Source organism: Luteibacter sp. 3190 (genome assembly GCF_031456385.1).
Taxonomy (GTDB): Bacteria; Pseudomonadota; Gammaproteobacteria; order Xanthomonadales; family Rhodanobacteraceae; genus Luteibacter.
In genome coordinates this window covers 510,146-564,733 of the sequence record NZ_JAVDUO010000001.1, presented here as the reverse complement: position 1 = coordinate 564,733, position 54,588 = coordinate 510,146, and the positions used below count along the sequence as shown (strand labels likewise).

59 protein-coding genes, 3 tRNA genes, 1 other RNA gene and 1 pseudogene (2 of these 64 only partly in view) are annotated in these 54,588 nt (G+C 67.4%); 13 read left to right on the top strand and 51 right to left on the bottom strand.

Annotated elements, in window-relative coordinates; genetic code table 11:
* Together J2X58_RS02760 and J2X58_RS02755 are read right to left on the bottom strand one after the other, a co-directional pair.
* On the bottom strand, positions 1-656 hold the 5' portion of the coding sequence (locus J2X58_RS02760; RefSeq protein ID WP_310046275.1) for a hypothetical protein. It extends 148 nt beyond the left edge of the window; only the first 656 of its 804 coding nucleotides appear in the window; the start codon lies at positions 654-656; its stop codon lies off the left edge, out of view.
* A gap of 2 nt (positions 657-658) precedes the next feature.
* On the bottom strand, positions 659-1,114 hold the full coding sequence (locus J2X58_RS02755; protein ID WP_310046274.1) for a YccF domain-containing protein: 456 nt from the start codon (positions 1,112-1,114) through the stop codon (positions 659-661).
* A 220-nt stretch (positions 1,115-1,334) separates the two neighbouring features.
* Between J2X58_RS02755 and J2X58_RS02750 the strand changes: the two genes are divergently transcribed.
* The gene (locus tag J2X58_RS02750; protein ID WP_310046273.1) at positions 1,335-1,511 is read left to right on the top strand and encodes a hypothetical protein; all 177 of its coding nucleotides are present in this window, start codon (positions 1,335-1,337) and stop codon (positions 1,509-1,511) included.
* Between the two features lie 61 nt (positions 1,512-1,572).
* Positions 1,573-2,664, top strand: a complete 1,092-nt coding sequence (locus tag J2X58_RS02745) for a glycosyltransferase family 4 protein (RefSeq protein ID WP_345784556.1) — start codon at positions 1,573-1,575, stop codon at positions 2,662-2,664.
* Positions 2,665-2,714: 50 nt separating this feature from the next.
* On the opposite strand, the pseudogene J2X58_RS02740 reads toward J2X58_RS02745, so the two are convergent.
* The 31 genes and pseudogenes from J2X58_RS02740 to J2X58_RS02590 form a co-directional block, all read right to left on the bottom strand.
* Positions 2,715-3,547 (bottom strand): annotated as a pseudogene (locus J2X58_RS02740) (SulP family inorganic anion transporter).
* A 43-nt stretch (positions 3,548-3,590) separates the two neighbouring features.
* A complete protein-coding gene (locus J2X58_RS02735) occupies positions 3,591-3,836 on the bottom strand; it encodes a hypothetical protein (protein ID WP_310046272.1) in 246 nt (81 codons plus the stop codon).
* A 62-nt stretch (positions 3,837-3,898) separates the two neighbouring features.
* Positions 3,899-3,975: transfer RNA gene (locus J2X58_RS02730), tRNA-Met, on the bottom strand.
* Between the two features lie 797 nt (positions 3,976-4,772).
* Positions 4,773-6,233, bottom strand: coding sequence for an NADH-quinone oxidoreductase subunit NuoN (gene nuoN, locus J2X58_RS02725; RefSeq protein ID WP_310046270.1), 1,461 nt, complete (start codon positions 6,231-6,233; stop codon positions 4,773-4,775).
* Between the two features lie 12 nt (positions 6,234-6,245).
* Positions 6,246-7,757 (bottom strand): NADH-quinone oxidoreductase subunit M, encoded by a 1,512-nt coding sequence (locus J2X58_RS02720; RefSeq protein ID WP_090054165.1) that lies wholly within the window; start codon positions 7,755-7,757, stop codon positions 6,246-6,248.
* Between the two features lie 14 nt (positions 7,758-7,771).
* Positions 7,772-9,859: an NADH-quinone oxidoreductase subunit L gene (gene nuoL, locus J2X58_RS02715; protein ID WP_310046268.1), complete on the bottom strand. Its 2,088-nt coding sequence runs from the start codon at positions 9,857-9,859 to the stop codon at positions 7,772-7,774.
* Between the two features lie 4 nt (positions 9,860-9,863).
* Positions 9,864-10,169 carry an NADH-quinone oxidoreductase subunit NuoK gene (gene nuoK / locus J2X58_RS02710; RefSeq protein ID WP_036112219.1) on the bottom strand — a complete coding sequence of 102 codons (306 nt, stop codon included), beginning with the start codon at positions 10,167-10,169 and terminating at the stop codon, positions 9,864-9,866.
* Positions 10,166-10,819 (bottom strand): NADH-quinone oxidoreductase subunit J, encoded by a 654-nt coding sequence (locus tag J2X58_RS02705; RefSeq protein ID WP_090054169.1) that lies wholly within the window; start codon positions 10,817-10,819, stop codon positions 10,166-10,168. The genes nuoK and J2X58_RS02705 overlap by 4 nt, the downstream gene beginning before the upstream one ends.
* Before the next feature lie 19 nt (positions 10,820-10,838).
* Entirely contained in the window at positions 10,839-11,330 is a 492-nt protein-coding gene (gene nuoI / locus J2X58_RS02700; protein WP_090054171.1) for an NADH-quinone oxidoreductase subunit NuoI, read from the bottom strand.
* A 6-nt stretch (positions 11,331-11,336) separates the two neighbouring features.
* Complete coding sequence (nuoH, locus tag J2X58_RS02695) at positions 11,337-12,359, bottom strand: NADH-quinone oxidoreductase subunit NuoH (protein WP_090054173.1); 1,023 nt, start codon at positions 12,357-12,359, stop codon at positions 11,337-11,339.
* A gap of 3 nt (positions 12,360-12,362) precedes the next feature.
* Entirely contained in the window at positions 12,363-14,678 is a 2,316-nt protein-coding gene (gene nuoG, locus J2X58_RS02690) for an NADH-quinone oxidoreductase subunit NuoG (protein ID WP_090054175.1), read from the bottom strand.
* Positions 14,675-16,018 (bottom strand): NADH-quinone oxidoreductase subunit NuoF, encoded by a 1,344-nt coding sequence (gene nuoF / locus J2X58_RS02685; RefSeq protein ID WP_090177632.1) that lies wholly within the window; start codon positions 16,016-16,018, stop codon positions 14,675-14,677. Before nuoF ends, nuoG begins: the two co-directional genes overlap by 4 nt.
* A gap of 10 nt (positions 16,019-16,028) precedes the next feature.
* Positions 16,029-16,556 (bottom strand): NADH-quinone oxidoreductase subunit NuoE, encoded by a 528-nt coding sequence (gene nuoE / locus J2X58_RS02680; protein ID WP_090054179.1) that lies wholly within the window; start codon positions 16,554-16,556, stop codon positions 16,029-16,031.
* A gap of 21 nt (positions 16,557-16,577) precedes the next feature.
* The gene (locus J2X58_RS02675; RefSeq protein ID WP_254779249.1) at positions 16,578-17,807 is read right to left on the bottom strand and encodes an NADH-quinone oxidoreductase subunit D; all 1,230 of its coding nucleotides are present in this window, start codon (positions 17,805-17,807) and stop codon (positions 16,578-16,580) included.
* Positions 17,808-17,834: 27 nt separating this feature from the next.
* Entirely contained in the window at positions 17,835-18,563 is a 729-nt protein-coding gene (locus J2X58_RS02670; protein ID WP_090054183.1) for an NADH-quinone oxidoreductase subunit C, read from the bottom strand.
* A 13-nt stretch (positions 18,564-18,576) separates the two neighbouring features.
* Positions 18,577-19,131: an NADH-quinone oxidoreductase subunit B gene (locus J2X58_RS02665; RefSeq protein ID WP_090054185.1), complete on the bottom strand. Its 555-nt coding sequence runs from the start codon at positions 19,129-19,131 to the stop codon at positions 18,577-18,579.
* A complete protein-coding gene (locus J2X58_RS02660) occupies positions 19,122-19,478 on the bottom strand; it encodes an NADH-quinone oxidoreductase subunit A (RefSeq protein ID WP_090054187.1) in 357 nt (118 codons plus the stop codon). Before J2X58_RS02660 ends, J2X58_RS02665 begins: the two co-directional genes overlap by 10 nt.
* Positions 19,479-19,760: 282 nt before the next feature.
* Positions 19,761-20,120, bottom strand: coding sequence for a PilZ domain-containing protein (locus tag J2X58_RS02655; protein ID WP_310046267.1), 360 nt, complete (start codon positions 20,118-20,120; stop codon positions 19,761-19,763).
* A 34-nt stretch (positions 20,121-20,154) separates the two neighbouring features.
* Positions 20,155-21,117 (bottom strand): PIG-L family deacetylase, encoded by a 963-nt coding sequence (locus J2X58_RS02650; protein ID WP_310046264.1) that lies wholly within the window; start codon positions 21,115-21,117, stop codon positions 20,155-20,157.
* A gap of 59 nt (positions 21,118-21,176) precedes the next feature.
* Complete coding sequence (holB, locus tag J2X58_RS02645; RefSeq protein WP_090054192.1) at positions 21,177-22,112, bottom strand: DNA polymerase III subunit delta'; 936 nt, start codon at positions 22,110-22,112, stop codon at positions 21,177-21,179.
* The gene (gene tmk / locus J2X58_RS02640) at positions 22,109-22,759 is read right to left on the bottom strand and encodes a dTMP kinase (protein WP_090054194.1); all 651 of its coding nucleotides are present in this window, start codon (positions 22,757-22,759) and stop codon (positions 22,109-22,111) included. Before tmk ends, holB begins: the two co-directional genes overlap by 4 nt.
* Positions 22,750-23,778, bottom strand: a complete 1,029-nt coding sequence (gene mltG, locus J2X58_RS02635; RefSeq protein WP_310046260.1) for an endolytic transglycosylase MltG — start codon at positions 23,776-23,778, stop codon at positions 22,750-22,752. The genes tmk and mltG overlap by 10 nt, the downstream gene beginning before the upstream one ends.
* On the bottom strand, positions 23,775-24,611 hold the full coding sequence (gene pabC, locus J2X58_RS02630) for an aminodeoxychorismate lyase (RefSeq protein ID WP_310046259.1): 837 nt from the start codon (positions 24,609-24,611) through the stop codon (positions 23,775-23,777). The genes mltG and pabC overlap by 4 nt, the downstream gene beginning before the upstream one ends.
* Entirely contained in the window at positions 24,608-25,936 is a 1,329-nt protein-coding gene (locus tag J2X58_RS02625; RefSeq protein ID WP_310047885.1) for an aminodeoxychorismate synthase component I, read from the bottom strand. Before J2X58_RS02625 ends, pabC begins: the two co-directional genes overlap by 4 nt.
* 25 nt (positions 25,937-25,961) lie before the next feature.
* The gene (gene fabF, locus J2X58_RS02620; RefSeq protein ID WP_090177643.1) at positions 25,962-27,251 is read right to left on the bottom strand and encodes a beta-ketoacyl-ACP synthase II; all 1,290 of its coding nucleotides are present in this window, start codon (positions 27,249-27,251) and stop codon (positions 25,962-25,964) included.
* Between the two features lie 149 nt (positions 27,252-27,400).
* Positions 27,401-27,640 carry an acyl carrier protein gene (gene acpP, locus J2X58_RS02615; protein ID WP_090054201.1) on the bottom strand — a complete coding sequence of 80 codons (240 nt, stop codon included), beginning with the start codon at positions 27,638-27,640 and terminating at the stop codon, positions 27,401-27,403.
* Positions 27,641-27,809: 169 nt separating this feature from the next.
* A complete protein-coding gene (gene fabG, locus J2X58_RS02610; RefSeq protein ID WP_310046257.1) occupies positions 27,810-28,553 on the bottom strand; it encodes a 3-oxoacyl-ACP reductase FabG in 744 nt (247 codons plus the stop codon).
* 23 nt (positions 28,554-28,576) lie between these two features.
* Positions 28,577-29,524: an ACP S-malonyltransferase gene (fabD, locus tag J2X58_RS02605; protein WP_310046256.1), complete on the bottom strand. Its 948-nt coding sequence runs from the start codon at positions 29,522-29,524 to the stop codon at positions 28,577-28,579.
* 204 nt (positions 29,525-29,728) lie between these two features.
* Positions 29,729-30,697 carry a beta-ketoacyl-ACP synthase III gene (locus tag J2X58_RS02600; RefSeq protein WP_090054207.1) on the bottom strand — a complete coding sequence of 323 codons (969 nt, stop codon included), beginning with the start codon at positions 30,695-30,697 and terminating at the stop codon, positions 29,729-29,731.
* Between the two features lie 136 nt (positions 30,698-30,833).
* Positions 30,834-31,028, bottom strand: coding sequence for a 50S ribosomal protein L32 (rpmF, locus tag J2X58_RS02595; protein WP_090054210.1), 195 nt, complete (start codon positions 31,026-31,028; stop codon positions 30,834-30,836).
* Positions 31,029-31,046: 18 nt separating this feature from the next.
* Entirely contained in the window at positions 31,047-31,565 is a 519-nt protein-coding gene (locus J2X58_RS02590; RefSeq protein WP_090054212.1) for a YceD family protein, read from the bottom strand.
* Positions 31,566-31,722: 157 nt separating this feature from the next.
* Here J2X58_RS02590 and J2X58_RS02585 point away from each other — a divergent pair, with 157 nt between their 5' ends.
* Both J2X58_RS02585 and J2X58_RS02580 read left to right on the top strand, forming a co-directional pair.
* On the top strand, positions 31,723-32,169 hold the full coding sequence (locus tag J2X58_RS02585; protein WP_254779140.1) for a hypothetical protein: 447 nt from the start codon (positions 31,723-31,725) through the stop codon (positions 32,167-32,169).
* Position 32,170: 1 nt separating this feature from the next.
* Positions 32,171-32,755 carry a Maf family protein gene (locus tag J2X58_RS02580; protein WP_310046255.1) on the top strand — a complete coding sequence of 195 codons (585 nt, stop codon included), beginning with the start codon at positions 32,171-32,173 and terminating at the stop codon, positions 32,753-32,755.
* 5 nt (positions 32,756-32,760) lie between these two features.
* Here J2X58_RS02580 and J2X58_RS02575 read toward each other — a convergent pair whose 3' ends face one another.
* Positions 32,761-34,374, bottom strand: coding sequence for a glycosyltransferase family 39 protein (locus J2X58_RS02575; protein WP_310046254.1), 1,614 nt, complete (start codon positions 34,372-34,374; stop codon positions 32,761-32,763).
* 35 nt (positions 34,375-34,409) lie between these two features.
* On the opposite strand from J2X58_RS02575, the gene J2X58_RS02570 reads away from it, so the two are divergent.
* Genes J2X58_RS02570 through J2X58_RS02555 form a run of 4 tightly spaced genes read left to right on the top strand, consistent with a single transcriptional unit; the run spans position 34,410 to position 38,908 of the window.
* Positions 34,410-35,321 (top strand): AAA family ATPase, encoded by a 912-nt coding sequence (locus tag J2X58_RS02570; protein ID WP_310046253.1) that lies wholly within the window; start codon positions 34,410-34,412, stop codon positions 35,319-35,321.
* Positions 35,321-36,277, top strand: a complete 957-nt coding sequence (locus J2X58_RS02565) for a DUF58 domain-containing protein (protein ID WP_090177652.1) — start codon at positions 35,321-35,323, stop codon at positions 36,275-36,277. Before J2X58_RS02570 ends, J2X58_RS02565 begins: the two co-directional genes overlap by 1 nt.
* A complete protein-coding gene (locus tag J2X58_RS02560; RefSeq protein ID WP_310046252.1) occupies positions 36,274-38,262 on the top strand; it encodes a DUF3488 and transglutaminase-like domain-containing protein in 1,989 nt (662 codons plus the stop codon). The genes J2X58_RS02565 and J2X58_RS02560 overlap by 4 nt, the downstream gene beginning before the upstream one ends.
* Before the next feature lie 43 nt (positions 38,263-38,305).
* Entirely contained in the window at positions 38,306-38,908 is a 603-nt protein-coding gene (locus J2X58_RS02555) for a Slp family lipoprotein (protein ID WP_090177658.1), read from the top strand.
* A gap of 76 nt (positions 38,909-38,984) precedes the next feature.
* On the opposite strand, the gene J2X58_RS02550 is transcribed toward J2X58_RS02555, so the two are convergent.
* From J2X58_RS02550 to J2X58_RS02515, 8 genes are all read right to left on the bottom strand, one after another.
* Entirely contained in the window at positions 38,985-39,329 is a 345-nt protein-coding gene (locus J2X58_RS02550; RefSeq protein ID WP_310046251.1) for a histidine triad nucleotide-binding protein, read from the bottom strand.
* Between the two features lie 19 nt (positions 39,330-39,348).
* Positions 39,349-39,951, bottom strand: coding sequence for a recombination mediator RecR (gene recR, locus J2X58_RS02545; protein WP_090054224.1), 603 nt, complete (start codon positions 39,949-39,951; stop codon positions 39,349-39,351).
* A gap of 19 nt (positions 39,952-39,970) precedes the next feature.
* A complete protein-coding gene (locus J2X58_RS02540; RefSeq protein ID WP_090054226.1) occupies positions 39,971-40,294 on the bottom strand; it encodes a YbaB/EbfC family nucleoid-associated protein in 324 nt (107 codons plus the stop codon).
* Positions 40,291-41,961, bottom strand: coding sequence for a DNA polymerase III subunit gamma/tau (dnaX, locus tag J2X58_RS02535; RefSeq protein WP_310046250.1), 1,671 nt, complete (start codon positions 41,959-41,961; stop codon positions 40,291-40,293). The genes J2X58_RS02540 and dnaX overlap by 4 nt, the downstream gene beginning before the upstream one ends.
* A gap of 76 nt (positions 41,962-42,037) precedes the next feature.
* Positions 42,038-42,134, bottom strand: an RNA gene (gene ffs, locus J2X58_RS02530) — signal recognition particle sRNA small type.
* A 274-nt stretch (positions 42,135-42,408) separates the two neighbouring features.
* Positions 42,409-42,499 (bottom strand) — tRNA-Ser (locus J2X58_RS02525).
* Positions 42,500-42,650: 151 nt separating this feature from the next.
* Complete coding sequence (locus J2X58_RS02520) at positions 42,651-43,409, bottom strand: MBL fold metallo-hydrolase (RefSeq protein ID WP_310046248.1); 759 nt, start codon at positions 43,407-43,409, stop codon at positions 42,651-42,653.
* Positions 43,406-44,134 (bottom strand): 3-deoxy-D-manno-octulosonic acid kinase, encoded by a 729-nt coding sequence (locus J2X58_RS02515; RefSeq protein WP_310047884.1) that lies wholly within the window; start codon positions 44,132-44,134, stop codon positions 43,406-43,408. Before J2X58_RS02515 ends, J2X58_RS02520 begins: the two co-directional genes overlap by 4 nt.
* A gap of 97 nt (positions 44,135-44,231) precedes the next feature.
* On the opposite strand from J2X58_RS02515, the gene J2X58_RS02510 reads away from it, so the two are divergent.
* Positions 44,232-45,257, top strand: a complete 1,026-nt coding sequence (locus J2X58_RS02510) for a glycosyltransferase family 9 protein (protein WP_310046247.1) — start codon at positions 44,232-44,234, stop codon at positions 45,255-45,257.
* A gap of 88 nt (positions 45,258-45,345) precedes the next feature.
* Here J2X58_RS02510 and J2X58_RS02505 read toward each other — a convergent pair whose 3' ends face one another.
* The 4 genes from J2X58_RS02505 to J2X58_RS02490 all read right to left on the bottom strand — a co-directional run bounded on the left by J2X58_RS02505 (position 45,346) and on the right by J2X58_RS02490 (position 48,329).
* On the bottom strand, positions 45,346-45,750 hold the full coding sequence (locus J2X58_RS02505) for a DUF6165 family protein (protein ID WP_310046245.1): 405 nt from the start codon (positions 45,748-45,750) through the stop codon (positions 45,346-45,348).
* Between the two features lie 64 nt (positions 45,751-45,814).
* A complete protein-coding gene (locus J2X58_RS02500; RefSeq protein ID WP_310046244.1) occupies positions 45,815-47,104 on the bottom strand; it encodes an Nramp family divalent metal transporter in 1,290 nt (429 codons plus the stop codon).
* 45 nt (positions 47,105-47,149) lie between these two features.
* On the bottom strand, positions 47,150-48,061 hold the full coding sequence (locus J2X58_RS02495; protein ID WP_310046242.1) for a YihY/virulence factor BrkB family protein: 912 nt from the start codon (positions 48,059-48,061) through the stop codon (positions 47,150-47,152).
* Between the two features lie 106 nt (positions 48,062-48,167).
* Positions 48,168-48,329: a hypothetical protein gene (locus J2X58_RS02490; RefSeq protein WP_175472801.1), complete on the bottom strand. Its 162-nt coding sequence runs from the start codon at positions 48,327-48,329 to the stop codon at positions 48,168-48,170.
* Positions 48,330-48,482: 153 nt separating this feature from the next.
* Between J2X58_RS02490 and J2X58_RS02485 the strand changes: the two genes are divergently transcribed.
* Positions 48,483-48,725 (top strand): hypothetical protein, encoded by a 243-nt coding sequence (locus tag J2X58_RS02485; protein WP_310046240.1) that lies wholly within the window; start codon positions 48,483-48,485, stop codon positions 48,723-48,725.
* An 86-nt stretch (positions 48,726-48,811) separates the two neighbouring features.
* Here the strand turns inward: J2X58_RS02485 and J2X58_RS02480 are convergent.
* Positions 48,812-48,901, bottom strand: a tRNA-Ser gene (locus J2X58_RS02480).
* A gap of 146 nt (positions 48,902-49,047) precedes the next feature.
* Here J2X58_RS02480 and J2X58_RS02475 point away from each other — a divergent pair.
* Entirely contained in the window at positions 49,048-49,752 is a 705-nt protein-coding gene (locus tag J2X58_RS02475; protein ID WP_310046239.1) for a protein phosphatase 2C domain-containing protein, read from the top strand.
* A 73-nt stretch (positions 49,753-49,825) separates the two neighbouring features.
* On the opposite strand, the gene dnaQ is transcribed toward J2X58_RS02475, so the two are convergent.
* From dnaQ to J2X58_RS02460, 3 genes are read right to left on the bottom strand one after another with little or no spacing between them, the layout of a single operon-like run.
* A complete protein-coding gene (dnaQ, locus tag J2X58_RS02470) occupies positions 49,826-50,548 on the bottom strand; it encodes a DNA polymerase III subunit epsilon (RefSeq protein WP_090054243.1) in 723 nt (240 codons plus the stop codon).
* Positions 50,545-51,006 (bottom strand): ribonuclease HI, encoded by a 462-nt coding sequence (gene rnhA, locus J2X58_RS02465; RefSeq protein ID WP_090054245.1) that lies wholly within the window; start codon positions 51,004-51,006, stop codon positions 50,545-50,547. Before rnhA ends, dnaQ begins: the two co-directional genes overlap by 4 nt.
* A gap of 3 nt (positions 51,007-51,009) precedes the next feature.
* The gene (locus J2X58_RS02460; protein ID WP_090054247.1) at positions 51,010-51,702 is read right to left on the bottom strand and encodes a methyltransferase domain-containing protein; all 693 of its coding nucleotides are present in this window, start codon (positions 51,700-51,702) and stop codon (positions 51,010-51,012) included.
* A gap of 167 nt (positions 51,703-51,869) precedes the next feature.
* Between J2X58_RS02460 and gloB the strand changes: the two genes are divergently transcribed.
* Entirely contained in the window at positions 51,870-52,637 is a 768-nt protein-coding gene (gloB, locus tag J2X58_RS02455; protein WP_310046238.1) for a hydroxyacylglutathione hydrolase, read from the top strand.
* The gene (locus J2X58_RS02450; protein WP_310046237.1) at positions 52,634-53,896 is read left to right on the top strand and encodes a transglycosylase SLT domain-containing protein; all 1,263 of its coding nucleotides are present in this window, start codon (positions 52,634-52,636) and stop codon (positions 53,894-53,896) included. The genes gloB and J2X58_RS02450 overlap by 4 nt, the downstream gene beginning before the upstream one ends.
* Before the next feature lie 19 nt (positions 53,897-53,915).
* Here J2X58_RS02450 and fabV read toward each other — a convergent pair whose 3' ends face one another.
* Positions 53,916-54,588, bottom strand: the 3' portion of a protein-coding gene (fabV, locus tag J2X58_RS02445) for an enoyl-ACP reductase FabV (RefSeq protein WP_310046236.1). Its footprint extends 545 nt past the window's final position; the window shows 673 of its 1,218 coding nt (coding positions 546-1,218); its start codon lies beyond the right edge, outside the window; its stop codon occupies positions 53,916-53,918.

Genomic DNA, 54,588 nt, shown 5'->3' with positions numbered 1-54,588 from the left:
AGCGGGGTGAAGTCCGCCTGCCCCGTCGTCCAGTTGAAATGCACCGTGCACACACCGACGAGCGTGAACAGCGCCCACCACACCTTCCGGCGACGGAAGGGCGTCCTGATGCAGATCACGAAAACCGCCAGACAGAACACCGGGGCGGCGATGGCAAGGCACAGCATCAGCCAATGCAGTCCGCCCTTGTGCGCGAGCGTGAACGCGTTGACCTGCTCCATCGACTGCGAACGCATCTGCCCGTGCAGTCCGGCGATCCGGGCGATGTCGCCAACCTTCAGGATCACGGCGCTCGCCACGAACCAGCGACCGTCGAAGTCATACTCATACGTGACGTCGTAGCGACGGGTATCGGACTGGAAATGTGTCGTCGCTCCGATCACTCTAACGGAGCGCGGCTCGCCACGCGGGAACCCGACCGCCATGACGGCGAGCTGCTCGTCCGTGACCTGAGCTGCGAGTTCCTGCGATAGTTGCGGGCGGAGGTCCGCCAGGCGCCCCATGCGCCAGTCGTCGATCGCCTTCTTCGCCTGCTCGGCTTCCGGGTGCGGCGTGAACTTCTCGATCATCGCATCGCGGGTGCAACCGCTGATCGACACGGTGATGGCGATAACCGCCAGCCCGCTCCGGAGCAGGCGCATGAACCGTGCAGTCATGCTCAGGCGCGTGCCCGAAGAACGGCGGCTTCCGCGTTCATCCGGCGCGAGGCTTCCGCAACGTCGGTGCTCACCACCGTCTTGCCGATCGGCGCGAGCGCGATGCCTGCAAGCTTGAGGTGCTGCCAGCCGAACGGGATGCCGATGATCGTGACGCAGCAGGCGATGGCCGAGCACACGTGGCCTATGGCCAGCCAGATGCCGGCAAAGACGAACCAGACGATATTACCCACGGTGCCGAAAACGCTCGTGCCGATGTCGCCACGGCCCGACAGATCGCGACGGTCGATGGCTTCCTTGCCGAACGGCCAGAAAGCGAACGTGCCGATCACGAAGCACGAGCGACCCCAGGGAATGCCGACGACGGTGATGAAGCAGATCAGGCCGGCAAGCCACCAGCCCAGGCCCATGACGAGCCCGCCGAACACGAACCAGATGATGTTTCCGATGGTCTTCACGCCGCACTCCTTGTGGATGGAGGCGCGAACGTAGCGTTCGCGACGCGTCGGATCAAGTGCCGAAAGCGCGCCTCCTCGCCTTACGACCTTCGACAGATTGCGCGACCGGTGCCCGAACGCGACCTTGGACACGCACTCCCGGGGCAAGCGATGCCGCGTAAGGCCGAACCAGCGACCGGAGAAAAGGACCTTCCATGATTCGACGGCATGCCATCGAAAGATGCCGTTCACCCCCCATGTCGACAAGGTCATGGGCGCGGAGACGCGCCTGCCCTACCTCAGTGGCGTCGTCATCACCGAAGCTCCCTTCCACCTGAAGGCAGCGTCGGAACGCACCCTCTGCGAGGTCGATCAGTACGTAGGTCGAATCCGGACGACGATGTACGTCCTCGGTTAGATCGTTCCTCACGGCGCGGGTCCACCGCGCCAGTCGATCCATCGGATTGGAGAAAAGAGCCGTGAAGATCGCTTTCATAGACTCATGGCCGCAGAGCAGTATCGAGGGGAGCGGAACCGCCATCGGCATTCGAGGCCTCCGGAACGCGTTGACCGATCAAGGCGAACGAGTCTCCGTCATGTCTCCTCAAGGCACCTGGCCTTGGAACCCGACAGCGCGACGCCTTTTATTCAATGCAGCACTTCCGCTTCGTCTCGACGTCTCGAAGCACGACATTGTCGTGGGGTTCGACTATGACGGATTCCTTTGCTCTGGCCGAACGCGAAAGGTTCCCTACGTCGTGAGTATCAAAGGCGTGCTCGCAGAAGAAGCCCGCCACGAGCGAGGCCGAACCCGCGCTGTACTACGGGCGCTATCGCTATTGGAACGGCATAACGCCCGCCGCGCGGATATCGTCGTTACGACATCGCACTACTGCCGCAAGGCTATCGTCGAGCACTACGGTGTACTGGAGAAACGCATCCGCCTCGTGCCGGAAGGTATCGACCTCGACCACTGGCGACGGGTTCTCTTGTCTGAACATCGTCGCGACGCTGGCGCAACCATTCTTTGCGTAGCGCGACAGTACCCACGAAAACATGTGGCCGATCTTCTGCACGCCATGCCGTTGATCCGGCGAGTGATACCTGGGGCCCGCGCAGTGATCGTCGGCAACGGCCCGGAGCACGGCAACCTGATGCGCATGCGTGACGAACTCAGGCTCGGCGACGTCACAACGCTGCTAGGCAACGTAGCCGACGATGACACGCTGATCCGCCTTTACCGGCATGCCGACGTGTTCTGTTTACCAAGCATCCAGGAGGGCTTTGGAATCGTGTTTCTCGAAGCCATGGCGAGCGAATTGCCCATCGTCGCGACGAGTGCATGCGCCGTCCCGGAAGTCGTGCCTCATGGACTCGCCGGATGGCTGGTGCCGCCCGGTGACGTAGCCTCTCTCGCACACGCGCTGATTCGACTCCTGACGGATCCTTCGCGACGGGAAGCGTATGGCAGGCAGGGCCTGGCGCACGTGCAAAGGTACGACTGGAAAATGGTCGCAAAGCGATTCGCCGATGCCATTGGCTCTGACGGGCGCCCGTTCGACGCAAGGTGACCGGTCGATAGTTCGTACCGAGCGCGCCGATGCGCCCGACGGCCGCAGGTTCAATGCGCGCCCGCAGGCGCGCCGTCGGAACGTGCGGCTCCCAACTGCTTCACGAGCGCTGCGCTCGCTTCGTTCATGCCGACGATCTCGATGCGATTGCCCGCAAGGCGGAACTTCGACATCACTTTCTCGAAGAAGCCAACCGCGGTCAGATCCCAGAAGTGGGCCTCCGACACGTCGACGTGCACGTCGGTGACGATGTTCGCCAGCCTCTGTCCCATGCATTCGCGATTCTTGTCGGCGCGCGTATCGGTCATGTCGTTGACGATCTGCAGCGTCATCATCGATCCGAGCAGGCCTACCACGGCGAGCGTCGCCGCCGTCGGCAGCACGATCTTCGCCGTCTCCCAGTTCAGCGGCACGTCGGCCAAGAGGAAATGCGGCAGGGAATCGGGCAACGCGCCGATGTCGCCGACGCGATGGATGTCCATGCCAAATACCACGGCCACGATCATCAGCACGACGATCGCCACGAGCGGGGACGGTATCGCGCGCGCGACGTATGGGAACAAAGAGATGATCGCAAGGCCCGCCACGGTCACCGGATAGACCGGCCACGGCACGCCGATCAGCTCGGGCAGCTGTGCCATGAAGATGAGGAAGGCAAGCGCGTTGACGAACCCCGTCAAAACCGAACGCGCGAGGCGAAACGCATCAGCGAGTCGAGCTTCAGCGCACCGATGATCACCTGGAGTACGCCCACCTTCGGATCCACACCGGCGATAACGGAGAACGCGATCGCCTCGGGAATCAGGGCGAGCGCGACGACGAGACCCGACAGTACGTCGCCACGGATATCGCCGAACCATTCCTGGCCCAGGCGGGAAGTCATCGACACGTTCGTCGTCTTCGGGAGGGCCTCGCCCCGCCATGTTTCAAGGGTTTTTTGGGAAGGTGCCGATCTTCCGCCGCGCGTAGATCGCGATCCCGATCGGCACGTAGCTCCACATGAACACGCCATCGGGGTAACCCGAGTACGCGAGCGAGAAGATCGGCACGAGCGGCATCAGCAGCGCGAATGGCCAGAGGAATGCGAGCAAGCGGTTGAACGACACCACCACGATCAGCACGCCGACGGCGGTCGTCGTGAGGTTCTCCGAAAGGATGTGTTCCCAGGCCATGGGCGGATCCTCGCTCACAAGAAAAAAGCGCGAACCGTGAGGTTCGCGCTTTTTAGGAAAACTGGTAGCGGGGGTAGGATTCGAACCTACGACCTTCGGGTTATGAGCCCGACGAGCTGCCAGACTGCTCCACCCCGCATCAGAGTCAAAAAAGTATAGCGACGTGGCCGAATTCTTGCAAGCCCTTCGTCATACATTTTTGTGACAAGGGGCCCGAAGCGAGGTTGTTTGCCACCCGTCGTCATCGTCACCCCGGCGCGCACCGGCGCGACCGGTTGTCGTGATGACCTGCCCTCGTATGGCGTGTCGCGAAAACCGTGAACCGGGGACGTGGATACCGGCGTGCGCCGGTATGACGGTGAGGGGTGCCATGACTCTCCGGCTCGTCACCCCGGCGCACGCCGGGGTCCACGGCGAGGCGATCGGTTGTCGCGACGAGGTTTCTGGCGTGTGGCGTGTCGCGAAAACCGTGCACCGAGGCCGTGGATACCGGCGTGCGCCGGTATGACGGTGAGGGGCGCCGCGACGTTCCGCTTGTGCCGCCGTGACGGTGAGGGGTGCCGCGACTCCTCCGGCTCGTCACCCCGGCGCACGCCGGGGTCCACGGCGAGACGATCGGTTTTCGCGACGACGTTTCTGGCGTGTGACGTGTCGCGAAAAGCGTGCACCGAGGCCGTGGATACCGGCGTACGCCGGTATGACGGTGAGGGATGCCGCGACTCCTCCGGCTCGTCACCCCGGCGCACGTCGGGGTCCACGGCGAGGCGATCGGTTTTCGCGACGACGTTTCTGGCGTGTGGCGTGTCGCGAAAACCGTGCACCGAGGCCGTGGATACCGGCGTGCGCCGGTATGACGGTGAGGGTTGCGGTTTCGGCGAGGATGAAACGAAAAGGGGGCGCCTCGCGGCGCCCCCTTTTTCGACATTGGCGGATCGATCAGCCGCCGAACGCGCGCTGGCACCAGGCCAGGAGCGGTGCCCACGTGAAGCCAAGGATCAGCAGCGCGAGGGCGTTGATCGACAGCACCCAGCGAGCCGGAGCATCGGCAGTGGCGCGGACGTCGGTGCCTTCGGCCGGCGCGTCGAAGTACATGACCTTGACCACGCGCAGGTAGTAGTACAGACCGATGATGGCCGCGACCGCGCCGACGATGGCGAGCCACAGCATGCCCGCGTCGACCGCGGCCTTCAGGACCAGCAGCTTGCCGAAGAAGCCGAACAGCGGCGGCACGCCGGCGAGCGAGAACATCACCAGCAGCATCATGAAGGCGAACCACGGCGAACGCTGGTTCAGGCCACGCAGATCGTCGATCTCTTCGCACTCGAAGCCCGAGCGCGAGAGCACGAGGATCATGCCGAACGCGGCGGCGCTGGTCAGCGCGTAGCTCACGGCGTAGAACATCGCGGCCGAATAACCCTCCGGACCGGCGTTCACCAGGCCGAGCAGGAGGTAACCCATGTGCGAGATGGTCGAATAAGCCAGCAGGCGCTTCAGGTTGGTCTGCACGATGGCGACGAGGTTACCGATCGCGAGCGACAGCACCGCGAGCACGGCCAGCATCAGCTGCCACTGCGGTGCAAGGCCCGACGCGCCGCCGGCGATGTCGCCCATGCCGGTCGACAGCAGGCGGTAGGCCATGCCGAACGCGGCCAGCTTCTGCGCCGAACCGATGAACACGGTGACGGCGGTCGGGGAACCCTGGTAGACGTCCGGAATCCACATGTGGAACGGCGCCGCGCCGAGCTTGAAGCCGATGCCGACGATCATGAAGACCAGGCCGAACAGGAGCAGCGTCTTCCACTCGGCGCCGACGATCGCGGCGTGGATCGCGTGCAGATCGAGGCTGTGGGTGGCGCCATACACCATGGACATGCCGTACAGCAGCATGCCCGACGCCAGCGCGCCCAGGACGAAGTACTTGATCGCCGCTTCGGACGACAGGCGCGAATCGCGGTTGAGCGCGACCAGGGCGTACGACGACAGCGTCAGGAGTTCGAGGCCCAGGTAGACGGTGACGAGGCTACCGGCGGACACCAGGAACATGATGCCGACGGTGGCGAAGATCGTCAGCGTGTAGAACTCGCCGAACGGGATCGCCCGCTCCTTAAGGTACGGACGCGCGTAGACGAAGATCACCGCGGTGATCAGCAGCGAGAACAGCTTCAGCACCTCCGCGACACCGTCGCGGACGAACATGCCGCTGAACGCGGTGACCGGCGTCGTCGGCGACCCGCTGACGACCAGGTACGCGCCGACCAGCAGCACGAGGATGGAGAGCCAGTGGACCGTGCCCTTCTGGCCCGGCTTGAGGTACGCATCCAGCAGGAGCAGCACGCAGGCCGCGACCACGAGGTAGACCTCGGGGAGCAGGATCAGGATGTCGTTGATACTCGGCATGATTATTCCCGATCAGACTTTGGTGATGGCCAGCTGCTCGACGATACGAGCGACCGAGGCGTCCATCAGGTGGACCAGCGGTTCGGGCCAGATGCCGAAGAGCAGCACGCCCGCGGCGAACGCGCTCAGCATGAAGATCTCGCGACCGTTGACGTCCTTCAGTTCCGCCACGTGCTTGTTCGTGATGTCGCCCCAGAGGACGCGCTTCACCATCCACAGCGTGTACGCGGCGCCGATGATCAGCGTGAACGCGGCGAACAGCGCGATCCACGGATTGGCGCTGAACGCGGCGAGGATGACCATGAACTCGCCGACGAAGCCGCTCGTACCCGGCAGGCCGCTGTTGGCCATGGCGAACAGGACGTAGAACGGGGCGAAGACCGGCATCACGTTGATGACGCCGCCGTAGTCCTTGATCTGGCGCGAGTGCAGGCGATCGTAGAGCACGCCGATGCAGCTGAACATCGCGCCGGAGATGAAGCCGTGCGAGATCATCTGGACCATCGCACCCTGCATGCCGAGACGCGCGGCATCCGGATCGTTGGTCTCACGGACCAGCAGGAAGCCCATGAAGATGCCCAGGGTGACGAAGCCCATGTGCGCGATGGACGAGTACGCCACCAGCTTCTTCATGTCCTGCTGCACGAGCGCGATGTAGCCGATGTAGCAGACGGCGATCAGGCTGAGCACGATGATCAGCCATGCGAACTCGTGCGAGGCGTCCGGCGTGATCGGCAGGCTGAAGCGCAGGAAGCCGTAGCCACCGATCTTCAGCATCACGGCCGCCAGCACCACCGAACCGCCGGTGGGCGCTTCGACGTGCGCGTCGGGCAGCCAGGTGTGCACCGGCACCATCGGCACCTTGATCGCGAAGCCCAGCAGGAAGGCGAAGAACAGCCAGGTCTGCTCGGTCATCGTCAGGTGGACGTTGGCCATGTCCGACATGGCGAAGCTGCCGCCGGTCTTGTGATACAGGTAGATCAGGCCGATCAGCATGAAGATCGAGCCGAAGAACGTGTAGATGAAGAACTTCAGCGTCGCGTAGACGCGGCGCGGGCCGCCCCAGATACCGATGAGGATGAACATCGGGATCAGCATCGCTTCGAAGAACACGTAGAACAGCATCGCGTCCGTCGCGCAGAACACGCCGACCATCGCGCCTTCGAGAACGAGCATCGCGGCCATGTACTGGTGCGGCTTGTTCTGGATGACTTCCCACGCGCCGACGATGACCAGGATCTGGACGAAGGTGGTGAGGACGATCAGGGCGACGGAGATGCCGTCGACCGCGAGCGAGTAGTTGATGCCCAGCGACGGGATCCAGCTCATCGATTCCGAGAGCTGGAGCGTGCCGGTGGCGGCATCGTAGGCAGGCAAGAGGGCCAGGCTGGCGGCGAACGTGGCGACCGCGACCAGGAGCGAGATCCAGCGGGCGAGGCCTGGGCGACCGGCGCCGGCCAGCAGCACCGGGATGGCGCCGACGACCGGGAGCCAGATCAGCAGGCTGAGCAAGTGATTCGACATAGAGCTCGTTTCCCTTATTGCCCGATCAGCCAGTACCCGCCGAGAAGCAGGATGAGGCCGAGGATCATGGCGAAGGCGTAGTGGAAGAGGAATCCGGATTGCAGGCGGCGGGTGCCGCTCGCGATGCGCTGCACCAGGCCGGCCGAGCCGTTCACGATGGCGCCGTCGATGATGGCGGCGTCGCCCACCTTCGAGAGGCCTTCGCCGAGCTTCACGCCACCCTTCGCGAACACCGCGAAGTAGAGTTCATCGATCCAGTACTTGTGGTTCAGCACCTCGTACACCGGCTTCAGCGCGCTCTTGGCCTTGTCGGCGACGGTTGGGTTGAACAGGTACACGTAGGTCGCCACCGCGAAGCCGGCGAACGCCAGCCAGAACGGCGCGGCCGTGAAGCCGTGCACGCCCATGCCGAAGGCGCCGTGGAACTCGTGCGCGAGTTCGCCCAGGACGTTGTTCGCCTCGTCGACGTGGATCGCCTTGCCGAACCAGTCGCCGAAGAGCATCGGGCCGACGGTGAAGAAGCCGATGAGGATCGAGGGGATGGCCAGCAGCACCAACGGCACCGTGACGACCCAGGGCGATTCGTGCGGCGCGTGCTCGAGGACGCCCGGCGTGTGGTGCTGGTCTTCCTTGTGCGAATCCGCGTGTTCTTCGGCGTGCTGCTCGCCGTGCGGGTCGTGACCGTGCGGCTGGGCGTGCGCATGACCGTGGCCATGACCGTGCTCGACGGTGAAGCGCTCCTTGCCATGGAAGGTCATGTAGAGCAGGCGGAAGCTGTACAGCGAAGTGACGAACACACCCGCCAGCACGCAGAAGTATGCGTAGTTCGCGCCCCAGCGATGCGACTCGCCGACGGCCTCGATGATGGCGTCCTTCGAGTAGAAGCCAGAGAAGAACGGCGTGCCGGCGAGGGCCAGCGAGCCGATCCACATCGTGATCCACGTGACCGGCATGTACTTGCGCAGGCCGCCCATGTAGCGCATGTCCTGCTCGTGGTGCATGCCGATGATCACCGAACCCGCGCCGAGGAACAGCAGCGCCTTGAAGAAGGCGTGGGTCATCAGGTGGAACACGGCCCCGCTATAGGCGGACACGCCCAGCGCGACGGTCATGTAGCCCAGCTGCGACAGCGTGGAGTACGCGATGACGCGCTTGATGTCGTTCTGCACGATGCCGATGAGGCCCGTGAACAGGGCGGTCGTGGAACCGATGACGAGGATGAACGAGAGCGCGCCCTCGGTCAGCTCGAAGATCGGCGACATGCGCGCGACCATGAAGATGCCCGCGGTCACCATCGTGGCGGCATGGATCAGCGCCGAGATGGGGGTCGGGCCTTCCATGGAGTCCGGCAGCCACACGTGCAGCGGGACCTGGGCGGATTTGCCCATGGCGCCGATGAACAGCAGGATGCCGATCACGGTGGCGGCATCCCACGCGTGGTTCTGCGTGATCTGCAGCGTCTTGCCGACCAGCGTCGGCGCCGCGTCGAACGCGGTCTGGTAGTCGAGCGTCTTCAGGAAGAACAGGATCGCGGCGATGCCGAGCAGGAAGCCGAAGTCGCCGACGCGGTTGACCAGGAACGCCTTGAGGTTCGCGAAGATCGCCGTCGGGCGCTTGTACCAGAAGCCGATCAGCAGGTACGACACCAGGCCCACCGCTTCCCAGCCGAAGAACAGCTGCATGAAGTTGTTGCTCATGACGAGCATCAGCATCGAGAAGGTGAACAGGGAGATGTAGCTGAAGAAGCGCTGGTAGCCCGGGTCGTCCGACATGTAGCCGATGGTGTACAGGTGCACCAGCAGCGACACGAAGGTGACCACCACCATCATCATGGCGGTGAGGCGGTCGACCATGAAGCCGACCGACGCGTGGAAGTTGCCGATCTCGAACCAGGTGTAGACGTCCTGGTTGAAGTTCTGCGCGCCGCCCCAGACGAGCTGGTAGAGCACGTGGAACGACAGGCCGCAGGCGATGGCGACACCGAGGATGGTCGCGGTGTGCGCCCCTGCCCGGCCGATCACCTTGCCGAAGAGGCCGGCCAGGATCGAGCCCACCAGCGGTGCGAGCGCGATCGTCAGCAGGATTGAAAGCGAGAGACTCATCGGATCAACCCTTCATGCTGTCGATTTCGGCGACGTTGATCGTGCTGCGATTGCGGAACAGCAGGACCAGAATCGCCAGGCCGATGGCGGATTCCGCCGCGGCCACGGTGAGGATGAAGAACACGAAGACCTGGCCGCCGACGTCGCCGAAGAAGCGCGAGAAGGCCACGAAGTTGGTGTTCACCGCCAGGAGCATCAGCTCGATCGCCATCAGCAGCACGATCACGTTCTTGCGGTTGATGAAGAGTCCGGCGACCGCGATGCAGAACAGGATCGCGCCGAGGACGATGTAATGGGAAAGCGTGATCACGGGGCATTCTCCTGCGGGGGCGCGACGACCGGGGCCGGCGAGACCGAGGCCGGCTGTTCGACCGGGACCTTCACGACGCGGACGCGGTCGGTGGCCTGGACCACGACCTGCTGCGACGCCGACTGATGACGGACGCCGAGGCGCTGGCGCAGCGTCAGGGCGACGGCGGCGACGATGCCCACGGTGAGGATCAGCGCGGCGATCTCGAACGGCAGCAGGAAGTCGGTGTAGAGCGCCTTGCCGAGCCAGGCCACGTTGGACTCGCCCGCCGGATTGGGGCCCAGCGTGTGGGCGTGCATCGACTTCACGCCGATCATCGCCAGCATCTCGACCAGCATGACCACGGCCACGACGATGCCGACCGGCAGGTAGCGGATGAAGCCCTCGCGGACGACCTCCTGCTTGATGTCGAGCATCATGACCACGAACAGGAACAGCACCATCACCGCGCCCACGTAGACGACCACGAGGGCGATGGCGAGGAACTCGGCTTCGGCCAGCAGCCAGACGCAGGCCATGCTGAAGAAGGTCAGCACCAGCGAGAGCACGGCGTGGACCGAGTTCTTCACGGCAATGACCATCAGGGCGCCGATGACGGCCACCCCACCGAAAAGGTAGAAACAGATGAGTTGGAGCAGATCGGTATTCATCGCGTAGGTCTCCGTGCGCTCAGCGGTAAGCCGCGTCTTGCGCGCGGGCGGCGGCGATGTCCTGCTCGAAGCGGTCACCGATGGCCAGCAGCTGGGCCTTGGTCACCACGTTCTCGCCACGGTGCTCGAAGTGGTACTCGTGCACGTGCGTCTCGACGATCGAGTCGACCGGGCAGCTCTCTTCGCAGAAACCGCAGAAGATGCACTTGAACAGGTCGATGTCGTAACGCGTCGTGCGGCGCTGGCCGTCTTCCGGGCGCGGCGCCGAGTCGATGGTGATCGCCAGCGCGGGGCACACGGCCTCGCACAGCTTGCACGCGATGCAGCGTTCTTCACCGTTGGCGTAACGGCGAAGGGCATGCAGGCCACGGAAGCGGTTCGACTTCGGGATGTGCTCGAAGGGATAACGCATCGTGTACTTGGGGCTGAACATGTAGCGCATGGTCAGGCCCATGCCCTTGAACAGCTCGAGCAGCAGCAGGCTCTTGAAATAATGGGTTACGCGGGACATGGCTCTTTAGGCTCCCGTGCCGATGTGGACCCAGCCGAAATACTTCATGCAGCCGGCGACGAGGACCCAGACGATGGTGATGGGGATGAAGACCTTCCAGCCGAGACGCATGATCTGGTCGTAGCGGTAGCGCGGGAAGCTCGCGCGGAACCACAGGAACAGGAAGGCGAAGACGAAGACCTTGGCGAACAGCCAGAGGAAGCTGGCGTGGCCGAGGACGCCCCACGACTCGGGGAACGGCGAGAGCCAGCCACCGACGAACAGGATCGAGGCGAGGAAGCTCACGAGGATCATGTTGGCGTATTCGGCCAGGAAGAACAGCGCGAACGGCGAGCCGGAGTACTCCACGTGGAAACCGGCGACGATCTCCGATTCGCCTTCCGCGACGTCGAACGGCGCGCGGTTGGTTTCGGCCACGCCGGACACGAAGTAGATGACGAAGACCGGCAGCAGCGGGATCCAGTACCAGCTGAGCGCCCCGCCCGCCTGGGCGTCGACGATGGCCGTCAGGTTCAGGCTGCCCGTCAGCACCAGCACGCAGACGATGGACATGCCCATCGCCAGCTCGTACGAGATCACCTGCGCCGCGGCGCGCATGGCGCCGAGCATGGCGTAACGCGAGTTGGACGCCCAGCCGGCCAGGATGATGCCGTAGACGCCCATCGAGGTCATGGCCAGCAGGTAGAGCACGCCGGCGTTGACGTTCGCGAGCACCACGCCCGGGCTGAAGGGCACCACGGCCCACGCGCACAGCGCCGGCACCAGGGCCAGCATCGGCGCCAGGTAGTACAGGAACTTGTTCGCGTTGGTCGGGAGGACCACTTCCTTGAGCAGCAGCTTGACGACGTCCGCGAAGGCCTGCAGCAGGCCGGCGGGGCCGACCTTGTTGGGCCCCATGCGCACGTGCATCCAGCCCAGCACCTTGCGTTCCCACCAGACGTAGAGTGCGACGCCGATGACCAGCGGCAGCACGATCGCCAGGATGAAGAGCACCGGCAGCAAGAGGTGGTCGAAGAGTTGATCGGCCATGGTTTACGCCTTGCTCAGGGTGATGGCCGCGCCGTACGGGGGCAGCATCGCGGTTTCGGAATGCGCGGCCTCGATCCACGCGGCGCCGTTGGGCACCGCGGCATCGATCGCCACCGGCAGGACGGCGTCGCCGATGCGGGCGTTGCCACCGGCGGCGAGGCCGAGCGTGGCAGCGTCGTCCGCGTTGATGCGGATGGCGGCCGGACGGTTCAGCGGATGCGCGTTGAGCGCGCCGGCACGACGCAGCACCGCGTCGCCGCGGTAGATCGGCGTGGTGGCCAGGCGCGAGAACGTTACGCCGGACCCACGCGTCGCCAGCTGCGCGCGAGCCTCGGAAGCGCGCTCCGTGAGGCCCTCGCGCAGTCCCGCGAGATCGTCGAACTCGAAGCCCGGCAGACCCAGCGAACCGCCCAGCGCACGCAGCACCTTCCAGCCCGCGCGTGCCTCGCCCGGCGCCTTCGCGCCGGCCACGACGGCCTGCGCGTTGCCTTCGACGTTGACCAGCGTGCCGTCGATTTCCGGCGTGAGGCCGATCGGCAGGATGACGTCCGCGGAGTCCTTCAGCGCGTCGCTCGCATAGGCGGCGAACGCGACGACGGTCTGCGCCGAGTGCATCGCCTGCTGCGCGAGCGCGCCGTCGGCGAAGTCGTGCGGCGGCTCCACGTTGTAGAGGATGTAGCCCTTGCGCGGCTGCGCCAGCATGGCGCGCGCGTCGAGACCACCCGCCGTCGGCAGCACGCCGACCGAGGCGAGACCGAGCGCGTTGGCGCCGACCGGGATCTCGTTGAACGCCGCGCCGGCGGCCTGCGCGATGAAGCGGGCGATGGCGCGCAGCCACGACGCTTCCGGATGCGTGACCGCGGCCTGGCCGAGGATCACGACCGCGCCGTCGGTCGACAGCGCCTTGAAGGCGTCGCGATGCGCGTCGGTGGTCTCGACGCCCGCGAGCGCGGCGGCGATCGACTCCGGCACGGTCGCGCCGTTCTCGCCGGCGGCCTTCGCCAGGACGAGGAGTTCGTTCACCAGCGCGTGCGGCGCGGCGACGGACTCACCGGCCAGCGGGTAGTTGAAGTTGAAGTGCGCCGGGTTGACGGCGTACACCTTCGCGCCCTTCTTCACCGCCTGGCGGATGCGGTGGTTGAGGAGCGGGACTTCGTGGCGCAGGTCGGAGCCCACGAGCAGCGCGGACTTCACGGTGTCGAACGACGCGATGGTCGAGGCGAACGGCTTCGCGAACGCGTTGTCGGCGAAGTCGAGCTGACGCAGGCGATGGTCGACGTGCGCGCTGCCGAGGCCGCGCGCGAGACGGACGATGAGTTCGCCCTCCTCGTTCGAGGTGGCGCCGTGCACGAGCACGCCCAGGTCCGAACCGGCGACGCTCTTGAGTGCCTCGCGGGCGACGGACAGCGCGTCGTCCCACGTGGTGGTCGACCACTGGCCGTTGCGCTTGACCATCGGCGCCTTGACGCGATCGGCCGCGTACAGGCCCTGGTGGCTGTAGCGGTCACGGTCCGAGAGCCAGCACTCGTTGATCGTCTCGTTGTCGCGCGGCACGTTGCGCAGCACTTCGCCGCGACGCGTGTGCATCCACAGGTTGGAGCCCAGCGCGTCGTGGTAACCGACGGACGGGCGCGCGATCAGTTCCCAGGCGCGCGCCTGGAACTGGAACGGCTTGTTGGTCAGCGCGCCGACCGGGCAGACGTCGATGATGTTGCCCGACAGTTCGCTCTCGATCGTCTTGCCGATGTAGGTACCGATCTCCAGGCCTTCGCCACGGCTCATGCCACCGAGTTCGTACGTGCCGGCGATCTCGCTCGTGAAGCGGACGCAGCGCGTGCACTGGATGCAGCGCGTCATCTCGGTCGCGATCAGCGGCCCGATGTTCTCGTCGGCGACGGTGCGCTTGCGCTCGTTGTAGCGCGACACCGAACGGCCGTAACCGAGGGAGACGTCCTGCAGTTCGCACTCGCCGCCCTGGTCGCAGATCGGACAGTCGAGCGGATGGTTGATGAGCAGGAACTCCATCACGTTGCGCTGCGACTTGAGCGCCTTGTCCGAACGCGTGAAGACCTTCATGCCCTCGCCCACCGGCGTGGCGCAGGCCGGCGCGGGCTTCGGCATCTTCTCGATCTCCACCAGGCACATGCGGCAGTTGGCGGCGATCGGGAGCTTGCGGTGGTAGCAGAAGCGCGGGATGGGGATGCCGACGGCGTCGGCCGCCTGGATGATCATCGACCCCTTGGCTACCTGCACCGGAACGCCGTCGATCTCGATGTTGACGAGGTCCGGCGCGGCATTGGCTACGGGCTGCGCACTCATGCAGCGACTCCAGTGGTGACCGTGTCAGCCGGGCCGTCGACGATGGAACGGCCGTGCTTCACGTAGTATTCGAATTCGTGCCAGAAGTGGTACAGGAAGCCCTGCACCGGCCACGCGGCGGCTTCGCCGAACGCGCAGATGGTGTGGCCTTCGATCTGGCCGGCCACGGCCTTCAGGCGATGCAGGTCGTCTTCCGTGCCCTTGCCTTCCACGATGCGCGAGAGCACGCGGTACATCCAGCCGGTGCCTTCGCGGCACGGGGTGCACTGGCCGCACGACTCCGCCTTGTAGAAGCGCGAGATGCGATGGCAGGCGCGGACCATGCAGGTCGTCTCGTCCATCACGATCACGGCGCCGGAACCCAGGCCCGAACCCGCCTTCTGCAGCGAGTCGTAGTCCATGGTGCATTCCATGATCTTCTCGGCCGGCAGCACCTTCATCGAGGAGCCGCCCGGGATGACCGCCTTGAGCTTGTTGCCGCCGCGGACGCCTCCGGCCAGCTGCAGCAGGTCGGCGAACGACGTGCCCAGCCTGATCTCGAAGTTGCCCGGGTTGTTGACGTGGCCGGAGACCGAGAAGATCTTCGGGCCGCCGTTGTTCGGCTTGCCGATGTTGAGGAACCACTCCGCGCCGTTGCGCAGGATCGCCGGCACCGAGGCGTACGTCTCGGTGTTGTTGATCGTGGTCGGACGGCCGTACAGGCCGAAGCCGGCCGGGAACGGCGGCTTGAAGCGCGGCTGTCCCTTCTTGCCTTCCAGCGATTCCATCAACGCGGTTTCTTCGCCGCAGATGTACGCGCCGGCGCCGAGGGCGTTGTAGATGTCGACGTCGATGCCCGAGCCGGCGATGTCCTTACCGAGCAGGCCCGCGGCGTAGGCTTCCTTCAGCGCCTCTTCGATGTGCTCGAACGGCTCGTGATGGAACTCGCCACGCAGGTAGTTGTAGGCGACGGTCGAGCCCGTGCAGTAGCAGGCGATCGCGAGGCCTTCGATGACCGCGTGCGGATTGAACCGCAGGATGTCACGGTCCTTGCAGGTGCCCGGCTCGGATTCGTCCGAGTTGCACAGGATGTACTTCTGCCCCGGCGCGTTGCGCGGCATGAACGACCATTTCAGGCCCGTGGGGAAGCCTGCGCCGCCGCGACCGCGCAGCGAGCTCTTCTTGATCTCTTCGATCAGCGCCGCCGGATCCGGCTTCTCGGCCAGGATCTTGCGCCACGCCTTGTAACCGTCGACCTTCTCGTAGTTCTCGAGGGCCCAGGGCTTTTCGAAATGCAGGGTCGTGTAGACGACCTGGTGTTCCTGCGGAGCGGGTCCGACGGGACCGGTAGTGCTAGCCATTGCCCTTACCTCACTTCAGACCGTCGAGGATCGCGTCGACCGATTCGGTCGTCAGCTTCTCGTGGTAGTGACCGTTGACGACCATCATCGGGGCGCCGGCGCATGCCGCCAGGCACTCCTCTTCCTGCTTGAGGTAGATACGGCCGTCGGCCGTGCTCTCGCCGGTGCGGATGCCGAGCTTCTTCTCGCAATGGCGGACGAGGCCTTCGGCACCGTTGAGCCAGCAGGAGATGTTGGTGCAGATGGCGACGTTGTTGCGGCCCACGGGCGTGGTCTCGAACATCGAGTAGAAGCTCGCGACTTCGTACGCCCAGATCGGCGGCAGATCGAGGTACTTCGCGACCGCCGTGATCAGTTCATCGGTGAGGTAACCCTGGTTCTGTTCCTGCGCGCCCATGAGCGACTGGATCAGCGCCGAACGCTTGCGATCCGGCGGGAACTTGGACACCCAGTGGTCGATGTGGCTGCGGGTGTGATCGTTGAGCGCGACGAGAGGATCGACGTCCTTCACCTGCTCGAAATGACCGGTGGCTTTCATGATTCAGTTCACTCCGTCGACTTAGCGGTCGACTTCGCCGAAGACGAGATCGTAGGTGCCGATCATCGCGACGACGTCGGCGAGCATGTGGCCCCGTACGATCGCGTCCATCGAGGACAGGTGCGCGAAGCCGGGCGCGCGCAGGTGCACGCGGAAGGGCTTGTTCGCACCGTCGGACACGAGGTAGCAGCCGAATTCACCCTTCGGCGCCTCGACGGCGGAATACGTCTCGCCGGCCGGCACGCCATAGCCCTCGGTGAAGAGCTTGAAGTGGTGGATGAGCGCTTCCATGTCGTTTTTCATTTCTTCACGACTGGGCGGCGCGACCTTGTAGTTCTGCACCATGACCGGGCCCGGATTGGCCTTCAGCCACTCGACGCACTGGCGGATGATGCGGTTGGACTGGCGCATTTCCTCGACGCGCACGAGGTAGCGGTCGTAGCAGTCGCCGTTGACGCCGACGGGGATGTCGAAGTCCATCTTGTCGTAGGCGGCGTAGGGCTGCTTCTTGCGCAGATCCCATGCGATGCCCGAACCGCGCAGCATCGCGCCGGTCATGCCCCAGGCCTGCGCCTTCTCGGGATCGATGACGCCGATGCCGACCGTGCGCTGCTTCCAGATGCGGTTGTTGGTGAGCAGCGCCTCGTATTCGTCGACGCGCTTCGGGAAGTCGTTCGTGAACTCGGTGAGGTAATCGAGCATCGACCCCTCGCGCCACGCGTTCAGGCGCTTCAGGTCACCGCCCTTGTGCCACGGCGACTCGCGATACTGCGGCATCTGCTCCGGCAGATCGCGGTAGACGCCGCCCGGCCGGTAGTACGTGGCGTGCATGCGCGCGCCCGACACGGCCTCGTAGACGTCCATCAGTTCTTCGCGTTCGCGGAACGCGTAGAGGAACACGGCCATCGCGCCGAGATCGAGCGCGTTCGAGCCCACCCACATGAGGTGGTTCAGGATGCGGGTGATCTCGTCGAACATCGTGCGGATGTACTGCGCGCGGACGGGCGCCTCGATCCCCAGGAGGTTCTCGATGGCGCGCACGTAGGCGTGCTCGTTGCACATCATCGACACGTAGTCGAGACGGTCCATGTAACCGATCGACTGGTTGAACGGCTTCGACTCGGCGAGCTTCTCGGTGCCACGGTGCAGCAGGCCGATGTGCGGATCGGCACGGACGATCGTCTCGCCGTCCATTTCCAGCACGAGGCGCAGCACGCCGTGCGCAGCGGGATGCTGCGGACCGAAGTTCATCGTGTAATTGCGGATTTCTTCCACGGCTTAATTCTCCCGCCAGTGATCGGCGGATTCCGCCCTGGCCTGATCGAGGTCGGCGTCGTTGCGGATCGTGCGCGGCACCAGCACGCGCGGCTCGATCGAGACCGGTTCATAGACGACGCGCTTCTGCTCGGGGTCGTAGCGGACCTCGACGTTGCCGATCAGCGGGAAGTCCTTGCGGAACGGATGACCCACGAAACCGTAGTCGGTGAGGATGCGGCGAAGATCCGGATGGCCATCGAAGATGATGCCGTACAGATCGAACGTCTCGCGCTCGAACCAGTCGGCGCCCGGCCAGATCGGCGTGATCGACGGCACGACCGGGAACGCGTCGTCCTCGCAGAACGCGCGCAGGCGGATGCGCTGGTTGAGTTCGACGGACAGCAGATGGATAACGGCCGCGTAGCGGCGCGGCTGCTCGACGCCGCGCGGACGCTCGGCCCACGTGAAGCGGCCGACGGCCTGGCCTTCGACGCCGCGGGAGAAGCTCTCGCCCTGCGCGGTATCGGTGTCCCACTCGGTCTGGCCGTAGCTGAGGTAGTCGACGCCACAGACGTCGATGACGGTCGTGAAGCGGAAGCCCGCCTCGTCGCGCAGCGCCGTGGCGACGGCGATCAGGTCACGCGGGGCCACCTCGGCGGTGACTTCGTTGCGCTCGACCTTCACCGTCAGCATGTCGCCGAAGCGCGCGCCGAGGCGTTCGACCAGCGAGGTCTCGTTAGTAACGCTCATGTGCGAAGCCCTGTTAACGCGCGATCGTGTGGGTGCGGCGGATCTTTTTCTGCAGCTGCAGGATGCCGTGGATCAGCGCTTCGGCGGTCGGCGGGCAGCCCGGCACGTAGATGTCGACCGGAACGATGCGATCGCAGCCGCGCACGACCGAATAGGAGTAGTGGTAGTAGCCGCCGCCATTGGCGCACGAGCCCATCGAGATGACCCACTTCGGCTCGGGCATCTGGTCGTAGACCTTGCGCAGCGCGGGGGCCATCTTGTTGACCAGCGTGCCGGCGACGATCATCACGTCGGACTGGCGCGGGCTGGGACGGAACACGACGCCGAAGCGATCGAGATCGAGGCGCGCCGCGCCGGCGTGCATCATTTCGACCGCGCAGCAGGCGAGACCGAAGGTCATCGGCCACATGGAACCGGTACGCGCCCAGTTCATGAGGGCGTCGACGCTGGTGACGCCGAAACCGCGCTGCGGGACCGGCGCGTCGCCGTTGGGACGAATGATGTCGTCGACGAGGTTCAGCGGTTCCGGGTTGTGCATCACCCGGTCGATGGTGGTCATCACTCCCATTCGAGTGCTCCCTTCTTCCAGACGTAGGCGAAACCGACCACGAGCAGGGCCAGGAACAGGGCCATCTCGATCAGCGCGATCGCGCCGATCTTGTCGAACACCACCGCCCAGGGAAACAGGAAGGCAATTTCGAGGTCGAAAATGATGAAGAGGATCGCGATCAGGTAGTAGCGCACGTCGAACTTCATGCGCGCGTCCTCGAAGGCCTCGAAGCCGCACTCATAGGGCGAGAGCTTCTCGGCGTCGGGGCGGCGCGGCCCGGCGAGCATGCCGAGCACCATGAGGACGATACCTAGGCCTGCGGCCACGGCGATGAACAACAGGACGGGCCAATATTGGGCAAGCACGATGCTGCGTACCTCCGCGCCTCACTGGGCGCATCAGTGACCGTCGGCGGGGACGAGCGGTCCGGCTAGTGTCGCCGGAGCTTTTATCGAATCGATCCAAATGGTCCGATCCGTGCCGGCGCAGGTTGCGCGCCAACGACTCCGGATATCCACAATCTCACGTTGGGGAACCGATCTATTGTACCAGTGCGTGCAGGTATCCCGACAAGCCTTAACGGCGGAAAAACTGCATCGGGATGGTGCAATCGCAGGGTTTTCGCCCCATCGGACGGACCGCCGCCGTCACATGGTCTGGGTCGGACGCTCCGAGGCGAGCGTTCCCGCGAGCAGCCCCTCGATGCGCTGCCGCGCGGCTTCGCTCTCGGGGGACTCGTTGAATTGCACGCCGACGCCGGCGGTGCGATTGCCCTGTGCACCCACCGGCGTGATCCAGACCACCCTGCCGGCCACGGAGAGGCGCTCGTTGTCGTCGATCAGGGTGACCAGCAGCGCGACCTCGTCGCCCAGGCTGTAGCGCTGGGCCGTGGGGGCGAACAGGCCGCCGGTCTTCAGGTAGGGCATGTACGAGATGTACAGGGAATTCACGTCCTTGATCTTCAGCGAGAGGATGCCCTGTCGCGGCGAGGAGGCTGTGGCATTCATGGACGATGGATTCCCTGGAGTCGAGGCATGCTAACTAGGCGGCGGGCCGGGCGACAAGCCCGACCGGCTCGGGATCCGCCCCCACCCAGCCGTAGCGGTCGTAGATCCACGGGGTCGACAGGTCGGCCGTGAGTTTCACGAAGGCCGGGCCCGCCGCATGGCGCAGCGCCAGCACCCAGCCCTCGCCGGAGCGTTCCAGGGGCGCGCGGCGCCATGGCCACGCCGCCACGCCCTGCCCGTCCGCCAGCACGATCCGGACCCGGGCACGGGCGAGCGGGCCGGGGTGCCACGGCAGCCGGACGGTACCGCCGGTCAGGGCGGGCGGCGGACGATCGAAGCGCTCGGGCCGCGACGCGACGCGGAGCATCCGCTTGCGGCTGAGCGCCATCTGCGTGTGATGCTCCAGCACCGCGGCCGTCTTGGTCGCCTGCCGCTGGGCGTCGGCATCCGGGACGATCAGGTCCTCGGGAGCCGACCGCTCGGTACCGTGGACCATGTAGGTAAGGACGTCAGCGGTGCTGCCGGCGGCCGCCAGGGCCAGCCGCGCCAGCACGTGCGCCGAACCGTGGTCGGGGTGGGTGTCGCCGAGATCGGGGATGACGACGAGATTGGGACGGGTCCGCTCGACGACGCGGCGCACGGCGCTCAACGCCTGGCCATGCCGCTCGCGGAGCTCCGAAGTCACCTGCATGTCGTGCCACCCCAGCGCGTGGAGGTGATCGGGGCCGACGCCGAGACGAGCGAGTGCCGCGGCGACCTCGCGCCGACGACGGGCGCCCCATCGCGCGCGGTCCGTCGCGCCCACGACGATCCGCCGTTCGAGCCAGCGCTGAGGCCAGGGATTGTCGTCGCCGTCGGTCAGGAGGAGCACGTCCACCCGTCCGCCGGACGCGAGCGTGCGCTGGATCAGCAGACCGGCCGCCAGCGACTCGTCGTCCGGATGGGGCGCGACGACGAGGAGACGGGTGCTGCCGTCGATGGTCGGGTGGCGGGACACGGAGGGATCCTTGGGCGACACGTCGGGCCGATTAGGACCGAACCCGCGATAAGGGCGCGTCAACGCCAGGCCGCGATCAGCTCGAGCAGCACCAGATCGGCGCGGAGCGGGCCGCGCAGCGCGTCGCGCGCGCGGTTGGCCTTGCCGTACCAGGTGTCGAGCGATTCGTCGTCGAGCTGACTGTCGAGCGGCGGCGCCGTGCCCGCGGCGCGGGCCCGAAGTTCATCGGTGGCCGCCTGCGCGGCGAACCACAGGTAGCGCGCCGGATCGGCGGCCTGCCAGCGCTTCACCACCTCCATGGCGTCGCCACGGCCAGCGGCGAGCGCTTTCAGGTCGTTCCGCACCTCGCCGCGCTGCTTCAGCGCGCCGTCCGTCGCCCACGCCCGCGCCATGCCGGGATTGCCGCCTGCGGCTTCCAGCGCCGCCGGCGCATCGGCGACGCCCTCCCCACGCAGCCACGCGAGCGAGGCATCCCGCGACGGGACGAGGAAATCGATGCGCTGGCAACGGCTGCGGATCGTCGCCGGCAGGCGCGCGGGCTCGTCGGCCACGAGCACGAGCAGCGTCGACGGCGTCGGCTCTTCGAGTGTCTTCAGTAACGCGTTCGCGGCGGCCGCGTTCATGGCGTCGGCCGGATCGATCGTCACGACCTGCCAGCCGCCGAACTGACTGGCCATCGACAGGCGTTGAGAAAGATCTCGTATCTGGTCGACCACGATCTCGCTGCGCGTGACGCCGTCCTTGCGCAGCCCGAACGACAATGTGACGACGTCCGGATGCGTGCCGGCCGCGATCAACTGGCAACTGCGGCAGGTACCGCACGCCACGCCGTCGACGGGCTGCTGGCACAGCAGCCCTTTGACGAACGCGGCGAGGAAGTCGCGCTTGCCAAGCCCCGCGGGCCCTGCGAGCAGGAGCGCATGCGGCAGCGCATCGCGCTCGCGCCGCGACTGTAGCCGCGCCCAGGCATCCGCGTGCCACGGGCGCAGGCTCACGGCGCCACCCGCGCGAAGAGGCCGGCGAGGCCGGCCACGGCCTGGTCGAGAACGGCTTCGGCGGGCGCGCTGGCGTCGAGCACGCGGAACCGCGCGGGCTCCGCCGCGGCGCGCGCGCGATAGGTGTCGCGCACGCGCTCGAAAAACGCGTCGCTTTCGACTTCGATGCGATCGACCTCGCCGCGACCCGCGGCTCGCGCACGGCCGGTGGCCACCGGCAGGTCGAGCAGGAGCGTCACGTCGGGCACGAGGCCTTCGGCCGCCCAACGCTCGAGATCCGCGATGCGCTCGACCGGCTGGCGACGCCCGCCGCCCTGGTAGGCGTAGCTGGCATCCGTGAAGCGGTCGCACAGCACCCAGCGGCCCGCCGCGAGCGCGGGCTCGATCACCTGCCGCACGAGCTGCGCCCGGGAGGCGAACATGAGAAGCAACTCGGCCTCGGCCGTCAGTTCGTTGTTCGCCGCGTCGAGAACGAGGGCGCGCACGGATTCACCGACGGCCGTGCCGCCCGGCTCGCGCGTCACCACCAGGTCGACGCCCTGCGCGCGCAGGTGGGCTTCGAGCCCGCGCAGCAGCGTGCTCTTGCCGGCGCCTTCGCCGCCTTCGAGGGTGATCAAACGGCCGCGCTGGAGAGTGGTCACTGGCATCGCTTCAACTGGTAGCAGGCCACGGCCCGGTTATGGTCGGAGAGGGACGACGAGAAGACATGGCTGCCATCGCCACGCGCCACGAAGTACAGCTCGTCACCCGCCGCCGGATGCAGCGCCGCCTGGATCGCCGCGCGCCCCGGGAGGGCGATCGGCGTCGGCGGCAGGCCGGCGCGCGTGTACGTATTGTAGGGAGTGTCGGTGGTCAGGTCGCTCTTGCGGATGTTCCCGACATACCCCGCGCCCATGCCATAAATCACCGTGGGATCGGTCTGCAGGAGGATGTGCTGTCGCAGCCGGCGCACGAACACGCCGGCGATGCGCGGGCGCTCGTCCGCCCTGCCCGTCTCCTTCTCGACGATGGACGCGAGGATCAGCGCCTCGTAAGGCGTCGCGAGCGGCACGTCCTTGTCGCGGTCGTTCCACGCGGCATCCAGCGTCTTCGTCATCGCGGCGTACGAGCGCTTGAGGATGCTCGATTCCGCATCGCCCTTCACATAGGCATACGTCTCGGGGAGGAAGCGCCCTTCGGGATGTTCGCCAGGCGCGCCCAGCGACGTCATGAGCGCGGCGTCGTCCACGTCCGCCGTGTCGTGCCTCAGCGTTTGGACCGCGGCGAGCGCACGGCGCAGGTCGGCGAACGTCCAGCCGTCGACGATGGTGAAATTGCGCTGCATGACCTTGCCGCTGGCCATGTCGGCGATCAGGTCGCGCGGCGTCATGCCGGGCCGCAACGCGTATTCGCCCGCGTGCAGGCGACCCGACGCGTGCATCTGCGTCGCGAGCACGCGCCAGTAGAGCGGCGAGGCCTGCGTGGCCTTGCGGTTGCGCAGGTCGCGGACGATGTCCTTGAAGGAGGCGCCACGCGCGACGTCGATGCTCTGGCCCGCCACCGGAACGTTCAGCGGCGAACGGGCGAACCGCGCCCAGTCGAACCAGAGCCACGCTCCCGCGACGATCGCGGCGAGCACCACCACCAGCAGAATGACACGCCAGAGGGCGATGCCGCGCACTTTCATCGATCGGAATCCTTGCGTCCCATGGGCGACGGCAGGCCGATGTCCCGCCAGTGCGCCTGCAGCGCACGCGCGGCGGGACCGGCCTGCCATGTCCGGCCCTCGCAGGCCCGGACGGGGAGGATGCCGCGAACGGCCGACGTGAGGAAGACCTCGTCGGCCTCGAGGAGTCGGGCGAGGTTCATCCGGACAACCCGGACGTCGCGCACCGCGAGCACCTCGGCGCGCGCGACGCCCGCCACGCCGGCGCGGTCCACGGCGGGCGTGACGAGCTCGCCATCGAACACGGCGAAGAGGTTCGCGGCGGTCGCGCTGACGATGTCCCCGTCGATGTCCCGCAGCAGGCCTTCGCCGATCGCGGGATCGTCCCATTCGGCCCGCGCCAGCACCTGCTCGAGGCGATTGATGTGCTTCAGTCCGGCCAGCAACGGCTGCGCGGCGACGCGCGTGTCGCAGACACGCACCGCGATGCCCTCCGAACTGGCCCGCGCGTCGAGCGCGAGCGGCGAGACTGCGACGACCACGGTGGGCCGCGGCGACGGAGGCGGCGCGTAACCGCGCTCGCCACCGCCACGGGTGACCGTCACGCGTGCGACCGCATCGGGCAGTCCCGCCGCGAGTCGCCCGAGCTCGACACGCAGCCTCGTCGTATCGGGCGGCGGAAAGCGCAGCCGTTCACAGCCCGCGAGAAGGCGTGCGGTGTGACGTTCCCACAACGGCATGCGGCCGTCGACGATGCGCAGCGTCTCGAAAAGCCCGTCGCCATAGAGCAGTCCGCGATCGGTCGCCGGCACCGAGCCGGCGTCGACGAAATCGACGGACAACCGCGGCGTCATGCCCCCTGCCCGAACACGCGCAACAGGCCGCGCGCCTTCGCACGCGTTTCGTCGAGTTCGCGCTCGGCGACGGAGTCGGTGACGATGCCCGCTCCCGCGCGCAGCGAGACGGTCGTGCCGTCCACCGCGAAGGTGCGGATGAGGATGTTGAGGTCCATGTCGCCATCGTCGTCGAGATAGCCGAGCGCGCCGGTGTACGCACCCCGCGGCTCCTGCTCGATGGCGCCGATGATTTCCATGCAGCGCACTTTCGGGCACCCCGTGATGGTGCCGCCCGGGAACGTCGCGGCGATGACCTGGCCGGGCGTGACGTCGGCACGCGCGCGGCCACGCACGTTCGACACGATGTGGTGCACGTGCGCGTAGCTTTCGACGACCATGAGTTCGTCGACCTTCACGCTGCCCGGCACGCAGACGCGCCCGAGGTCGTTGCGCTCCAGGTCGATCAGCATCACGTGCTCCGCGCGCTCCTTCGGATGCGTCGTGAGTTCGCGGATGCGCGCCGCGTCGTCGTCGCCGGCCACGCGTGGACGCGTGCCCGCGATGGGCCGCGTCTGCAACACGCCGTCGCGCGATTCGACCAGGCGTTCGGGCGACGAGCTGACGACCGCCCAGCCAGGCCGCTGGATCATCCCCGCGAACGGTGCCGGGTTCGCGGCACGCAGCGCCCGCATGAGGCTCGCGGGTGCCGGCGGCGTGGCGAAGCGCGCGGTCCAGCGGCGCGACAGGTTGACCTGGAAGACATCGCCCGCGCGCAGGTGCTCGTGCACGCGCCGCACGCCATCGAGGAAACGCCCGGGGGCGTCTTCGTCGACCGCGTCGGGCAGCGCGAGCGGCATGTCTGGCATCACGGCGTCGAGATCCGCCGCGAGCACATCGAGCCATGCTTCCGCCCCCTCCTCCGCCACGAGGATCGTGCGCTGCTCGACGTGATCCACGATGGCGGCCGCCGGTGCGCGCATCGCGAAGGCGATCGGTGCGGAACCGGTCGACACGGGAAGGCGCAACGTCGGCTCGATCTGGCCGACGAGTTCATACGCGAGGTAGACGACCCAGCCGCCATGGAAAGGCAGGCCGTCGTCGACGCGCGGGCGACGGCGAGCGCTCCATGCGGCATCGAGCGCGTCGAGGAAGCCTCCAGGCACGGCCACGCCACGCGCATCGCGCGTCACGCCGTCACGCGACAGCGTGAGCGACGCGTCACCGGCGGCGAAGAGGATGTCGAAGCGGGACTGGGGCGTGCCCGTGACGGCGCTGGCGAGCAGCGCGGGATAGCGCTCCGGATACGACGCGGCCGGCGCGAGGAGATCGCGCCGGCCGGCCAGGGTTCGCGTGACGAAAGCCAACGCGTCAGACGCGACGGAAGACGAGCGTGCCGTTCGTGCCGCCGAAACCGAACGAGTTCGACATCACCACGTCGAGGTCGGCCTTCTCGGCCTTGCCCGGCACGAGGTCCATGCCCAGCGCGGCGACTTCCGGATCGACGTCGACCAGGTTCATGGTCGGCGGGATGATGCCGTCGCGGATCGCGAGGATCGAGAAGATCGCCTCGACGCCGCCGGCGGCACCCAGCAGGTGGCCGGTGACCGACTTGGTCGAGCTGACCGCGAACTCGCCCTTCTTCGTGGCGTGGTCGCCGAACACGTTGCGGATGGCCTTCGCTTCGCCAAGGTCGCCGACCGGCGTCGACGTGCCGTGCGCGTTGACGTACTGCACGTCTTCCGGCTTCAGGCCGGCGTCATGCAGCGCGTTGCGCATGGCCAGTTCCGCGCCGTCGCCGCTCGGCGCGGTGATGTGGTACGCGTCGCCACTCATGCCGAAGCCGACGAGCTCCGCCAGGATGTTCGCGCCACGCGCCTTCGCGAATTCGTACTCCTCGAGCATCAGCATGCCCGCGCCGTTCGACAGCAGGAAGCCGTCGCGGCCCGTGTCCCACGGACGGCTGGCGTGCGTCGGATCATCGTTGCGGGTGGACATGGCCTTGGCCGAGCAGAACCCCGCCATCGCCGTCGGCGTGGTGGCGAATTCGGCACCGCCCGCGAGCATCGCGTCGGCGTCGCCGTACTGGATGAGGCGCATCGCCATGCCGATGTTGTGCGCGGCGGTGGTGCATGCGGACACGAGGGCGATGTTCGGACCCTTCATGCCGTGGTAGATGGAGAGATTGCCGGCGACCATGTTGATGATCGAGCTCGGCACGTAGAACGGCGACACCTTGCGCGGACCCTTCTCGGCCAGTTCGAGCGCGGTGCCTTCGATCGTGTGCAGGCCGCCGATACCGGCGCCCGCCGCGATGCCGATACGGCCCGCGTTCTCGTCGGTGACGACGAGGCCCGACTGACGGAACGCATGCGTGCCGGCGACGATGCCGTAGTGGATGAACGGATCCATCCGCTTGAAATCTTTCGCGATGGCGCGACGTTCGTCGTCCGGCGTGTCGGTGCCGGCGAAATACGCGTCGACGGGATCGAAATCCCTCACCTCGCCCGCGATGCGGGTGGTGTAGGCGCTGGCGTCGAAATCGGTGACAGGGCCGATGCCGCTGTTGCCTTCGACGACGTTCTTCCAGGCGGTGGCGAGATCGTTGCCGACCGGCGAGATGATTCCCATGCCGGTCACTACCACACGTCGCTTACTCATGCGTTCTCATCCTTCACTTGTTCCGCGCAACCATACGCGGGCGCAGGTTGCGTTAGACGCAAACGAAAACTGCGCCTATAGGCGCAGCTTCCGTGTCGCTCGGAGATCGACGGGAGGCGCGCCTCCGATCGACGACCAGTCGGTTTCGATCAGGCCTTGACGTGGGCCTTGACGTAGTCGACCGCCTGCTGGACCGTCGTGATCTTCTCGGCTTCTTCGTCCGGGATCTCGCACTCGAACTCTTCTTCGAGAGCCATCACCAGCTCGACGGTGTCGAGCGAGTCGGCGCCCAGATCGTCAACGAACGAAGCGTTGGGGTTCACTTCGTCTTCCTTCACGCCCAGCTGCTCAACGACGATCTTCTTGACGCGCTCTTCGATGGTGCTCATGTTGCCTTTACCTCCCGAGGGGAAAATCCGGCGGCATTGTAGTGGCTAAGGCGGGGGCCCGCCACACACCGCCGTTACGTGGATGGCGCCCGATTTGGTTCGCCGGGCGCGAAATGACGATTGTCTCTCAAAAACGGGCCGGTGGCGACTGCCGCCGGCCCCAGGCCCGTCAGGGCATGTACATGCCGCCGTTGACGTGCAGGGTCTCGCCCGTGATGTAGCGGGCGGCCGGCGACGCCAGGAAGGCCACGGCTTCGGCGATGTCGCTGGCCTCGCCAAGGTGGCCCAGCGCGATGCCCGCCAGCAGCGCTTCACGCTGCTCCTCCGGCAGGGCGCGCGTCATGTCGGTGTCGATGAAGCCCGGCGCGACGACGTTCACGGTGATGCCGCGGGAGCCGATCTCACGCGCCAGCGATTTCGAGAACGCGATGATGCCGGCCTTCGCCGCCGCGTAGTTGGCCTGACCCGGGTTGCCGGTGACGCCGACGACCGACGCGATGCTGATGATGCGGCCCTTGCGCGCCTTCATCATGCCGCGCATCACGGCCTTGGAGGTGCGGAACACCGACGTGAGGTTCGTGTCCATGATCGCGCTCCAGTCGTCTTCCTTCATGCGCATGAGGAGCTGGTCACGCGTGATGCCCGCATTGTTCACGAGCACGGAAACCGCGCCGCTCTCCTTCGCGATGCCGTCGATCAGCGCCTCGATCGCGGCCGGGTCCGTCACGTCGAGCACGCGACCGTGGCCGCCGTGGGCGGCAAGGCGCTCGCCGATGGCCTTCGCGCCGGATTCACTGGTGGCGGTGCCGTAGACGGTGGCGCCAAGGGCGGCGAGGCGGTCGGCGATGGCGGCGCCGATGCCGCGGCTCGCGCCGGTGACGAGGGCGATTTCACCCTGCAGGGCTGCTGTCATGGGGGATGTCCTGTTGTACGTGATCAGGCGGAGGGCGCGAGCGCCGCGTCGAGTTCGGCGGGCGTGCCGATGGCCTTGCCCTCGATCGACTTGTCGATGCGCTTGATGAGGCCGGTGAGGACCTTACCGGGGCCACATTCGATGGTCTGGACGATTCCTGCCGCGGCGAGCGCCTGCACGCACTCGGTCCAGCGGACCGGCAGGTACAGCTGGCGCATCAGCGCTCCACGGATGTCCTCGACGGTGCCGTGCACCTTCGCGTCGGCGTTCTGCACCACGGGGATCGACGGCATGGACCACGCGATGGCGGCCATGCGCTCGCCGAGCGCGTCCGCGGCGTCGCGCATGAGCATGCAGTGCGAGGGCACGGACACCGCGAGCTTCACGGCCTTCTTCACGCCCAGTTCGGCGAGGCGCGCGATGACCCGGTCCACGGCGTCGGCGTGTCCTGCGATCACCAGCTGGCCCGGCGAATTGAAGTTGGCGGGCGCCACGATCTGGCCTTGCGCCATCTCCTCGCACACCTGCGCGATCTGGGCGTCGTCGCCTCCCAGGATGGCGGCCATGGCCCCGACGCCCGGCGGCACCGCCGCCTGCATCAGTCGGCCACGCTCGGCCACGAGGCCCGCGGCATCCTTCAGCGAGAGCGCGCCCGCGGCGACCAGCGCGCTGTATTCACCAAGGCTATGGCCCGAAAGGTACGCCGGCAGGGGGCCGCCCTGCTTCACCCACACGCGCCACACGGCGACGCTGGCCGCGAGCAGGGCCGGCTGCGTGTTCTCGGTGCTGCTGAGGAGGTCCTGCGGGCCATCCTGGCTGATGGCCCAGAGATCGACGCCGGCACCTTCCGACGCTTCGTCGAAGGTGGCCTTCACTTCCGGATGGATGACCGCGAGCTCGGCGAGCATGCCGACGGACTGCGAGCCCTGGCCGGGAAACACGAAGGCGAGCGAGGCGCTGGATGAGGTCATGCGAAACGGTTCCGGGACTTCAAACCGCGCATGGTGCCAGCAACCCATGGGCGAATGCACCATTCGCGGGCGTACGCGGCCGTCCGAGGCGATGCACCGTAGGAGCGCGCCCTGCGCGCGACAGCTTTTGAGGCCGGGAGCCGCAGCACCTGCCGCTCTTCGCAAAAAGATGTCGCGCGCGAGGCGCGCTCCTACGGGCGCCGATCAGTAACGCAGCAGCGCCGAGGCCCACGTGAAACCGCCGCCGAACGCCTCGAGCAGCAGGTTCTGGCCGCGCTGGACCTTGCCCGAACGCACCGCGTAATCGAGCGCGAGCGGCACCGAACCGGCGGACGTGTTGGCGTGCTTGTCGACGGTCACGATCACGCGGTCCATCGACATGTTCAGGCGCTTTGCCGTGGCTTCGATGATGCGCAGGTTCGCCTGGTGGGGGATCAGCCAGTCGATCTCGTCTTCCTTCATGCCAGCGTCCTCGAGGGTTTCGCCGACGAGGGAATCGAGCGTCTTCACGGCGACCTTGAACACTTCGCGGCCGAGCATGTTGATGCGCACGCCGTGGTTCGGCTCGTCCTTGAATCCGGCGGACACGCCGACCGGATTGAACAGGAGATGCTTGAACCCGCCGTCCGCGCGCAGGCGCGTGGTGAAGATGCCCGGCTCGTCCGAGGCTTCCAGCACGACCGCACCGGCGCCGTCGCCGAACAGCACGCACGTCTCGCGTTCCGTCCAGTCGACCATGCGGGTCAGCGTCTCCGCACCGATCACGAGCGCCCGCTTCGACTGTCCGCTGCGGATAAATGCGTTGGCGACGCCGAGGGCATAGACGAAGCCGGAACAGGCGGCGTTGACGTCGAACGCCGCGCAGCCGTTGGCGCCGAGGCGGTGCTGCACGAGGCAGGCGGTGGACGGGAAAATGATGTCGGGCGTGGTGGTGCCGAGGACGATCAGGTCGATCTCGGACGCCTTGACGCCGGCCGCCTCGAGCGCGCGCTGCGCGGCGAGGAAGGCGAGATCGCCGGTGGTTTCGCCGTCGGCCGCGACGTGGCGCTCGGTGATGCCGGTGCGCGTGCGGATCCACTCGTCGCTCGTTTCGACGATTTTTTCGAGGTCGGCGTTGGTCAGCACCTTGTCGGGAAGTGCGCTGCCGGTACCGATGATGCGTGCGTATTTCAGGACCGTATCCCCATGTCAGGGAGGATTCGCCCGGACGCGATCAACGGGCCCGGGGCCGGGATGAATCGGTATGCCACAAACGCAAAGCGGCGCGTCACCGCGCCGCCTGCGTCGAGATCGTCCCTAGGCGGGAAGATCAGTCCTCGACTTCAACCGCACCGCGGGTGTCGATGACCTTCTTGCCACGGTAGAAACCGTCCTTCGTCACGTGGTGACGCAGGTGGACTTCACCGCTGGTCGGGTCGGTCGACAGCTGCACGGACTTCAGCGCGTCGTGCGAACGGCGCATGCCGCGGGTGGACGGGGTCTTGCGGCTCTTGGCAACGGCCATGGCAAATCTCCAGCGAAATTACTTTTTCATGAGTTCGCGGAGTGCCGCGAACGGGTTTTCGGTCGTTTCCTGCGAGGGCTCGTCGTCCTCACCAGGTCCAGTCACGTCGTCGGGCAACTCGTAGGCCGGATTGACCGGAACCAGGGGCAGCGCCAACAGCAGTTCATCTTCGATCGTCACGGAGGGGTCGAGCTTGCCGTCCTCTTCGAGGAGCAGCGGCTCGTATCCCGGGGGAAGGCCGGCTTCCTCCTCTTCCCGCTTGATCAGTCCGAGGCGTGTGTCGACGGCCACCGGGAGCACGAAGGGCTCCAGCGAGCGCTGACAGATGACCGTCAGCGAGGCGTTCGCACGCACCGCCACGTAGGCCACACCCAGTTCGTCACGTCCGAAGTCCAGCTCGTAGGCGACATCGCCTTCCGGCGACGCGACCACTTCGCCGAGACGGGCAAGCGCCGACACGGGAAGATGGCCCTGGAACGAACGCCGCGCACGAACTTCGCGCCAAGCGTCCACGGACGATGGCAAGGTCACGGACATAATCGTGAAATGGTAGGCATCAACATCCCTGAAGTCAACCGGTTAGGCGCCTTCACACGCGTGCGCGGCCGCTTTTGCGCGGCCTGCCGCGTTTCGGGCAGACTGCCGAGGTTCGGGGAATTCTGCCGCAACACGCCTGCGAGGGAGAAGAGGAAGCGTGTTTTCCGTTGCGTATTATGCACTTGCCGGGGTCATCCTGGTGGCCGCCGCGCTGTGCGTGTGGATCCTCCGCCACCAGCGCTCGCGCCGGCGGCATGGCGCGTTGCAGGACCTCATGGACAACGCGGACCGCCTCGAGTCCGATCTCAAGGACTGTCGCGACCGGCTCCAGCGCGCCCATGCCGTGATGTCGGTCAGTCCGGACCTCCCCGCCGCGGGCGAGGTCGAGGCCCAGCAGGCCGTCGACTCCGGACTCCGCGCCCTGCTCCAGCAACGGCTCTGGATCCGCGACCGCGCCCCGGACGCGAGCCAGCGCGAACTCGACCAGGCGGTGGACGCCCTCGTCCGCGCCCGCCACCAGCTCGAGCCGCGCCTGCGCGCGCTCGACGACGCGCAGACGGCCCTCGATACCGCCGTCCGCGAACACATCCACAAGGATTTCTAGCGTGTCACCGCAGCCGACCATCGTCCTCGCCTCCACGTCGCCCTACCGCGCCGCCCTGCTGCGCCGGCTGCTCGATCATTTCGAGCAGGCGGCGCCTGGCACCGACGAGGCGCCGCTGCCGGACGAGCCACCGGCGGATCGCGCCGCCCGGCTCGCCGAAGCCAAGGCGCGGGCCGTGGCGGCGTCGCATCCGGGCGCGGTGGTCATCGGCTCCGACCAGGTCGCGGACCTCGACGGGCGCGTGCTCGACAAGCCCGGCACGGTACACGTGGCGCACCGGCAACTTGCCGCGAGTTCCGGTCGGGAGGTGGTCTTCCATACCGCCGTCTGCGTGATCGACCTGCACGGCGACGCGACCACGCATGTGGACGAAACCCGCGTGCGCTTCCGCGACCTCTCGGCGGAAGACATCGCGCGCTACGTGGAGCGCGAGCGCCCGCTCGACTGCGCAGGCAGCTTCAAGTGCGAAGGCCTGGGCATCGTGCTGTTCGAACGCATCGACAACGAGGATCCCACGGCGCTGGTCGGCCTGCCCCTGATCGCGACCGCACGACTGCTGCGCGCGGCGGGAGTGGTGTTGCCCTAGGTCGCCTAGCGGTCGTAGGCGGCGCGGTAGGCCGTCCACACCGGACAGGCTTCGGGGTCCATCGACGCGTGCCCCGCCCTTGCCCTGGCGTCGTAGAGCGCGAACCGTCGACGGCCGCCGAAGAGATCGACGCGCGATACCGGCACGACGTCGACGACCCGCGAGCAGATCGAGCCCAGCCATGCCGGACGCTCGCGCTCGCGGAGCGATGTCTCGTCGACCACGAGGAGCACGCGTCGCCCCTCGTGCGCCGCCAGGCCCCGCTCGTCGTCGCCCCACGCCGCGAGTTGCGGCGCGCGACCGTGCTTCACGTTCAACGGGCTGTCCAGCGAGTACACGGTCGCCGACGCGCCCAGCACGAAACGCAGTTCCGCGGCGAGCATGAAGTTGTCCGCGACGACGATCGCACCGGGACGCGCCGCGAGACGGGCACGCACCGCGTCCGACGCTTCGCGCCAGCCCGTGAAGTTCGACGGAAACGCCTTGACGTCCGCGAGCACGCCGGCGCCATGCGTCGAGGCGGCGAGACCCAGCCAGGCGAAACCCGCGGCCAGTCCGATGCCGGCGAGCGCGAAACCCGCCAGCGCCGCGCGACGCCAGCCGCTTCCGGCCTCCTGCAGCAGCGACGGCAGCACCGTGCACGCCAGGATCCAGCCGGGCAGCGGCCAGTGCACGCGGAAGCGCACGTCGTCGGCGAACAGGCCCAGCACGAAGTAGCCCAGCACGAAGGTGCCGCCGATGACGCCGACCGCGTCGAACGGCGCCACCGCGCGCCGGCGCCACGCCTGCCACAGCGCCCAGAGCATGACGACCCAGGCGATCGGCGTGCAGGTCAGCGCCTGCTCGAGCGGCTGCACGAGCGCGTCGGCCTGGAATCGCCAGGGATTGCGCTCGACCACCTGGAACGCGACACCCGCGCCGCGCGCTTCGATGTTGTAGAGCGCGATCGGAACGAGACCGATCGCGGCGATCGCCAGGGCGAACCAGAGGCCCGGGCGTCGCCAGAGCGCGCGGCCGCGCGCGGTGATCAGGAGGAAGACGAGCCCGGCGAGCATCGGCATGGCCGCCCGGTAGTGCGTCGTCCAGGCGATGGCGAGGCCGGCGCCCAGGAGGCACCAGTCGACCAGGCGGTCGCGGTCGAGCGCCGCCACCAACCCCTGCGTCGCGAGGAGAATGGCGAAGGTGAGCGGCACGTCGGGCAAGGCGAGCACGCCGAGGCTTCCCGCCAGCGGAAGCAGCGTCACGCCGATCGCCGCCTGCCACCGGGCGGTTTCTCCACCGACGCGTGCCGCGATGGCACCGGCCTGCCAGGGCAGCAGGGCGCCGATACACAGGAACGGCAAACGCATGGCCAGCAGGCCGTGACCTAGGCAGGCTTCCGAGAGCGCGATCAGCCACGCGGTCGCCGGGGGAAGATCGCTATAGCCCGACGCCGGCCGAAGGCTCTCCTGCCAGTAGAACGCCTCGTCACCGAAAGGCGACAACGTGCACGCTATCACCAGCTTGACCACGCACGTCAGCGCGAACAGGACGAGGAAAGCGCCTCGCCACGAACGCGCGCGCGCGGCTACACTCGAACGCTCAACCATCGACATGGCCACGCCGGGGGGCAAACGCATCGCTCATGTCCGCGCCGAATCCGCTCCACGATGAAATGCTGAAGCACCGCCTCGACGCCGCGCTCGCGCAGGTCAACGGCGTGCTGCTGGGCAAGCCGCGCCAGGTGAAGCTCGCCTTCACCTGCCTGATCGCGGGCGGCCACCTGCTGCTCGAAGACGTGCCCGGCGTGGGCAAGACCACGCTCGCGCACGCGCTCGCCGCGACGTTCGATCTCGATTTCCAGCGCATCCAGTTCACCAGCGACCTCCTGCCTTCCGACATTATCGGAGTCAGCGTCTACGAGCGCGAGACCGGCGAGTTCCGCTTCCATCCCGGCCCGATCTTCACCAGCCTCCTGCTCGCCGACGAGATCAACCGTGCGACGCCGAAATCGCAGAGCGCGCTGCTCGAAGCCATGGCCGAAGGCCAGACGACCGTCGACGGCACGACGCACGAACTGCCGAAGCCTTTCTTCGTCGTCGCGACCCAGAATCCGCTCGATCTCGCCGGCACGTTCCCCCTGCCGGATTCGCAGCTCGACCGATTCATGCTGCGCCTGAGCCTCGACTACCCGGACCCGGTCGCGGAACGTGCGCTGCTCACAGGCGAGGACCGTCGGGACATGATGGCCGGTCTGTCGCCTCGCCTCGACATGGCGGCGATCGGACAACTGCATGCCGCGGCCCAGTCCGTGACGACCAGCGGGACCCTGCTCGACTACCTCCAGGCGCTGCTCGCCGCGAGCCGCAAGCACAACGAGGTGCGGGTCGGCCTGTCGCCGCGCGCGGGACTCGCGCTGCTCGCGGCGGCGCGTGCCTGGGCGCTCGTCAGCGGCCGCGATTACGTGATTCCGGAAGACCTGCAGACCGTGTTCGTTCCCGCCGCGGCGCATCGACTCGTACCCGCGCGTGGAAGCCACCGCGAAGCGATCGCACGCGCGATCCTGGCCGAAACGCCGGTACCCTGATGCTCGCCAGCGCGCAGCGCGTCGTCGCCTGGGCGGAGCGGCGCCTGCCCTCGCTCACCCGCCTGCGCCAGCGGGAGCCGCTACCGATCCTCCTGCACCGGCGCCGCATCTACATCGTCCCCACGGCGTTCGGGGTCGGCTTCGCGATCCTGCTCGCCGTCATGCTGGTCGGCTCGCTGAATTATTCGAACAACGCGGCGCTCGTGCTCACCTGCCTGCTGGGTGCCTCGACCGCCGGCAGCATGCTCGTCGCGTTCCGCGTGCTCAATGGCCTGACGATCGGCGGCCTCCGCGCAGGCACGGCGCGTGCCGGCGAAACGATCCGCGTGTCCCTCGACATCGGCGCGAGCCAGCGCGACCGGATGGCCGTACGACTCGACGTGGCGCAACGCGAGTTCGTCTTCGCCGTGCCGGGCGGACGCTCGACCACGATCGAATTCGACCTGCCCACGGAGTTCCGCGGCTGGCTCGACCTGCCCCGGATGCGTGTCCACAGCCGCTGGCCGTTCGGCATGTTCCGCGCCTGGAGCTGGCTGAATCCCGACCGCGCCGTGCTCGTCTACCCCCGCCCGGAAGCGCTCGGCCCCAAGCCGTACGAGCCCGAAGGCGACGCGGACCGTGGCCGTCCCCGTCCCGGCGACGAACTCGCCGCGCTGCGCGAATACCGGCCGGGCGATCCGCGACGGCAGATCGCCTGGAAGCTCAGCGCACGCCATCATGGCCTGCTGGTGAAAGACCTCGAGCAGCCCGCGCCGCAGGAAGACTGGCGGCTCGACTGGGACGGCATGCACGGACTCGACGACGAATCGCGCATCGCGCGGCTCGCGCGCTGGGTCGACGAGGCGCGGGAATCCGGGCGTCGCTGGAGCCTGCGACTCCCCGACGGCTATTTCGACATCGCGCAGGGCGACGAGCATTACCACCGCTGCATGACCGCACTGGCGCTCCGGCCATGACGGGCTTCCGCCGCTCCGTCGCGACCGTCGCCGATCCCCTCCTCGCGCGGCGCTCATTCGACCTTCTGGCCGTGACGATGGCCTTCGTCGTGCTGGTGCACGCGACGCACCTGCCGTGGTGGCTGACGCTCTCCCTCGCGGTGCTGCTCGGCGCCCGCTGGTGGCAACGCCGCCGCGGCGGACGCAATGCGCCCACCTGGCTGAAGCTGCCGCTGATCGGCCTGCTGCTCGGCGCCGTGATCGTGCAGAACGGCACGTTGTTCGGGCGCGAACCCGGCAGCGCGTTCGCCGTGGGCCTGCTCGTGCTGAAGCTTCTGGAAAGCGAGCACCGGCGCGACGCGCGCGTCGGCGTGGCGTTCGCCTGCTTCGCCCTCATGAGCGCCCTGCTCTTCGATCAGGGCCTCGTCGCGACCGTCGTGGTCAGCCTCGGCATCGTGCCGGCGCTGGCGACGCTGCGCTCGCTCGAGGAGATCGATCCGCAGTCGACGCCCTGGTCGCGCGAATTCACGCCGGTGCTGATCGCGCTGCTGGCGGCCGTCCCGCTTTCGTTGTTCGCGTTCCTGTTCGTGCCGCGCCTCAGTTCCCCGCTGTGGGGCACGCCGCAGGACAACCAGGCGAAGGTCGGGCTGTCGAACCAGCTGTCGCCCGGCGAGATGCTCGACATCATGACCGACGACACGCCCGCGATGCGGGTGACGGTCGACGGCGAAACGCTGCCGCCGGGCGCGCGTTATTTCCGCGCCTTCACGATGCAGGTCTTCGACGGCACCGCGTGGCGTCCCTCGTTCCGCGGCACGCGGCGACCTCCGGCGCTCGTCGAGGCCGCACGGACGATCCGCTACCAGGCGTCGCTGGAGCCGACCCACGACCGCGTCGTGCCGATGCTCGACCTCCCGCTTTCGGCGCCGCCCGGCGTTCGCATCCGGCCCGATCAGACCGCCGTCGCCGATCGCCCGATCGATGAAACGCTGGCCTTCAGCGCGACGGCCGCCACGGCGTATCGACTGGAGGCGTCGCTCGATGAGAGTGTTCGCGCCGAGAACCTCAGGCTGCCCCCGAAGACGGGACCCCGCGCGCGCGCGCTGGCCGCGTCCTGGGCGCAGCGCTACGGCAGCGATCACGCGGCGATCGCCGCCGCGGCGCTGGCGCTCTTCCACGACGACTTCTCGTACTCGCTCGCCGCCCCACCCCTCGGACGCGACCGCATCGACGATTTCCTGTTCGGCACGCGCGAAGGCTACTGCGAGCACTTCGCCTCGTCCTTCACGTTCCTGATGCGCGCGGCCGGACTGCCGGCACGTGTCGTCACCGGGTATCAGGGCGGTTACTGGAACGCGTCCGGCAGGTACCTTCTCGTTCGCCACTCGGATGCGCATGCGTGGTCGGAGGTGTGGCTCGATGGCCGGGGATGGGTCCGCTTCGACCCGACGGGCGCGGTGCGACCCGAACGCGTGCAACTGGGCGCGGCGGCCGCCGCAGCGGGTCACGGCGCGGGTGACGGCCTGTTCGACATGGCCTGGTTGCGCGACCTACGCAATCGCTGGGACATCGTCAACCAATGGTGGAACAAGGGCGTTATCGGTTTCGATGCGTTGCGCCAGCAGGGATTGCTGCAACCGTTCGGCGTGCCCCGCGCCGAGGTATCCGACCTCGCCCTCGTGTTCGCGATCGGGTGCGCGCTGCTGGCCGCCGCCGCGCTCGGCTGGGCGCTGTTCCAGCGGCGTGAAGGCGATGCCCTGGATGCGTGGATGAGACGTCTACAGCGGAAACTTGCTCGGGCCGGCGTCTCGCGCCGGACGGGTGAGGGACCGAAGCACTACCTGGCACGCGCGGCGCGCGCGTTGCCCGGACATAGAAATGCATTGGAAAGGTTGAGCGGGCTTTACTTGCGGTCGCGTTACGGGCATGACGAACCGCCGCCTGAATCGGTCGCCGAATTCAGGCGTGCGGTGAAGGAATTAAAGCCGCGCCGCGTGGTCAAATAAGAGCATGGTGTCGGCCGTGCCCGGCACCTGAAGGAGACGTGACATGTCGATGTATAAACCGCTGGTCCTCGCCGCCGCGACACTTGCGCTCGGCGCATGCGCCACGGTGCCCCAACCGTTGCAGGGCCAGTTCAACGACGTTTCCACCGCCGGGGCCCAGCAGGGCGGCGCGCCGGGGGCGAAGGTGCGCTGGGGTGGCGAGATCATCAAGACCGAGCCGGGTCCGCAGCAGACCTGCTTCTTCGTCCTGTCCGAGCCGCTGGACAGCGAGGCGCGCCCGACCGCCAGCAAGAACGAAACGCAGGGGCGCTTCGTCGCCTGCCGCGACGGCTTCTACGATCCGGAAGTGTTCACGCGCGGTCGCGAGATCACGGTGACCGGCACGCTGCATGGCGCCGTCACCCAGAAGGTCGGCGACTTCGATTACGCCTATCCGCGCGTCGAGGCCGATGTCGTCTACCTGTGGCCCAAGCGCGTCCCGGTGACGCGCTACCCGCCAGGCTTCTACGACCCGTTCTGGGGTCCGGGCTGGGGTCCGGGTTGGGGCCCGTACGGCTATGGTCCGTGGGGCGACCCGTTCTGGTACCGCCCGCGCACGATCATCGTGCCGCGCCCCGTGCCGCACCCGCCACCGCGGGCTCGCTAAGGGAAAAGAAAAAGCCGGCGAAAGCCGGCTTTTTTCGTCGGAGCGGACCTGGCCGCGATGGGACGCTCGGTCGGTTTCAGCCCGGCGGCCAGCTCATCTGTCGTCCCGCCAAAAGATGCACATGAATATGGAACACGGTCTGGCCGCCGTGGCCGTTGGTATTGATCACCGTGCGGTAGCCGTCGTTCGCGAATCCCTGGGCGCGCGCATACGCCGCCGCGGCGAGGAGGAGCTTGCCCAGCAGGGTCGCGTCGTCGGGCCGGGCGTCATCCAGCGTCGCGATCGCGCGCTTGGGAATGAACAGCACGTGCACCGGTGCCTGCGGATTGAGGTCGCGGAAGGCGAGCACGTCGTCGTCCTCGTAGACGATGTCGGCCGGGATCTCGCGGCGCACGATCTTCGCGAAGATGGTGTCGGTCATCGAAGGTTTCCTTGCATGGTTAGCCGAGCGATTGCCGGCTGCCGAACGCGTGGGCGAGCGTGCCCCGGTCGACGAACTCCAGCTCGCCGCCCAGCGGCACGCCGTGCGCGAGGCGCGTGGCGCGAATTCCCGCCGCCCTGGCGAGCTGGCCGATGTAATGCGCGGTGGCCTCGCCTTCGACGGTGGGGTTGGTCGCTATGATCATTTCCTCGACCTCGCCCTCCCCCAGCCGCTCGGCCAGGAGCGGAAGGCCGAGTTCGTCGGGACCCAGGCCGTCGAGCGGCGACAGGCGACCGAGCAACACGAAGTAATGGCCGCGGTACCCGGTGGCCTGCTCGATCGCCGCCAGGTCGGACGGCGATTCGACGACGCAGAGCACCTGCTTGTCGCGGCTGGCGGCCGCGCACAGCGTGCACACGGGCGTCTCGCTGAAATTCCGGCAGCGGGTGCAGTTGCCGACGTCGCGCATGGCGGATTCCAGCGCGGATGCGAGGCGCAGGCCACCCTGCCGCTCGCGTTCGAGCAGATGGAAGGCCATGCGCTGCGCGCTCTTCGCGCCGACGCCGGGGAGGCAGCGCAGCGCGTCGATCAGTTCACCGAGGAGGCGGGAGCCGTTGCTCATCGTGGGTGGCGGTCAGCCGTCAGAACGGCATCTTGAAACCGGGGGGCAGATTCAGCCCCGCGGTGACGCCGCCGAGGCGGGTGCGGCTCATTTCGGCGATCTTGTTCACCGCGTCGTTCACGGCCGCGGCGACGAGGTCTTCCGCCATCTCCGGATCGTCGGCGAACGCCTGGCGATCGATGTGCACCGCGCGCACCTCGTGGCCGCCCGTCATCGTCACGGTGACGAGGCCACCGCCGGCGCTGCCGGTGATTTCCGTCTTGGCGAGTTCGTCCTGCGCACGCTTCATTTCGTCCTGCATGCGCTGGGCCTGCTGCATCAGCTGACCGATTTGACCTTTCACGTTCCTGGCTCCACGGGTTTGATCGATTGCGGGATGACGCGCGCGTCGAATTCACGCTTGAGCGTCTGTACGAGCGGATCGGCCTCCATTGAAGCCTCCGCGTTGGCCTGCAGGTCGCTCTGCGCCTGCGCGCGACGCTCGGCGGGGGTACCGAGGTTCCCCCGGTCCGCCACGAAGCGGAAGCGCACGCGGCGGCCGAGCGCCTGCGAGACCTTTTCTTCCATCTGGCTGGTGAGCGGTTCCACGGCCAGGTGCATGTGCGAAGGCGTCAGCGCCAGCACCATGCCTTCACCGTCCATCTCGCGCAGCGAGCAGTTCTGCGCCAGCTGGCCGATCGGACCGCGCAGGTTGGCGCGCTCCACGATCTCGTGCCAGTCCGGCAGGCCGTTCGCACCGACGGAGAGCGGGCGCTGCGCGGCCGGCGCCGGGACCGGAGCCGGCGGCGGAGCGGGCGCAGGCGCCGGAGCGGTGGCCTGCGCCCGCGGTGCCGGCGCGGGTGCCGCGGCGGCGGGAGCGGCCACCGGCCGGGCCGGCGCGGGCTGCGACGGAGCGGCGGCGGGCCGTGGCGCGGGAGCGCCCTGCCCGGCCTCTGCCGGTCGGAACGCGTGCATGCGCAACAGCACCATCTCGAAGCCGATGCGGGCGTCGGGCGCCATCGGCAATTCGCGACGGCCGTTGGTGGCGATCTGGTAATACAGCTGCACGTCTTCCGGCGCAAAGCGCTCGGCCAGCGCCGCGAGGCCCGTGTCGCTCTCCTCACCACGATAGCCCGGCACGAGCTGGATCAGCTGGACGCGATGCAGCACGGTCGCGAGGTCGTCGAGCACGCCGCCGAAATCGGGCGAGAACGAAGCGATGCGATCCGCTTCGGCCATCAACGCCGCGCCGTCGCCCGAGGCGAGCGCGTCGAGCACGCCGAGCACCTGGCCGCGCTCGACGCTGCCGAGCATCGCGCGGACGTCCGCGGCGCGCAGCGAGCCCCCGCCGTAGGCGATGGCCTGGTCGAGCAGCGAGAGGCCGTCGCGCAACGAACCGTCGGCACCATGCGCGAGTTCGCCGATGGCCTCTTCTTCGTACTCGATGGCTTCGGCGCCGAGGATGTGGCGCATCTGGCCGGAGATCTGTTCGGGCAGAAGTCGCTTCAGGTTGAACTTCAGGCAGCGCGACAGCACCGTCACCGGCAGCTTCTGCGGGTCGGTGGTGGCGAGCAGGAACTTCACGTGCGGCGGCGGCTCTTCCAGCGTCTTCAGCAGCGCGTTGAACGCCGGCTTCGACAGCATGTGCACCTCGTCGACGAGGTACACCTTGAAGCGCCCCCGCGACGGCGCGTACTGCGCGTTCTCGATGACTTCGCGCACGTCGTCGACGCCGGTGTTGCTCGCCGCGTCGATCTCGAGCAGATCGACGAAGCGACCGGCGTCCACGGCGGTGCAGACGGCGCACTCGCCGCAGGGATCGGCCGATTCACCGCGCTCGCAGTTGAGCGACTTGGCGAAGATGCGCGCGATCGTCGTCTTGCCGACGCCGCGAGTGCCGGTGAAAAGATAGGCATGGTGCATGCGCCCGGAGTCGAGCGCGTTGGTGAGCGCGCGGACCACGTGCTCCTGCCCCACGAGTTCGGCGAACTTGCGCGGGCGCCACTTGCGTGCGAGGACCTGATAGGACATGCCGTATACCTTGAGGCGACAGGGGATTGTGCCAAGGTCCGGAGGGGTGCGAAAGCGTGCCCCGAAAAGGCGATGACCCTGCCAGCCACACCCCGGCACCCGAATCGTCCGCTACCGTTGCTTCCTTCCGGACCTGGCGGGGTTTACGGACTATCGTCGCGGGGGGACCGACAGGGCCACCATAAAAGATAGTTTTGAACGCTCTGACACACGTGCTTCACTGAACGGCTCGCTTCGCATCGCGAAGATCGCCGCGACCCTGGTGCGCCGGCCGGGATTGCTCGGGCAGTCCTGCCCTCGCCCCTCCGCTTCGCTCCGGGGTCGGCCTGCGGCCGACCAAATTTGTTCCAGACAAATTTGTCGAACCCGCGCGGGTTCAAATCCCGCCCCCAGGCCGACGCTCCGATGAACGGGACCGCGGATCTGGGGTACCTCAGTTCTTGTAACTGGCGGAGAGGGCGGGATTCGAACCCGCGATACGCTATTAACGTATACACACTTTCCAGGCGTGCTCCTTAAACCACTCGGACACCTCTCCGCACTGGTACATCCTTCTTTCCCGGCTTCCGGTTCCGGCAAAGAAGCGGAAGGATAGCCGGAGCGCCGAAACGAGACAAGCGCCGCGCCGCTTTTTCGTGGGAGCGGACCCGGCCGCGACAGCCGTTCGCGACGGATCCGCCAGGCCCCGCTCAGCCCGCCGTCGGCCGCGGCGGATGCGGTTCGGGCAGGGCCAGCGCCTCGCCGGGACGCGCGATCCGGTAGCCGCGCGAGACCAGCGTCTCGCCGTCCTCGGCGCTCCCGTAGTGATACAGCGCCATTCGCCCGCGAACCTCGTCCGGATACTCGCGTTCGAGGTCGTCGACCCCCGTATGGGAAGGGTTGCCGATCACGCCGCAGTCGTGCGCGACCAGCTCGCCCTCGGCACCGTGCAGCGCCAGCGCCTCGGGCACCGGCCGCGTATCGCCGGTGAAGACGAAGCTGCCGCGCAGGGCGATCCCGTAAGACGTGCCCTGGACGTGATGGCGGGTCGGGAAGACGTCGAACCAGAGGCCGTCGTGCCAGAAGCCCCGGGTGCACGGGATGAGGTGGAAGGCCTCCCAGTAGTTCACACCGCCCTCCGCCAGCGCGCCCGGATAGTCGGCGACGCGACCCTGCAGCCAGGGCAGCAGCGCCGCGTGCAGGAAGACCCGGGTCTTGCCGCGCAGCGCCTCGTCGAACCAGAGGCGGAAGAACAGCCGCTCCATGCCCGCGACGTGGTCCATGTGCACATGGGTGACGTACAGCGCCCGTGGCGGCTCACCGTAGGTGGCCATGTAGCGGTCCAGCGTGTCCGGCCCGCAATCCACCAGCAGCACGGGCTCGCCGTCGCGTTCGAGCACCACGGCGGACGAACCGAGCTCCACCGCGTGCGCGGCGCCGGTACCGAGGAAACGCAGGTCCCAGCTCATTCGCGCATGCTCCGTTCGTACTGTTCCTCCAGCGCGGGCCACCATTCGGCATCGAACGTGTCGCCGGCGGCATCGCGCGCGCCGAGCTTCACCAGCGAGCGTTTCAGTCGCGCCAGATTGGCGCGCCGCCAGCCCACCGACGGCCGACGCAGGCGGCCCCGGTCGAAGTCGATCAGATACAGCCCGTCGCCGTTGACGAGGATGTTGTGCGCGTTGAGGTCCGCATGCCATGCCCCTTCGCGGTGGAACGCGGCCACGAGCGCGCCCACCTTCGCGGCGAGCGTCGCGTTGAACGCGCCGTCCGCTAGTCGCTCGGCGAGCGTGGCGGCCTCCGGTATGAGGGCGGTGATGAGATCGGCGGAGTACCGCCAGCCCTTGCGAACGTAACGCGAGGCGATCGGGGCGGGAACCGGAAGGCCTCGCTTTGCCAGCTCGGCGAGCAGCCGGAATTCGCGCGCGCTTCGCGTCCTTCGGCCGCCCATGAACAGATAGTGGTCGCCAAACAGACGCGCGACCATGCCGCCGCGGCGATAATGACGCAGGACGGCCTCGCCGGCCGGGGTCTCGATGATCGCGACCCCGCCGCGCCCACCCGCCTGCGAGCGCAGCGCACCGCGTTCGCGCCAACGGTGGGGCGAGAACCAGTCGGCGTCGACTTGAGGTGCACGGGCGGCGTCGAACAGAATCGTGCCGCCCGCACCCGCATCCAGTTGCTGCTCTGTCATTTGCCCGGCCGCCTTCCGCGGCCACCTGTCCGGTAATCCGATCGTGTCCAGTCTAACAAGCCGCCCCCTCCCGCCGGGAGACTCCAGCCTCTGCATCATGCGGACATCGGCCATTGGTGATGTCACCCATGTGGTGCCGCTGGTGCGCACCTTGCAGGAAAAGTCGCCCGGCACCCGTCTGACATGGATCGTCGGCAAGCTGGAGCGCAAGCTGGTGGGCGATCTGCCGGGAGTGGAGTTCGTCACGTTCGACAAGGGCGCGGGCAAGGCCGGCATCCGTGCCGTCCGCGACGCGCTGGCCGGTCGCCGCTTCGACGCCCTGCTGCACATGCAGGTCGCGCTGCGCTCCAACCTCCTCAGCCTCGCCGTGAAGGCCGATCGGCGCATCGGCTACGACCGCGCGCGCTCGAAGGACCTGCACGGCCTGTTCGTCAACGAGCGGATCCCGGCGCGCAGCGGTGAGCACGTGCTGGATGCCATGGCGAGTTTCATCGAACCGCTGGGCCTGAAGCAGACCGAGGTGCGCTGGGACATTCCGGTACCGGCCGAGGCGCACGAATGGGCCGCGGCGCAGCTTCCCGGCGACGCGCCCACGTTGCTGGTCAGTCCGATGTCGAGCCATACCGTCCGTAACTGGCGCGTGGAACGCTACGCCGCGCTGATCGACCACGCCATGGCGCGAGGTGCGCGCGTGGCGCTCGTGGGCGGGCCGTCGGAACCGGAGCGTGCGCTTGCGGACGCGGTCCTCGCGGCCGTGCGCGAGGCGCCCATGGACCTCACGGGCAAGGACACCCTCAAGCGTTTCATGGCGCTGCTCGCGCGCAGCCACATGATCCTGACGCCGGATTCCGGCCCGATGCACATGGCCAACGCGGCCGGCATAAAGGTGCTCGGGCTGCATGCCGCCAGCAACCCGGACCGGTCGGGCCCGTACTCCGACCGTCGCTGGTGCGTCGACAAGTACGACGCGGCGTCACGGAAGTTCTTCGGCAAGCCGGCCTCGGAGATTCCGTGGGGCACCAAGATCGAGAAACCCGGCGTCATGGACCTGGTGCAGGTCGACGAGATGATCGACCGCTTCGAGGTATGCTCGGCGCACCTGAAGCTCGCGCTGAACCGCTAATGCCGTCGTTGGAGCGCACCTGGGCGCGATTGGGGTCTTGCCGCGAGCAGCTGTCGCGCCCAGGTGCGCTTCTACGAAAACGCCCGCCTCAGGCCTGCGGCGCGCGGTAATCCTGGTACGACTTCTCCTCGATCAGCGTGGAACCGAGCTTGACGTTGATTTCGCGCTTGATGGCCGCGCGCTCGTCGTTCTCGATGTACACCGAACGGGCCAGCTGGATGAACTCGGCGTCGAAGGCCTGCGCCTTTTCCTTGAGGCGGATGTCGTCCTCGATCTTCCAGAGGCGCTGGTTCACGGCGAGCAGGCGCGCCGTTTCGTCGGCGATGTCCGTGTCGGAAGCGGAGTCGTTCTTCCAGGTGGCGTCGAGCAGCTCGAGTTCGTTGCGGACGTTCGCCAGCTTCGCCTCGTCCTTGATCTGCTGCAGCTTGATCTGGAGGATCGTGATCTTGTCGATCAGCTCGCCGTAGGAAACGGGGGTCTGGATGAGGCTCATGGGCAAAATCTCCGGTTCGTCAGACCGCGCAGGTTAGCAGTTTCACGGCCCGCCCGGCGCGCCCTCAGAGCGCCACCACCCCGAAGGTATCGAGCAGGAGCACGACGTTGAGGGCCAGCACGACCAGCGCCGCCACGACCGCGGCGACGCTGACCGCCGGCCGGTTGCGGAAGTGGCCCATGACCGCCCGGCGGCTGGTGAACCAGACCAGCGCGATCATGGGGAACGGCAACGCGATGCTCAGCGCGATCTGGCTGAGCACCAGGGCGCGCGTCGCGTCGACACCGGCGATGACGACCGCGAAGCTCGGAATCATCGTGATGGCGCGACGCAGCCAGAGCGGAATGCTGAAGGACACGAAGCCCTGCATGATCATCTGGCCCGCCATCGTGCCCACCACGGAACTGGAAAAGCCCGAGGCGATCAGCGAGACGAGGAAGATCGTGGCGGCGGCGGCGCCAAGCAGCGGCACGAGCGTCTGATAGGCGGTCTCGATCTTCGCCACGTCGGGATGGCTGCCGTGGAAGGCGCCTGCCGCCATCACCACCATCGCGAGGTTGATCAGACCCGCGACCGACAGCGCCAGCACCACTTCGAGGTTTGACAGCCGGATGATGCGCCGGCGTTCGTCGGTCGTCTTCGGCCGCGCGCGGCGCTCGGTGAGACCGGAATGCAGGAACAACGCATGCGGCATCACGGTGGCGCCGATGATGCCGACGGCGATGGCCACGGCCGCGCCGTCTGGCAGGTTCGGCACGAAGATCTGCCGACCCAGCGACGCCCAGCCGACCGGCGCGATGAACAGTTCCGCGAGGTACGACAGCCCGACGACTCCGACCAGCGCGCCGATCGTCAGCTCCAGCCGGCGATACCCCTTCCCCTCCAGCAACAGCAGGCCATAGGTGACCACCGCCGTGATGCCCATGCCGACGAGCAGCGGAAGGTGGAAGAGCAAGGCGAGACCGATCGCGCCGCCGAGGAACTCCGCCAGGTCGGTCGCCATGGCGGCGAGCTCGCTGACCACCCACATCACGTACACCAGCGGCTTCGGCAGATTCTCGCGGCAGACCTCGGCGAGGCTGTAGCCCGTAACGATGCCGAGGCGCGCGGACAGGCTCTGGAACAGCATGGCCACCAGGTTGGCCATCACCACCACCCAGAGCAGCGCGTATCCGTAGCGCGCGCCGGCCTGGATGTTCGTGGCGAAGTTGCCGGGATCGATGTATGCCACCGACACGACCACCGCCGGCCCGGCGAACGGCAACAGGGCCGACAGGCCCCGGCGACGTCCGTCGAGGACCTCGCGCATGGCCGGTTCTTCGGTCCGCTCCGGAGTGACCTTCTGGAGCACCATCAGCTCCCGTCGACGGCGGTGGCGCCGCCCTGCGCGATCAACATACTACGAATGCCCCGCCGATTCGGTCCGTGGCGACGCGGAAATCTCGGCGGGCGCCGCCTCGATCTCGACCGCATGCACGCTGGGCCGGATGGGCTTGCCGCGCGCATCGGCGACGCCCCGGGTCAGTTCGGCACCGAGCAGCACGATGATCGACGAGTAATAGGTCCACGTCAGCAGCACGATGAAGGCGCCCGCCGGGCCGTACGCACCGCCGACGTCCGAGTACTGGATGTACAGACCGATGGCGTACTTGCCCAGCAGGAACAGCGCCGTCGTCAGGATGGCGCCGATGATCGCCTCGTTCCAGTCGATCACGGCGTCCGGCAGCACCTTGTACATCGTCGCGAAGGCGGCGATGAAGACGACGACGGAGATCGCGTATTCGACGATCTTCCACGCGGTGCCGTCGCCGCGCACCAGGGTCTGGATGGCGGCGCTGACGACGAAGGAAATGATCATCATGAACGCGATGCCGCCCAGCAACGCGAACGCGCGGGCACGGGCGCGAAGCCATGCGCTCAGTGCGGCACCGGGCTTCGGCTTGACGCGCCAGACACGATCCAGCGTGCCCTGCAGCTGCGCGAATACGGCCGAGGCACCGAACAGCGTCACGCCGATGCCGATAATGCCGGCGATATCGCCGAGCTTCGGATGCGACTTCGCGCTCGCGATGACGGCATTCAGCGCCTCGGCCGCCTTGGTGCCTACGACGCCCGCCAGCGCCTCGGAGAGTTCGCCCTGCCATGCGGGATGGAGCATGGATACGGTCCACACGAGCAGAAGCAACAACGGGGCGAAGGACAGCGCCGCGTAGAACGACAACGCCGCCGCGCGGGTGATCAGTTCGTCGTCGCTGAATCCGTCGACCGCCGACATCACCGTGCGTTTGACGCCGCCCCATGCCGCTTTCATCGCCCTGCCTCCGTCATCTCGTCGGCCACACCATCGGTGGACGTCGATAAAGACGGGGCGCAGGCGATGTGAAATCGACGCGGACGAAACGGTTCCGGGATTCGGGTTAGCGGACTCCCTCGTCGCGCTTGCTGATCTCGTCCATCTTTTCCTCCCCCTCCTTGACCTCGCGGTCGCGCTTTTCCTGCTGAGGCTTGTCGTTGTTCGCGACGTAGTCGTTGTTACGGTCACCCGATTGCGGGCGATGATCGCGGGATGTGTCGTTCATGGCGTTTCTCCGGGCCGTGGGTACAGGTGAGGCTCCGCCGCTACGCCTGCCCGCGCCGTGGTCGCGATGTCACGACGCCCGTCACGCCGGTGCCGCCCGCTAAAGTCCGGGCGTGCGGCGCCGATGACTCATTACCTTGCCGAGCGACCGCCCATGCCAGTCCAGCACGCCCGTCACGCCAACCTGCGCGCCATCCTCGACCAGCTCGAGAAGGAAGGCATCTCCGGCTACGAAGCGCAGGCCGCCCACCTCGGCAACGTCACGGGCCACCGGCTCGAGGCGATGGACCAGGGCGGCCACATCGATGTCCTCTTCTCCGAGCATGTGGAATGGGTGTTCCATCGCCGCCGTGGATGGATGGACGAACTGCACGAGGACGACCCGCTGGAGGCGTGATGCCGCAAGGGCCGTTCAGCGTGGCAAGCAGGTAGACGAAGGAAAAAACAAAAGCCCCGCATCGCTGCGGGGCTTTTGTTTTGTACTGGCGGAGAGGGTGGGATTCGAACCCACGGTACGCTTACACGTACGCCTGATTTCGAGTCAGGTACATTCGACCACTCTGCCACCTCTCCGTGAACGGTCGACGGCAGTGGTTGAGCACTGCCGGGCCCGCAATGATAGTGGGTCTTCACGCCCGTGACAACAGGCTTTTGATGGGGCATCCTGCCCGGGCATCCGGGCGCTTCCCGCGCCCTTCCCCTCGCATTCCAGGCCCCACATGATCGAGTTCGGACATGGCACGCATACGGGACTTCGCCGTACGCGCAACGAGGACACCTACTATGCCGACGCCTCGTTGGGCCTGTTCCTGGTGGTGGACGGCATGGGCGGGCATCGGCACGGCGAAGTGGCCTCCGCCACGGCCCGCGACGGCGTCGTGGCGCAGGTGTCCGCCGGCCAGTCGCTCGTCGACGCGATCCAGCGGGTGAACGAGGCGCTGCTGGCGCGTTCCAGCGGCCTGGCCGAGTCGCGACCGATGGGCACGACCATCGCCGCCGTGCGGATCGTCGGTCGCTCGTACGAGGCGGCATGGGTCGGCGACAGCCGGATCTATCGCTGGGATGGCGAGCTTCGCCGCCTGTCGCACGATCATTCCATCGTCGAGGCGCTGGTCGAGTCGGGTGAGCTGACCGAGGAGCAGGCGCGTGCGCATCCGCAGCGGAGCGTGCTGACGCAGGCACTGGGCATCACGTCGCCGGCGCAGCTGCACATCGGCCTCGCGCGTGGCGAACTCGCCCCCGGCGCGCGGTTGTTGCTGTGCACCGACGGGCTCACCGACGAAGTCACCGACGCGCGGATCGGCGAGATCGTGGCACGCACCGACATCGCGGCGCAGGAGAGCGTGGATCATCTGCTGCTCGAGGCGCTCGGTGGCAGTGCGCGCGACAACGTCACGGTGATCCTGCTGCGCGCGGCGGCGTGATCGGCGATTCACTGGCGTAGCGGCACTGTTCCCGGGCGAGCGCGCTCCCACCCGTGGACAGGAGCGCGGCGGGTCAGTGCAGCGTTTCGGATTCCAGCTTGCGCCAGATGCTCTGGCCGCCCGACGACTTGTCGAGCGCATCGAGGCGTTTCGTGTGCAGTTCGAGTTCGTGCGCATCCGCGCGACGCACGATGGGTCGACGCGTGATCACGATCTCGCCCAGATGGCTCGGGCCGCGGTGGTCTGCACCCGCATCGAGGGCGAAGTCGAGCGTCACCTGGCCCGAGGTCATCGCGATATAGACTTCGGCGAGCAGCTGGGCGTCGAGCAGGCCGCCGTGGAGGTCGCGCTTCGTGTTGTCGACCCCGAGGCGCTTGCACAGCGCATCGAGGCTGTTGCGCTGCCCGGGATACATCTGCCGCGCCATGAGCAGCGTGTCGAGCACCGTGGCGTGATCGGTCACCGTGCCGTACGCGTCGCCCATCCGCTTCAGCTCGGCGTTGATGAAGCCGACGTCGAACGCCGCGTTGTGGATGATCAGCTCCGCGCCGCGGATGAACTCGATGAACTCGTCCACCTTGTCGCGGAAGAACGGCTTGTCGACGAGGTCGGCGTCCTTGATGCCGGTTACCGCGCTCGCCTCCGCGTCGATCGCGCGCTCGGGGTTCAGGTAGGTGTGGAAGTGGCGGCCCGTGGGGCGCCGGCCGATCATCTCGACCGCGCCGATTTCGATGAGCCGGTGACCGAGGTGCGCTTCGAGGCCGGTGGTTTCCGTATCGAGGACGATCTGCCTCATGCCACCTTCCCCTTCGCCTTGTAGATGATCGCCTGGTCGCGCGCCGCGACATCGACGCGCTCGTTCTCGACGTGGCCGTTATGCCCCTTGACCCATTCCCACGTGACCGTGTGCGCCGCGGCGGCCTGGTCGAGGCGGATCCAGAGGTCCTGGTTCTTCACCGGCTTCTTGTCGGCGGTCTTCCAGCCGTTGCGGCGCCATTTCGGCACCCACTCCTGCACGCCCTGCATGACGTACTTCGAATCGGTCATCAGGTGCACGTTGCAGCGGCGCGTGAGCGCTTCGAGCGCGCAGATCGCGGCCATCATCTCCATGCGGTTGTTCGTGGTGTCCGCCTCGCCGCCGGAGAGCATCTTTTCCACGCCCTTCGCGCGCAGCAGCGCGGCCCAGCCGCCGGGGCCGGGGTTACCCAGGCAGGCGCCGTCGGTGAAGGCTTCAACGGTATCGGTGTCGGTCATAGGTCAGCTGATGGATTCACGGGCATGGCGACGCGCGCCGGAGGCGAGCGTGCCGGGCATGGGGGTCGGCACGGCGACCTCGCGGGTGCGCAAGGGTACCGCCGACGGACGCTTTTTGCGCGCCACGAGGAAGTAACCGCCGCCGAAGATCGACTCCGCCATCGCGGTGCCACCGGCGCGGGGCCAGGCGCTGCCGAGGCGGCGCGGCATCGAGAGCTCGAACTCGTCGCGCACCAGGCGCTGGCTCCACCACCATGGCCACGTGAGGCGCGGCCGGGAACCGCGACTCTGTCGCGCGACCCACGGCGACCAGAGTCCCACGGGGTGGATGCCGGTGATCGCCAGCATACCTCCGGGCGCCAGCACGCGGATCGCCTCGTCGAGGAGGTTGTCCTGGCGCGCCGTGGTTTCCAGCGCGTGCCGGAGCAGGACGACCCCGAACGCTTCGTCGGCGAACGGGAGCGGCTCCAGGCCACTCGCGCGGATATCCCCGCCCAGCGTCGCTCCCGCGACCCGGACGGTCGCCCAGTGGCCCAGCAGCGGAATGGCGGGCGGTTCGGCCGGCGCCGACGTGGTCAGGTGCAGGCCGTGCTCCCCGGTACAGCGGGACAGCAGGGGGCCGAGCACGCGCGCCTCGTCGGCGAGCAGCTTGCCGATCTGCGGCGTGGCGTAGATGTCGTGGGCGAAATGCGGCATGCACGGGAGTGTAGTGGGGTTGAACGGGGGGCGCATGGGTTAACGACTTACTAACGAGCGAGATATACCCGGCTGATATAGTCCGGCCGCCCCGCCCGGTCCGCATCACTGCCCGGCGGCCATTCCTTGGGTGTTCGCGCCCAATCGTTCGTCACGGAGTCCGCCCGATGCATTGGGTCCCCGTCGCGGCTTTGAGCGACAACTACATCTGGCTGGTCGCCGATGACGAGGGCAACGCCTTCGTCGTGGATCCCGGTGAAGCCGCCCCCGTGGAAGCCGCGCTGAAGGAGCGAGGCTGGACGCTGCGGGCGATCCTGCTTACCCATCACCACGCCGATCACATCGGCGGGGTTTCGGATCTCGTGCGCGAGCACGACGTCGAGGTGTACGCCACCGACGACCCGCGCATCCAGCCGAAGAACCACTTCGTCGCGGATGGCGACATCGTCGAGCTCGAATCGCCGAAGGCCAGCTTCCGCGTGATCGCCGTGCCGGGCCACACGCGCTCGCACGTGGCGTATTTCGGCGAAGGATTCCTGTTCTGCGGCGACACGCTGTTCAGCGTCGGCTGCGGGCGCCTCTTCGAGGGCACCCCGGCGCAGATGCTGGCCTCGCTCGATCGCTTCGCCGACCTGCCGCCGGAGACCAAGGTCTGCTGCGCGCACGAATACACCGCGTCCAACATCCGGTTCGCCCTCACCGTCGACCCGGACAACGATGCCCTGCGCCGCCGTCGGGACGAGGTGGCGCGCCTTCGCGAGGAGGCCCGGCCGAGCGTGCCGAGCACCCTGGGCGACGAGTTCGCCACCAATCCCTTCCTGCGCGTCGACAGCGACGCGATCGCGCGCTGGTTCGCGCCGCAGGCCGGGAACGTCGACGACCGGGTGGAGCGCTTCGCCGCGCTCCGCCGTGCCAAGGACACGTTCGCCGCATGAATGCTTTCACCCGCCGGTTGCTGCCCACCCTGATCCCGATGCTGCTGACGGCCTGCGCCGCCGGCATGCCGAAACCCCTGCCCCACCCGCTTCCTGTCGTCGCGCCACCGGCGCCCGTGGAGGACGTGACGGTGTCGCCGAAGATGATGCGCCCGGCGCAGCAGGCGGATTTCTGGTCGGGCATGCGCGACAGCTTCGCGATGCCCGGCTGCGAGGCCGATCCGCAGGTGCTGGCCTGGGCTCGCACCTATACGAAGATGCCCAACCGCTTCGAGCAGCAGGTCAACGAAGTGCTGCCGCTGATCGTCTACGCGCACAAGGCGGCGATGAAGCACAGCGTCGCCGGCGAGTTCGCACTGCTTCCATGGGTGGAAAGCCAGTACCGCCACGTACCGGGCCAGAAGAACCGGCCGGCGGGCATGTGGCAGATCATGCCGCAGACGGCTCGCACGCTCGGCCTGCGGGTGGAGAAGAACTACGACGAGCGCCTCGACATCACGAAGTCGACCGAGTCGGTGATGAACATGATGCGCCGTTACTACGACGACCTGGGCGACTGGCGCCTGGTCGACGTCGCGTACAACGCCGGCGAATTCGGTCTCAAGAAGACGATCGATCGCCACGGCGGCCCCTCGGACGACGACGGCCTGCCCGACGTGCCGATGAAGGCGAACACGAAGGAACACCTCGTCAAGCTGATGGCGATCGCCTGCATCGTGCGCGACCCGGGTCGTTTCAACGTCAGCCTCCCGCGCCAGGACGGCGACGACGCCCTGCAGGTGGTGAAAGTCTCCACCCCGCAGTCGCTCGCGCAGGCGGCGAAGCAGTCGGGCCTGTCGATGGACGACCTGCGCGGCTTCAATCCGGCCTTCCGCACGACCTCCGGCACGGTGAGCGCGAGCCTGCTGTTGCCGAAATCGGCGGCCGACCAGTACAAGCTCGGCCCGGTCGATCCCGTGACCGACCCGGCCGATCCCATCGTCGACGAACTGAGCACGGCGCAGGCGCCGGTGAAGGGAAAGAAGGCCAGGACATCGAAGGACGCCGCCGTCGCGAAGGCGAAGACGACGTCCCGTTCGAAGTCGAAGTCCGCTGCCGCGGACGAGCCGCTCGTGGTCCACAAGGTGAACAACGGCGAGTCGCTCTGGTCGATCGCTCGCCGGCACCAGGTGAGCGTGGAACAGCTCATGAAATGGAACGATCTGCAGACCCAGGCGGTGAAACCGGGTCAGGTGCTGAAGCTGACCGCGTCGCGCTGACGCCGACGCGGTCGCCGTCTCAGAGCTGCACCACGTCCCACTGCACGTCGGCGCTCACGTCCGCGTCGTAATCGACGCCGGACGCCTCGAAGCCGAACAGCTTGATGAAATCGTGCTTGTAACCGGCGTAGTCGGTGACGTCCCAGAGATTCGCGGTGGTGACGGTCGGCCAGAGCGCCTTGCACTCACCCTGCACGTCGTCGCGCAGTTCCCAGTCGTCTAGGCGCAGGCGGCCTTCGGCGTCGGTCTCGGCCTTCGCGCCATCGGCGCGGTAGAGGCGATCGTGGAACAGGCGGTTGATCTGCTCGATCGTGCCCTCGTGGATGCCCTTCGCCTTCATGATCTTGAACACCATGGAGACGTAGAGCGGGATCACCGGAATCGCCGAGCTCGCCTGCGTCACGACGGACTTCATCACGCCGACGTACGAACGCAGCCCCTTGTGACGCTCGCCGAGCTCCTTCGCGGTGCGATCGAGGTGCTGCTTCGCCTGGCCGAGCGTGCCGTGCCAGTAGATCGGCCAGGTGATCGACGTGCCGACGTAGCTGTAGGCGATGGTCGTCGCGTTCTCGGCGAGCACGCCCGCCTCGGACAGCGCGTCGATCCACATCGCCCAGTCTTCGCCGCCCATCACGGTGACGGTGTCCTTGACCTCCTGCTCCGTCGCCGGCTCGACGGTGGCCTGCACGACT

What these genes read in the sequence shown, in the direction of transcription:
- J2X58_RS02495 (WP_310046242.1), bottom strand. Translation starts at nt 48,061, where the DNA reads ATGAAAGCGGCATGGGGCGGCGTCAAACGCACGGTGATGTCGGCGGTC.
- J2X58_RS02475 (WP_310046239.1), top strand. Translation starts at nt 49,048, where the DNA reads ATGATCGAGTTCGGACATGGCACGCATACGGGACTTCGCCGTACGCGC.
- nuoI (WP_090054171.1), bottom strand. Translation starts at nt 11,330, where the DNA reads ATGTCCCGCGTAACCCATTATTTCAAGAGCCTGCTGCTGCTCGAGCTG.
- J2X58_RS02670 (WP_090054183.1), bottom strand. Translation starts at nt 18,563, where the DNA reads ATGAGCGTTACTAACGAGACCTCGCTGGTCGAACGCCTCGGCGCGCGC.
- J2X58_RS02450 (WP_310046237.1), top strand. Translation starts at nt 52,634, where the DNA reads ATGAATGCTTTCACCCGCCGGTTGCTGCCCACCCTGATCCCGATGCTG.
- J2X58_RS02500 (WP_310046244.1), bottom strand. Translation starts at nt 47,104, where the DNA reads ATGGTGCTCCAGAAGGTCACTCCGGAGCGGACCGAAGAACCGGCCATG.
- fabG (WP_310046257.1), bottom strand. Translation starts at nt 28,553, where the DNA reads ATGACAGCAGCCCTGCAGGGTGAAATCGCCCTCGTCACCGGCGCGAGC.
- J2X58_RS02750 (WP_310046273.1), top strand. Translation starts at nt 1,335, where the DNA reads ATGCCGTTCACCCCCCATGTCGACAAGGTCATGGGCGCGGAGACGCGC.
- J2X58_RS02655 (WP_310046267.1), bottom strand. Translation starts at nt 20,120, where the DNA reads ATGAATGCCACAGCCTCCTCGCCGCGACAGGGCATCCTCTCGCTGAAG.
- J2X58_RS02510 (WP_310046247.1), top strand. Translation starts at nt 44,232, where the DNA reads ATGCGGACATCGGCCATTGGTGATGTCACCCATGTGGTGCCGCTGGTG.
- fabD (WP_310046256.1), bottom strand. Translation starts at nt 29,524, where the DNA reads ATGACCTCATCCAGCGCCTCGCTCGCCTTCGTGTTTCCCGGCCAGGGC.
- J2X58_RS02490 (WP_175472801.1), bottom strand. Translation starts at nt 48,329, where the DNA reads ATGAACGACACATCCCGCGATCATCGCCCGCAATCGGGTGACCGTAAC.
- J2X58_RS02590 (WP_090054212.1), bottom strand. Translation starts at nt 31,565, where the DNA reads ATGTCCGTGACCTTGCCATCGTCCGTGGACGCTTGGCGCGAAGTTCGT.
- gloB (WP_310046238.1), top strand. Translation starts at nt 51,870, where the DNA reads ATGCATTGGGTCCCCGTCGCGGCTTTGAGCGACAACTACATCTGGCTG.
- J2X58_RS02570 (WP_310046253.1), top strand. Translation starts at nt 34,410, where the DNA reads ATGCTGAAGCACCGCCTCGACGCCGCGCTCGCGCAGGTCAACGGCGTG.
- nuoH (WP_090054173.1), bottom strand. Translation starts at nt 12,359, where the DNA reads ATGGCCGATCAACTCTTCGACCACCTCTTGCTGCCGGTGCTCTTCATC.
- J2X58_RS02565 (WP_090177652.1), top strand. Translation starts at nt 35,321, where the DNA reads ATGCTCGCCAGCGCGCAGCGCGTCGTCGCCTGGGCGGAGCGGCGCCTG.
- J2X58_RS02720 (WP_090054165.1), bottom strand. Translation starts at nt 7,757, where the DNA reads ATGTCGAATCACTTGCTCAGCCTGCTGATCTGGCTCCCGGTCGTCGGC.
- fabF (WP_090177643.1), bottom strand. Translation starts at nt 27,251, where the DNA reads ATGAGTAAGCGACGTGTGGTAGTGACCGGCATGGGAATCATCTCGCCG.
- mltG (WP_310046260.1), bottom strand. Translation starts at nt 23,778, where the DNA reads ATGAAAGTGCGCGGCATCGCCCTCTGGCGTGTCATTCTGCTGGTGGTG.
- J2X58_RS02575 (WP_310046254.1), bottom strand. Translation starts at nt 34,374, where the DNA reads ATGCGTTTGCCCCCCGGCGTGGCCATGTCGATGGTTGAGCGTTCGAGT.
- nuoG (WP_090054175.1), bottom strand. Translation starts at nt 14,678, where the DNA reads ATGAGTGCGCAGCCCGTAGCCAATGCCGCGCCGGACCTCGTCAACATC.
- J2X58_RS02735 (WP_310046272.1), bottom strand. Translation starts at nt 3,836, where the DNA reads ATGGCCTGGGAACACATCCTTTCGGAGAACCTCACGACGACCGCCGTC.
- J2X58_RS02550 (WP_310046251.1), bottom strand. Translation starts at nt 39,329, where the DNA reads ATGACCGACACCATCTTCGCGAAGATCGTGCGCCGCGAGATCCCGGCC.
- J2X58_RS02515 (WP_310047884.1), bottom strand. Translation starts at nt 44,134, where the DNA reads ATGACAGAGCAGCAACTGGATGCGGGTGCGGGCGGCACGATTCTGTTC.
- recR (WP_090054224.1), bottom strand. Translation starts at nt 39,951, where the DNA reads ATGAGCAACGGCTCCCGCCTCCTCGGTGAACTGATCGACGCGCTGCGC.
- J2X58_RS02460 (WP_090054247.1), bottom strand. Translation starts at nt 51,702, where the DNA reads ATGCCGCATTTCGCCCACGACATCTACGCCACGCCGCAGATCGGCAAG.
- J2X58_RS02665 (WP_090054185.1), bottom strand. Translation starts at nt 19,131, where the DNA reads ATGGGAGTGATGACCACCATCGACCGGGTGATGCACAACCCGGAACCG.
- tmk (WP_090054194.1), bottom strand. Translation starts at nt 22,759, where the DNA reads ATGCCAGTGACCACTCTCCAGCGCGGCCGTTTGATCACCCTCGAAGGC.
- J2X58_RS02485 (WP_310046240.1), top strand. Translation starts at nt 48,483, where the DNA reads ATGCCAGTCCAGCACGCCCGTCACGCCAACCTGCGCGCCATCCTCGAC.
- rnhA (WP_090054245.1), bottom strand. Translation starts at nt 51,006, where the DNA reads ATGACCGACACCGATACCGTTGAAGCCTTCACCGACGGCGCCTGCCTG.
- nuoN (WP_310046270.1), bottom strand. Translation starts at nt 6,233, where the DNA reads ATGCCGAGTATCAACGACATCCTGATCCTGCTCCCCGAGGTCTACCTC.
- J2X58_RS02520 (WP_310046248.1), bottom strand. Translation starts at nt 43,409, where the DNA reads ATGAGCTGGGACCTGCGTTTCCTCGGTACCGGCGCCGCGCACGCGGTG.
- nuoL (WP_310046268.1), bottom strand. Translation starts at nt 9,859, where the DNA reads ATGAGTCTCTCGCTTTCAATCCTGCTGACGATCGCGCTCGCACCGCTG.
- J2X58_RS02675 (WP_254779249.1), bottom strand. Translation starts at nt 17,807, where the DNA reads ATGAACTTCGGTCCGCAGCATCCCGCTGCGCACGGCGTGCTGCGCCTC.
- dnaX (WP_310046250.1), bottom strand. Translation starts at nt 41,961, where the DNA reads ATGTCCTATCAGGTCCTCGCACGCAAGTGGCGCCCGCGCAAGTTCGCC.
- J2X58_RS02705 (WP_090054169.1), bottom strand. Translation starts at nt 10,819, where the DNA reads ATGAATACCGATCTGCTCCAACTCATCTGTTTCTACCTTTTCGGTGGG.
- J2X58_RS02505 (WP_310046245.1), bottom strand. Translation starts at nt 45,750, where the DNA reads ATGAGCCTCATCCAGACCCCCGTTTCCTACGGCGAGCTGATCGACAAG.
- rpmF (WP_090054210.1), bottom strand. Translation starts at nt 31,028, where the DNA reads ATGGCCGTTGCCAAGAGCCGCAAGACCCCGTCCACCCGCGGCATGCGC.
- J2X58_RS02560 (WP_310046252.1), top strand. Translation starts at nt 36,274, where the DNA reads ATGACGGGCTTCCGCCGCTCCGTCGCGACCGTCGCCGATCCCCTCCTC.
- dnaQ (WP_090054243.1), bottom strand. Translation starts at nt 50,548, where the DNA reads ATGAGGCAGATCGTCCTCGATACGGAAACCACCGGCCTCGAAGCGCAC.
- nuoE (WP_090054179.1), bottom strand. Translation starts at nt 16,556, where the DNA reads ATGAAAGCCACCGGTCATTTCGAGCAGGTGAAGGACGTCGATCCTCTC.
- pabC (WP_310046259.1), bottom strand. Translation starts at nt 24,611, where the DNA reads ATGACGCCGCGGTTGTCCGTCGATTTCGTCGACGCCGGCTCGGTGCCG.
- J2X58_RS02555 (WP_090177658.1), top strand. Translation starts at nt 38,306, where the DNA reads ATGTCGATGTATAAACCGCTGGTCCTCGCCGCCGCGACACTTGCGCTC.
- nuoF (WP_090177632.1), bottom strand. Translation starts at nt 16,018, where the DNA reads ATGGCTAGCACTACCGGTCCCGTCGGACCCGCTCCGCAGGAACACCAG.
- acpP (WP_090054201.1), bottom strand. Translation starts at nt 27,640, where the DNA reads ATGAGCACCATCGAAGAGCGCGTCAAGAAGATCGTCGTTGAGCAGCTG.